General features: G+C 49.3%; 51 protein-coding genes and 1 tRNA gene (1 of these 52 running past the window's edge). 28 read left to right on the forward strand and 24 right to left on the reverse strand.

The annotated features are described in order from the left end of the window. Positions 1-356: 356 nt before the first annotated feature. On the forward strand, positions 357-683 hold the full coding sequence (locus GWG06_RS00005; protein ID WP_127036823.1) for a NirD/YgiW/YdeI family stress tolerance protein: 327 nt from the start codon (positions 357-359) through the stop codon (positions 681-683). Between the two features lie 20 nt (positions 684-703). On the opposite strand, the gene GWG06_RS00010 is transcribed toward GWG06_RS00005, so the two are convergent. Continuing rightward, entirely contained in the window at positions 704-1,684 is a 981-nt protein-coding gene (locus GWG06_RS00010; RefSeq protein WP_160710700.1) for a sulfite exporter TauE/SafE family protein, read from the reverse strand. A gap of 239 nt (positions 1,685-1,923) precedes the next feature. Between GWG06_RS00010 and GWG06_RS00015 the strand changes: the two genes are divergently transcribed. Then, complete coding sequence (locus GWG06_RS00015) at positions 1,924-3,213, forward strand: hemolysin family protein (protein ID WP_160710701.1); 1,290 nt, start codon at positions 1,924-1,926, stop codon at positions 3,211-3,213. A 9-nt stretch (positions 3,214-3,222) separates the two neighbouring features. Further along, on the forward strand, positions 3,223-4,086 hold the full coding sequence (locus GWG06_RS00020; protein ID WP_160710702.1) for a pirin family protein: 864 nt from the start codon (positions 3,223-3,225) through the stop codon (positions 4,084-4,086). A 160-nt stretch (positions 4,087-4,246) separates the two neighbouring features. On the opposite strand, the gene GWG06_RS00025 is transcribed toward GWG06_RS00020, so the two are convergent. Beyond that, entirely contained in the window at positions 4,247-4,564 is a 318-nt protein-coding gene (locus GWG06_RS00025) for a hypothetical protein (protein ID WP_160710703.1), read from the reverse strand. A gap of 204 nt (positions 4,565-4,768) precedes the next feature. Here GWG06_RS00025 and GWG06_RS00030 point away from each other — a divergent pair, with 204 nt between their 5' ends. Continuing rightward, positions 4,769-4,945: a hypothetical protein gene (locus GWG06_RS00030; RefSeq protein WP_160710704.1), complete on the forward strand. Its 177-nt coding sequence runs from the start codon at positions 4,769-4,771 to the stop codon at positions 4,943-4,945. Positions 4,946-4,948: 3 nt separating this feature from the next. Next, positions 4,949-5,581 carry a hypothetical protein gene (locus tag GWG06_RS00035; RefSeq protein ID WP_160710705.1) on the forward strand — a complete coding sequence of 211 codons (633 nt, stop codon included), beginning with the start codon at positions 4,949-4,951 and terminating at the stop codon, positions 5,579-5,581. A gap of 123 nt (positions 5,582-5,704) precedes the next feature. Here the strand turns inward: GWG06_RS00035 and GWG06_RS00040 are convergent, their stop codons facing one another. The 15 genes from GWG06_RS00040 to GWG06_RS00110 form a co-directional block, all read right to left on the reverse strand. Continuing rightward, the gene (locus GWG06_RS00040) at positions 5,705-7,249 is read right to left on the reverse strand and encodes a beta-N-acetylhexosaminidase (RefSeq protein ID WP_160710706.1); all 1,545 of its coding nucleotides are present in this window, start codon (positions 7,247-7,249) and stop codon (positions 5,705-5,707) included. 67 nt (positions 7,250-7,316) lie between these two features. Further along, positions 7,317-10,244, reverse strand: a complete 2,928-nt coding sequence (locus tag GWG06_RS00045) for a DUF4132 domain-containing protein (RefSeq protein WP_160710707.1) — start codon at positions 10,242-10,244, stop codon at positions 7,317-7,319. An 18-nt stretch (positions 10,245-10,262) separates the two neighbouring features. Beyond that, complete coding sequence (locus GWG06_RS00050) at positions 10,263-11,396, reverse strand: VWA domain-containing protein (RefSeq protein ID WP_202182913.1); 1,134 nt, start codon at positions 11,394-11,396, stop codon at positions 10,263-10,265. After that, positions 11,396-13,723, reverse strand: a complete 2,328-nt coding sequence (locus GWG06_RS00055) for a DUF5682 family protein (protein ID WP_160710708.1) — start codon at positions 13,721-13,723, stop codon at positions 11,396-11,398. The genes GWG06_RS00050 and GWG06_RS00055 overlap by 1 nt, the downstream gene beginning before the upstream one ends. A 30-nt stretch (positions 13,724-13,753) precedes the next feature. Then, complete coding sequence (locus GWG06_RS00060) at positions 13,754-14,833, reverse strand: ATP-binding protein (RefSeq protein ID WP_127036803.1); 1,080 nt, start codon at positions 14,831-14,833, stop codon at positions 13,754-13,756. An 11-nt stretch (positions 14,834-14,844) separates the two neighbouring features. Next, complete coding sequence (locus tag GWG06_RS00065; RefSeq protein ID WP_160710709.1) at positions 14,845-16,317, reverse strand: DUF5691 domain-containing protein; 1,473 nt, start codon at positions 16,315-16,317, stop codon at positions 14,845-14,847. Then, on the reverse strand, positions 16,317-17,633 hold the full coding sequence (locus GWG06_RS00070; protein WP_235938060.1) for an SWIM zinc finger family protein: 1,317 nt from the start codon (positions 17,631-17,633) through the stop codon (positions 16,317-16,319). Before GWG06_RS00070 ends, GWG06_RS00065 begins: the two co-directional genes overlap by 1 nt. A gap of 186 nt (positions 17,634-17,819) precedes the next feature. Continuing rightward, positions 17,820-18,131, reverse strand: coding sequence for an iron-sulfur cluster assembly protein (locus GWG06_RS00075; RefSeq protein ID WP_127036799.1), 312 nt, complete (start codon positions 18,129-18,131; stop codon positions 17,820-17,822). Beyond that, positions 18,128-18,556: a SufE family protein gene (locus GWG06_RS00080; protein WP_160710710.1), complete on the reverse strand. Its 429-nt coding sequence runs from the start codon at positions 18,554-18,556 to the stop codon at positions 18,128-18,130. The genes GWG06_RS00075 and GWG06_RS00080 overlap by 4 nt, the downstream gene beginning before the upstream one ends. A 17-nt stretch (positions 18,557-18,573) precedes the next feature. Beyond that, positions 18,574-19,821 (reverse strand): aminotransferase class V-fold PLP-dependent enzyme, encoded by a 1,248-nt coding sequence (locus GWG06_RS00085; protein ID WP_160710711.1) that lies wholly within the window; start codon positions 19,819-19,821, stop codon positions 18,574-18,576. An 11-nt stretch (positions 19,822-19,832) separates the two neighbouring features. Then, positions 19,833-21,149: a Fe-S cluster assembly protein SufD gene (gene sufD / locus GWG06_RS00090; protein ID WP_160710712.1), complete on the reverse strand. Its 1,317-nt coding sequence runs from the start codon at positions 21,147-21,149 to the stop codon at positions 19,833-19,835. Positions 21,150-21,221: 72 nt separating this feature from the next. Next, complete coding sequence (sufC, locus tag GWG06_RS00095; protein ID WP_127036792.1) at positions 21,222-21,986, reverse strand: Fe-S cluster assembly ATPase SufC; 765 nt, start codon at positions 21,984-21,986, stop codon at positions 21,222-21,224. Positions 21,987-22,030: 44 nt separating this feature from the next. Then, positions 22,031-23,476 (reverse strand): Fe-S cluster assembly protein SufB, encoded by a 1,446-nt coding sequence (gene sufB, locus GWG06_RS00100; RefSeq protein ID WP_160710713.1) that lies wholly within the window; start codon positions 23,474-23,476, stop codon positions 22,031-22,033. A 13-nt stretch (positions 23,477-23,489) separates the two neighbouring features. Beyond that, positions 23,490-23,816 carry a HesB/IscA family protein gene (locus GWG06_RS00105; RefSeq protein WP_127036788.1) on the reverse strand — a complete coding sequence of 109 codons (327 nt, stop codon included), beginning with the start codon at positions 23,814-23,816 and terminating at the stop codon, positions 23,490-23,492. 63 nt (positions 23,817-23,879) lie between these two features. After that, positions 23,880-24,449 carry an NADPH-dependent FMN reductase gene (locus GWG06_RS00110; protein WP_127036786.1) on the reverse strand — a complete coding sequence of 190 codons (570 nt, stop codon included), beginning with the start codon at positions 24,447-24,449 and terminating at the stop codon, positions 23,880-23,882. Between the two features lie 509 nt (positions 24,450-24,958). On the opposite strand from GWG06_RS00110, the gene GWG06_RS00115 reads away from it, so the two are divergent. Both GWG06_RS00115 and GWG06_RS00120 read left to right on the forward strand, forming a co-directional pair. Continuing rightward, entirely contained in the window at positions 24,959-25,522 is a 564-nt protein-coding gene (locus GWG06_RS00115; protein ID WP_160710714.1) for a hypothetical protein, read from the forward strand. Positions 25,523-25,721: 199 nt separating this feature from the next. After that, positions 25,722-26,375: a helix-turn-helix transcriptional regulator gene (locus GWG06_RS00120; protein ID WP_127036782.1), complete on the forward strand. Its 654-nt coding sequence runs from the start codon at positions 25,722-25,724 to the stop codon at positions 26,373-26,375. Positions 26,376-26,383: 8 nt separating this feature from the next. Here GWG06_RS00120 and GWG06_RS00125 read toward each other — a convergent pair whose 3' ends face one another. From GWG06_RS00125 to GWG06_RS00135, 3 genes are all read right to left on the reverse strand, one after another. Further along, positions 26,384-26,797: an EamA family transporter gene (locus GWG06_RS00125; protein WP_160710715.1), complete on the reverse strand. Its 414-nt coding sequence runs from the start codon at positions 26,795-26,797 to the stop codon at positions 26,384-26,386. 123 nt (positions 26,798-26,920) lie between these two features. After that, a complete protein-coding gene (locus GWG06_RS00130; RefSeq protein WP_160710716.1) occupies positions 26,921-27,415 on the reverse strand; it encodes a GNAT family N-acetyltransferase in 495 nt (164 codons plus the stop codon). A 3-nt stretch (positions 27,416-27,418) separates the two neighbouring features. Beyond that, the gene (locus GWG06_RS00135; protein ID WP_127036776.1) at positions 27,419-28,003 is read right to left on the reverse strand and encodes a GNAT family N-acetyltransferase; all 585 of its coding nucleotides are present in this window, start codon (positions 28,001-28,003) and stop codon (positions 27,419-27,421) included. A 111-nt stretch (positions 28,004-28,114) separates the two neighbouring features. Between GWG06_RS00135 and GWG06_RS00140 the strand changes: the two genes are divergently transcribed. From GWG06_RS00140 to GWG06_RS00160, 5 genes are all read left to right on the forward strand, one after another. Next, on the forward strand, positions 28,115-28,807 hold the full coding sequence (locus GWG06_RS00140; RefSeq protein WP_127036774.1) for a response regulator transcription factor: 693 nt from the start codon (positions 28,115-28,117) through the stop codon (positions 28,805-28,807). A 2-nt stretch (positions 28,808-28,809) separates the two neighbouring features. After that, positions 28,810-30,183, forward strand: coding sequence for a sensor histidine kinase (locus tag GWG06_RS00145; RefSeq protein ID WP_127036772.1), 1,374 nt, complete (start codon positions 28,810-28,812; stop codon positions 30,181-30,183). 70 nt (positions 30,184-30,253) lie between these two features. Beyond that, complete coding sequence (locus GWG06_RS00150) at positions 30,254-31,534, forward strand: TolC family protein (RefSeq protein ID WP_127036770.1); 1,281 nt, start codon at positions 30,254-30,256, stop codon at positions 31,532-31,534. Positions 31,535-31,560: 26 nt separating this feature from the next. Beyond that, positions 31,561-32,658 carry an efflux RND transporter periplasmic adaptor subunit gene (locus GWG06_RS00155; RefSeq protein ID WP_158631398.1) on the forward strand — a complete coding sequence of 366 codons (1,098 nt, stop codon included), beginning with the start codon at positions 31,561-31,563 and terminating at the stop codon, positions 32,656-32,658. 16 nt (positions 32,659-32,674) lie between these two features. After that, a complete protein-coding gene (locus tag GWG06_RS00160) occupies positions 32,675-35,785 on the forward strand; it encodes an efflux RND transporter permease subunit (RefSeq protein WP_160710717.1) in 3,111 nt (1,036 codons plus the stop codon). A gap of 123 nt (positions 35,786-35,908) precedes the next feature. Here the strand turns inward: GWG06_RS00160 and GWG06_RS00165 are convergent, their stop codons facing one another. Continuing rightward, a complete protein-coding gene (locus tag GWG06_RS00165) occupies positions 35,909-37,015 on the reverse strand; it encodes an AI-2E family transporter (RefSeq protein ID WP_160710718.1) in 1,107 nt (368 codons plus the stop codon). Positions 37,016-37,145: 130 nt separating this feature from the next. Here GWG06_RS00165 and GWG06_RS00170 point away from each other — a divergent pair, with 130 nt between their 5' ends. After that, positions 37,146-38,234, forward strand: coding sequence for a family 20 glycosylhydrolase (locus GWG06_RS00170; protein ID WP_160710719.1), 1,089 nt, complete (start codon positions 37,146-37,148; stop codon positions 38,232-38,234). Positions 38,235-38,392: 158 nt separating this feature from the next. Here the strand turns inward: GWG06_RS00170 and GWG06_RS00175 are convergent, their stop codons facing one another. Continuing rightward, positions 38,393-39,319, reverse strand: coding sequence for a helix-turn-helix transcriptional regulator (locus tag GWG06_RS00175; RefSeq protein ID WP_160710720.1), 927 nt, complete (start codon positions 39,317-39,319; stop codon positions 38,393-38,395). A gap of 459 nt (positions 39,320-39,778) precedes the next feature. Between GWG06_RS00175 and GWG06_RS00180 the strand changes: the two genes are divergently transcribed. The 7 genes from GWG06_RS00180 (at position 39,779) to GWG06_RS00210 (ending at position 45,188) form a co-directional block, all read left to right on the forward strand. Continuing rightward, positions 39,779-40,048: a hypothetical protein gene (locus tag GWG06_RS00180; RefSeq protein ID WP_127044512.1), complete on the forward strand. Its 270-nt coding sequence runs from the start codon at positions 39,779-39,781 to the stop codon at positions 40,046-40,048. A gap of 43 nt (positions 40,049-40,091) precedes the next feature. Next, entirely contained in the window at positions 40,092-40,439 is a 348-nt protein-coding gene (locus GWG06_RS00185; protein WP_158631691.1) for a DsrE family protein, read from the forward strand. A 244-nt stretch (positions 40,440-40,683) separates the two neighbouring features. After that, entirely contained in the window at positions 40,684-41,508 is an 825-nt protein-coding gene (porG, locus tag GWG06_RS00190) for a type IX secretion system protein PorG (protein WP_160710721.1), read from the forward strand. Positions 41,509-41,970: 462 nt separating this feature from the next. Further along, the gene (locus GWG06_RS00195) at positions 41,971-42,207 is read left to right on the forward strand and encodes a hypothetical protein (RefSeq protein ID WP_160710722.1); all 237 of its coding nucleotides are present in this window, start codon (positions 41,971-41,973) and stop codon (positions 42,205-42,207) included. A 155-nt stretch (positions 42,208-42,362) separates the two neighbouring features. After that, on the forward strand, positions 42,363-42,692 hold the full coding sequence (locus tag GWG06_RS00200; protein ID WP_160710723.1) for a hypothetical protein: 330 nt from the start codon (positions 42,363-42,365) through the stop codon (positions 42,690-42,692). 107 nt (positions 42,693-42,799) lie between these two features. Further along, on the forward strand, positions 42,800-44,722 hold the full coding sequence (locus GWG06_RS00205) for a menaquinone biosynthesis decarboxylase (RefSeq protein ID WP_160710724.1): 1,923 nt from the start codon (positions 42,800-42,802) through the stop codon (positions 44,720-44,722). Beyond that, a complete protein-coding gene (locus tag GWG06_RS00210) occupies positions 44,694-45,188 on the forward strand; it encodes a hypothetical protein (RefSeq protein ID WP_160710725.1) in 495 nt (164 codons plus the stop codon). Before GWG06_RS00205 ends, GWG06_RS00210 begins: the two co-directional genes overlap by 29 nt. 165 nt (positions 45,189-45,353) lie before the next feature. Here the strand turns inward: GWG06_RS00210 and GWG06_RS00215 are convergent, their stop codons facing one another. Beyond that, positions 45,354-46,937, reverse strand: coding sequence for a peptide chain release factor 3 (locus tag GWG06_RS00215; protein ID WP_160710726.1), 1,584 nt, complete (start codon positions 46,935-46,937; stop codon positions 45,354-45,356). A 105-nt stretch (positions 46,938-47,042) separates the two neighbouring features. On the opposite strand from GWG06_RS00215, the gene GWG06_RS00220 reads away from it, so the two are divergent. From GWG06_RS00220 to GWG06_RS00235, 4 genes are all read left to right on the forward strand, one after another. Beyond that, positions 47,043-48,296, forward strand: coding sequence for an ABC transporter permease (locus tag GWG06_RS00220; RefSeq protein WP_127035638.1), 1,254 nt, complete (start codon positions 47,043-47,045; stop codon positions 48,294-48,296). 77 nt (positions 48,297-48,373) lie between these two features. Further along, positions 48,374-49,378, forward strand: a complete 1,005-nt coding sequence (gene tsaD, locus GWG06_RS00225) for a tRNA (adenosine(37)-N6)-threonylcarbamoyltransferase complex transferase subunit TsaD (RefSeq protein ID WP_160710727.1) — start codon at positions 48,374-48,376, stop codon at positions 49,376-49,378. Between the two features lie 47 nt (positions 49,379-49,425). Beyond that, complete coding sequence (locus tag GWG06_RS00230; protein ID WP_160710728.1) at positions 49,426-51,549, forward strand: alpha-L-fucosidase; 2,124 nt, start codon at positions 49,426-49,428, stop codon at positions 51,547-51,549. Between the two features lie 56 nt (positions 51,550-51,605). Then, positions 51,606-52,271 (forward strand): tRNA1(Val) (adenine(37)-N6)-methyltransferase, encoded by a 666-nt coding sequence (locus GWG06_RS00235; protein ID WP_160710729.1) that lies wholly within the window; start codon positions 51,606-51,608, stop codon positions 52,269-52,271. Positions 52,272-52,336: 65 nt separating this feature from the next. Here GWG06_RS00235 and GWG06_RS00240 read toward each other — a convergent pair whose 3' ends face one another. Next, the gene (locus GWG06_RS00240; protein WP_160710730.1) at positions 52,337-53,545 is read right to left on the reverse strand and encodes an NAD(P)-dependent oxidoreductase; all 1,209 of its coding nucleotides are present in this window, start codon (positions 53,543-53,545) and stop codon (positions 52,337-52,339) included. Positions 53,546-53,674: 129 nt separating this feature from the next. On the opposite strand from GWG06_RS00240, the gene GWG06_RS00245 reads away from it, so the two are divergent. From GWG06_RS00245 to GWG06_RS00260, 4 genes are all read left to right on the forward strand, one after another. Then, positions 53,675-53,758 (forward strand) — tRNA-Leu (locus GWG06_RS00245). Positions 53,759-54,487: 729 nt separating this feature from the next. Beyond that, positions 54,488-56,365 carry a hypothetical protein gene (locus GWG06_RS00250; protein ID WP_160710731.1) on the forward strand — a complete coding sequence of 626 codons (1,878 nt, stop codon included), beginning with the start codon at positions 54,488-54,490 and terminating at the stop codon, positions 56,363-56,365. Positions 56,366-56,598: 233 nt separating this feature from the next. Next, positions 56,599-56,853, forward strand: coding sequence for a hypothetical protein (locus GWG06_RS00255; RefSeq protein ID WP_160710732.1), 255 nt, complete (start codon positions 56,599-56,601; stop codon positions 56,851-56,853). Positions 56,854-57,046: 193 nt separating this feature from the next. Continuing rightward, on the forward strand, positions 57,047-57,671 hold the 5' end (the start) of the coding sequence (locus tag GWG06_RS00260) for a type I polyketide synthase (protein ID WP_160710733.1). Its footprint extends 5,762 nt past the window's final position; the window shows 625 of its 6,387 coding nt (coding positions 1-625); its start codon is at positions 57,047-57,049; its stop codon lies off the right edge, out of view.

Below are 57,671 nucleotides of genomic sequence, written 5' to 3' on the forward strand. Positions count from 1 at the left end.
CGGGTTACCAGAGATCTGGGAACAAAAGAAAGTAGTTGACTAAAGATCGGCTGTCCGGTAAAATAAGTACCTTTATTCATGGTATTTTAAAGTGTGGTAACTTAAATCTACCAAAAAAAGGGGGCAACTGCCCCCTTTTTTCTTGTAGTAGGTCTGATTTTTACCGGACACCAATGATTACGAATTGCGAATTACGAATGTAGAGGCGAAGATTAAAACGTAGATTAAAGGTGATGTTTAATACCTATCACCTTTAATCTACGTTTTAATCTTCGCCTCTACATTCGTAATTCGCAATTCGTAATTCGTAATTAAAACAATTTCCCCCTTTCCTGGTTATATAGAAAAAAACTCTCATGAAGTATCTGTTGCTTTGTTTGTTGCTATCCGGTTTGGTTTTCCAAATCAGGGAGTATACGATTGGTGAAGTGCTGAAAAACGCCCGCCGGTTAACGAACGACAGTGTAACCGTAAAAATTACCGGATATATCACGAAGAAAGTCGGTAAGTCCATTTATCTTTTTGAAGACCGGACAGCGGAGATAAAAGTAGAGATCGAGAATAAATTCCTGCCGGCAAGACCTTTTGATGAAAGAATACCGGTGATTATACATGCCATGGTAGACTATGAAATAAATAAGCCGGTTACCCTGACGGCAAACCGGCCTGTGGTTTTTGACTGAATCTGAATTTGCAAAAGATCTTACAGCACTTTGGTGACGAATCCGTAGATACTCTTCATGCTGGCCAGTATCACAATAATAGCTACCGCCATCATAATTGTTTTAGCAGAAATTCTGTTGGATACCTTTGCGGCGATGGGAGACGCGATAGCGCTGCCTATCACCAGGCCCAGTACTGCATCCCAGTGAACGTAGGAGAGTACGGTAACGAAGGTGAGGGAGCTGAGCATGGCAATAAAAAAGCGGGTAGCCTTTACCGTGCCCAGGGAAAACCGCGGATGCCTGCCGCCTGCAATGAGAGATGACAGTACTATAGAGCCCCAGCCGCCACCACCGATGGCATCGATCAGGCCTCCGCCGAAACCCAGTAAGCCTATCTTTCTGATTTTCCCCTTCCGCTGCTGATGGGCGCGGTTAGCCTTGATAGCGCGCATCAGGATAATGGTTCCGAGTATCAGGGTATATAACGATACTACCGGTTTGGTATACTGGGAGTAATGCTCCAGCGAGGAGAGGAGGTAAGCACCCAGTACAGCGCCGGTGATGCCCGGTATCAGCAGTATTTTGAAAAGTTTTTTGTTGACGTTCCCCATTTTAAAATGCATCCATCCGGCGATGGCGTTGCTGAGGATTTCCGAGATGTGCACCGCCGTGCTGGCCGATGCCGGCGGAATGCCCATAGACAGGGAGAAGGTGGTGGAAGTAATGCCGTAGCTCATGCCGATGGCGCCGTCTATCATCGCGAAAATAAATCCCGCTATCAGGAAGTAATAAAAGGTAGAAGGTACCGCTTCCACTTCATGGCGGAAGGTGGGAACCATATACCACAGTGCGGTGATGGTGAGAACGACAAGCAGCAGCCCCCCCAGCCAGTAGAAGCGGCGCTGGCGTTTACCCGCTGCCGTTATGGCTGCCGGAACCGGAATTTCTGCCGTTAGCGGTCTGGTATTGGCCTTATCGGTGACTGTTGGCGGGGGCATTGTAGATATTACTTTCTCCATTTTTAAATGTGCCTGGCTAATTTCTCCACAAAATACATAAACTCTATGAAATAAGTAGACTAAAAGAAGATTTAATTATTTCAGGTAAGGGATCCTGCAGCAGCACAGCAGGTATAAAGGAATGAATACAGGCCGGAATGTCGGCTGGCAGAAAGGATGATAGCATTGTATGAAAAAAATACACAACGCATAAAAATTGATTTACCTATATTTGGCCTTGCGAACCAATTACCACTTACATGCTTTTGCAAGTTTTCTGGACTATTTTTCTTGTATTATTAAACGGTTTTTTTGTTGCGGCAGAATTTGCCATCGTTAAAGTACGTTCATCTCAGATCAATAGTAAAAGTGGCTCCGAAAAGAGAGCCACCACTGCGGCCAAACACATTTTAGGCAATCTTGACGGCTACCTGGCAGCCACACAGCTGGGAATTACCCTGGCCTCGCTGGGGCTGGGCTGGGTCGGTGAATCCGTCGTAACCCACCTGGTACTGAATTTTATGAGCACCCTGGGGTTACAGGTGACAGCAGCCACTGCGCACGCTATCGCTATTCCTGTAGCATTTATGGTGATTACCATCCTCCACATCGTTTTCGGAGAACTGGCGCCCAAGTCAATGGCTATACGTAAACCACTGCCTACCACACTGGCGGTGGCACTGCCGCTGCGCTTCTTCTTTGTCATATTCCGCCCTTTCATCTGGATGCTCAACGGCCTGGCCAACAGCATCCTGCGCCTCCTGGGCCTGACGCCTGCCGGTGAGTCTGAAATCCACTCGGAAGAAGAACTGAAACTGATTATTTCCGAGAGCCAGGAAGGCGGCGCTATCGAAGAAACAGAACGGGAACTCATCCAGAACGTTTTTGAATTCGATGACAGCCGCGTAAAGGAAATACTCACCCACAGAAAAGATATTTCCGCCCTCGATATATCCCTGCCGTTCGACCAGCTGGCCGACCAGGTCATTAAAGACGGGTACTCCCGCTACCCCGTGTACAGTGGTTCCCTGGACGACCTGAAAGGGGTTATCTATACCAAAGACCTTGTGAAGGGGATGCACGAAAAAACACTGCACAACATCCAGGATATTCTCAAGCCGGTGTTCTATGTACCGGACAGCATGAAGATCAAGGACCTGCTCCGTACTTTCCAGGGACAACGCCTGCAGATGGCGGTAGTGACCAACGAATTCGGCGATACGGAAGGTATCGTTACCATGGAAGATATCCTGGAAGAACTGGTAGGCGATATCCAGGATGAACATGACCATGAGTCACCCATCGTGGAACAGAAGGATGAAAACACCTTCCTCGTGGATGCACACGAATACCTGGCAGATATCAACGAGTTATTACCGGCGCCGCTCCCTGAAAGTGAACATTATGAAACCCTCTCCGGTTTAATAAACTATGTTCACGGTAATATCCCCAGGGAAGGGGAAGTACTGGTGATAGATCACTATGAAGTATTGATTCTGAAGATGTTCCGCAGTTCAGTTGAAAAAGCACGTTTGAAGTTAATTCAGTAAATCACCCATATGGAAAAGAAAGTCCTGCATGTGATAGAAGGAAAGGAAAAACATATCACCGAAACAGAAGTGGTGCGGCAGTCACTGCCCACCATGCAGTTCAGATTTGCCAATCCGTTTATTGTCATACACCATATGCCTGCAAAATACTTTGCCCCCGGCTCTCCGGAAGAAAGGCTGCACCCGCATCCGCACCGCGGCTTTGCACCGGTGACCTTTATGCTGCAGGGGCAAGGCTACCATCGCGATAATGCCGGTAATGCCATGACAGTGACTGCCGGCGATGTGCAATGGATGTTTGCCGGAAAAGGAATATTACACAGTGAAGGCCCTTCGGCTGCATTCCTCGCGGAAGGAGGCAACTATGAACTGTTACAGCTCTGGTTCAATGTACCGGCGGCCCATAAAGCAGAGGACCCGTATTATCAGTATATCCGCGCAGATCAGATGCCGGCTGTGGCAGCATCAGCGGGAGTGGAGCTGAAACTGGCAGGAGGAGAATATGAGGGACAGAAAGGTCCGCTGTTTAATTTTACTCCTATCACCCCCATCTGGGGAAGTATCGCTGCAGGCAGACAGGTAAAACTCCAGGCTACGCCAGGTTACTGGACCCTCCTGTATGTGGTGGACGGTAGCCTTACCGTGAATGGTAATACCGTGACAGGCTATCACCTCGTGGTATTTGATAAAGATGATCCGCAACAGGATATCAATATAACCGCCAACGAAAATACCCGCCTGTTATATCTGAGTGCGGCACCTATCAATGAACCGGTAGCAGCTAAAGATAACTTCGTCATGAATACCCAGGAAGAAATTACCCAGGCTTTTGAAGACTATAAAAACGGGCTGTTCGGAACATTGGAAGCCTGATGAAAATAATTAAACCTCCGCTTTAATAGTTTTTGTCAATAAAAAGATTATCAATTAATTATGATTTATTGTTGATAAATAACTTTAAACCATAAATGTTATTTGATACCATTACTGACAACACATTAAAACGGAGGTTTTACACTTTGCATTACTCCTGTTACTTTATAGTGTCTTTCCTGTGAGTCGTATCTTTTTCATGCTTTTTCCACGGCTCCCTGTCCTTGTGTTTTCTGGCAGGCATAATAGTATCCCGCTTCTTTTTATCCGGAGGAAAAGTGTCCTGCAATATTTCCAACGTCGCCTGCTTTACAGGCGCTGCCTGTAACTTTTGTTCCGGATTACCCTGAAACAGGAAAAACACGGTAAGCACCATCAGCATCCCAATTGTTGACGGAAGGTTTTTCATAAAAATATATTTGTTTTCAACCTCTCTAAAACAGATTTCATGCTCAATATCACTTCCCGGCAAGCGCATGATATAACCTGTTGACTTTACTTTTATTAGCAAATGACCGGCTTAAACGGCCCTGCCGGCCAACACCGGGCCAGTGTGGATTTTGCCCGACATTCGGGGGAAGAAGGGTGACAATCACCGGGCTGTAATACACTACATACTGCCTTATTATCGGGGCATTGCTTTTGTGGCCATGTAGTTATTGCTCACCCAAAACTGAAGATGATGAAAAGTACAAGAAACGAAAACACGCATCAAAGTAAACAGCAATCTTTCAGCAACCTGCCCCGCCCTGAAATAAGGGATAACCTGGACAGCCGCAAGAATGAGGAACAGGATTCCAAAGGAAGTGATACCACGCATAATCACAAACAGCATAAATCTGCCAAACATAAAAGATAATATATGATGAAACCTTTGATGCTGCCAGGCCTGCTATTCATCATACTCTTAGCCGCCTGTAATAATGGAAGCGAACAAAAGAAAGGACAGCAGTCCCTTGCAGATGATACCACCCGCGCACCAACACCTGCACCGCATGAAGACCGCCCCGCTTTCAGGAGCGACACGATCTTCGGCGACTATAAAATTACCGTGCTGACCCGCGGTGATGCCACCATGCGCAATCTGCTGATCGGGGTAGCACCTAAAAACGACACCACCCGAACAGACACCATCATCGAAAGGGATATTAAAGGCATACTGAAAGGCTTCGCTGTAGCTGATATTAACAAAGACCACCAGCCTGAACTTTACTGCTTCACCACCTCCTCCGGTACCGGCAGTTTCGGTAAAGTGTATGCCTATGGCATACGAAGGGAAGGCCTTGTACGCATCAATACCGAAGTGCTGGATACGCTGCAGCAGGCAGGCTACAACGGCCGGGATTCCTTCTACATCAAAGGAAACGAATTTATCCGCACCTTCCCCGCTTACCGGGAAGACTCCCCGGAAGCCCTGACGGAGAACGCCATGAAGATAGTGAGGTATAGGCTGGAGAAAGCAGGCGTGGGGTTTAGATTGGTGGAAGCCAGATAACAGGAATTACGAATTACGAATTGCGAATTACGAATGAGAAGCGAAGATATAAGCGTAAACATTATTTGACTTACGCTTATATCTTCGCTTCTCATTCGCAATTCGTAATTCGTAATTCGTAATTCAAAGTTTCTTCAGTATTTCCGAGAACAACCGGAAATCCTTGTTCGCCAAAACCGTCCAGCCGTCCTCTGCGTAGGCTGCGAGTCGCGGAAATACCTGTTTGTTCATCGCTGCTGTATCCGGGATCCATTCGCCCCACATCTGGCAGCCGCTGCCCAGGATACGGGAGTGGTATTTCGGGTCAAGCCCTGCAGGGATTGGATCAAAGCTGTAGGCATTTTCCAGGGAGATGGATTTGTAGTCGTAATCCAGATAGGTGAGGGCATGATAGGAGTTGATCACATCATAACCTTTGGAGACTGCCTCTGTGATGAGCTTCAGGTCGCCTTTCCAGAATTGTACGATAGTGCCGGGAGCCAGTTTTTTGGTGCCGGCGTCTTTATCATCGGTGTATTCATGGAGCTTTGCGCCCATGATTTCGTTCCAGCCGGCCATACGGCGGTGTTTACCGGCGAGGTAGTTGGAGATATCATTGGTGAAGGCGATCTGCAAATCGGCCGGAGACTGCAGCTGGTGTTGCTGCATATAGGCTTTAACGCCGGCATCTGCTTTCCATTGGTCATACTTCACTTCGTCGCCCCCGATATGGATCACTTTGGACGGAAACAGGGCAATCACTTCCTGCAGCACATCCTGAAGGAAGCCAACTACTTTCGGATCCGTGACATTGAATACTTCGTAATGGACGCCGAATGTGCCCGGTACGGCAATCTGCTGATGTGTAGTGCCCAGCCAGGGATAGGCTGCAATGGCGGCGGAAGCATGTCCGGGCATTTCTATTTCAGGAATAATGGTGATATGCCTGGCTGCTGCATAGGCGATAATCTCTTTGATCTGTTCCTGTGTATAGAAGCCCTGATGTGGTTTCCCGTCGTAGGTTTTGCTGTTCCAGCCACCAATCTGGGTGGAGTCGCGGCGCCCGCCTATGCTTGTCAGCAGTGGATATTTTTTGATTTCAATGCGCCAGCCCTGGTCGTCGGTCAGGTGCCAGTGGAAGACGTTCATTTTCAGCGCAGCCATTTTGTCCAGCAGCTGCTTCACCGTTTCGCTGCCTTTGAAATAGCGGCCTTCGTCCAGCATAAAGGCTCTCCAGCCGAAGCGGGGCTTATCTTTAATATCGGTGCAGGCAATGGTACAGGCGTCGCCGTTTTTGCTCATGAGCTGCCGTAAAGACTGGATGCCGTAGAAGATACCGGTGGCCGTTGGGGCAGTGATTGTCACCGCTTCGGGGGTAACTTTCAGCTGATAGCCTTCGTTGCCGAGGTCGCTCAGCTTTTTGTCGGTAACAAGGCGGATACTGTTTTGGGTAGCATTGGTCTGAAGGGAGAGGCGGAGGCCGTAGTGGTCCTGTAGCAGCTGCTGCAGGTATTTTGCCTCTCCGGCCTGCTGGCCGGCAATGATGGCCGTTGTGCCGGAGAGGGTAAATGTGCCGGATACTGGTTGTACCTGTAAGGGCTGCGGAATGATCCGCTGCGCCTGCAACTGCGTGGCGGTTAATGACAGCAGGAGCAGGCTGCCGATGACGGTGGAATAAAGTCTTGACATCTTGTTTTTTTATTTGTTCACGTTCTAAAGCAGAAAATTTACAAATAAAATCCCATGATTAATAATGTCAGGCTATTTGTCCGAGACCGCCGGAGACGGCGATATCCGTAATTGCTTCGGAATAAAATACCGGCGGTACATGCCGCAGCGGCAGCAGGCAGTCGGCTGCTTCCTTGTCTGTGCTGCGGAACCAGCGTTGCCTTGCTTTTGTTTTATCAATAAAATAGAGCTTGCCCAGTTTATACCGGAAGCTCTCTTCTGTAAATACGGTGCTCATCTCTACGATCACTTCCAGCTGATTGTCATCGTCTGTTTTATGATAGGCGTATACGTATTTGCCATCGCTGCCCTCGCTGAGCTTCCATCCTTTCTGCTCCATATGTTTGTTGAGCAGGGCGCTTTCCAGGGAGATGTCCTCAAAGTCATGTACCAGCGTAGTATCTGCCTGTTGGGGAGATAAGGCCGCCACGGGCCTGTCCAGCTGCGGGAATACCTGCACGATGCCCTGTTCTGCAAAGCGTTGTTTCCATTGCAGCAGCTCCAGGTCATCCAGGTACAACGGGTGCAGCAGCCGGATGGTAGCGTTGTCCGGAATGCTGATGACCTCCTGGTGGAGGTTGAGCAGCTGCCGGTTGTCGCGGCACTGGAAGCAGGTGAGCAGGCGGTCGTTTTCATCATACAGCGCCCATAATAACCTGTTCGCATATACGAACATAACAGGGTGGTTCAGGAAGAATTGCTGCCATTGGGCAGGTATCCACTTACGCTGAACTACCAGGTAGTGTTCCAGGCGTTGGGTCTGTAATTTCACCTGTGCGGCTACTTCTTTGGAAAGTGCTTTAAAGGCTTCTTTCGTTTCTGCAGGCGTGGCTACAGGTATAGCTTTCAGCCGGCGGTTCTTGTCATTGATAAATGCCGGCCTGAAGTTATGATCGATATAGGCGCAGTAGGTGTCGCCTTTGACAAGGAAGGGTTTGAAAAGACCCTGGAAGCCAAAGTCAGGCACAATGCGGTCGCCCAGTTCATGAATGGTGATGCCCAGTTCATTTGCGGCATTCTGCAGACCAGCTAACGCTGCCGCACCTACGTTGGATTTGCGCACACGGTATTTGCGGGACATCAGTTCCACCGCCTGCAGGGCTTTGTTGCTGCCATGTATGGCTAAGGCGCCTACGCCGGCTTCGGCCATCTTCAGGCGCTTGTCGCTGATCCAGTGATTGATGGATGCTTCCAGCTGCGTTGCCAGCTGGTCATCGCCTACGAGTGCTGCCAGGGTAAGCAGGTACCTGAGTTTGGCATCACCGTTATTACTGCTGTATAAGGAAAAGAGATGTGCGGCAAACTGTCCGCTGGTCTGGCGGTCTATCAGCTGAAGCAGCGGACGGGCCTCTGCATCGGAGCGGATTTCCTTCACCCGCGACATGCGGTATAATAGAAAGCGCATCATGTCCTGTGTCAGCAGTGTGCCATCCTGAAGGAACAGGGGTGGTAAGGTGGCGTCGTCCAGCCATTTTTCCAGGGGTCTGGATAGTTTACCGCGCTTCTTCGCGAAGGCGATCAGCTGGCCGACAGTAGCGGCATTATCTGTTCCGGTGATAGTATCGCCCAGTGTTTCGAGCATGAGGTCGCGCGCATCGTCGTTGATTTCGCGGTGGAGCGCCTGTTGCAGCAGTTCCCGGGCGGCGGCTGAATTCAGCCTGCAAAGGATTTGTACGGCGGTGAGTCGTTGCTCTGCTTTTTTATGCTGCAGCAGTTCTCCCGCTTTTTCCAGCGCCTGCGGATGTTCGGCCAGTATAACGGCAACGAGCGTACGTACAGACTTCAGCTTATGCAACGTGAAATCCCACAGGCGGTCAAAATACAGGCTCCTGTCCAGCTGCATGAGCTGTGGCAGGATGATGCGGGCATCATAATCTTTTTCTACGGCGCTGAGCAGTAACGATACGGCGCGGTTACCCAGCTGTTCCCGGATGGTTTTAAAGGCCAGGGGATGCAGGTAGCGTTTATCTGTCAGGTGTTCTTCCAGATATGTTATCGCAGAAAATTTATCCTGTACAAGTATTTCTTTAACAGCAACAACTTCCGGCAGCAGCTGTTCATCATTGATTTCAGCGGCGCCGGCGGGTTGCCGGAAAAGTTGTCCGGCCAGGGTTGTATTGTATTGCTCCAGGTAGGCGTAAGCAGCTTCTGTCAGCAGGGTATTATATTTCTCCGGTTGATGTGCAGCCAGAGAATAATAACCCATCAGCCGGGCGGCATAGTCCGGTACCTGTGCGAGGTGTTGTGTGGATTGTGCTATCAGTGTTTCATATTTCGCAATATTATTCTGCAGCAGCACACGGGTAAGTTCGTAATGTATCTGCCCTTTGAATGGTTGCTGCAGCACACTTTCCAGGTATGCTGTTTCCCGCTCCGGATGGGCTTTTGAGAGCAGGCGGTAGAAGAGGGAATTCCAGCCTTTCTGTTTCCAGGTGTTCACCCAGGCATCCACCACATGCCATTCGGCGCTTTTAATCAGGTCCTGCAGAAATTTGCGCAGGGGAGTGAATTTAAGTGGTGTAAGATCATAGTTGTTGCCATCGCCGGAGTAGCTGATCAGGTAAGAGCCTATCTCTTCCGGTGTGCAGCCGCGTTGCTGCAGGTAGCTGGTAAAATAGCTGAACCGGAGTACAATAGAGGAGGAGGTGCCTGGTGCGTCCAGCAATGGTACGATGTGTTGCAGGAAACGTTCCCTGCATTCCTGCCAGGTAAGCGGATCGGCCAGCAGCTGCAGAATAAGGCGATCGTTATCATCCCACTGATCCGGAAGGCGGAGCAGCTGAATAAAAACGCCCATCTGCCTGGCGCTTTCTGCATCCTGTATAACGGGTGCGGTAATAATTTGTCCGGTAAGGAAATCTACCCCGGCCTGAAGCTGCGCATTGATGTCATTGTGTTCATTGAGTTGTTTCCGTTGTTCAATAAAAGGTAGTATAGTTTCCTTAGTGTATGGCATAAGGTTTAAATAGGTTCTTTATTTTTTCAGGACAATATCTTCTTTGGCTGCCCATTGTGCAATGTCCTGTTTGCTCAGTGCTGTTGCCATGAGGTCCGGGAATTTGTCGGGTGTACAGGCAAATACCGGAATTCCCAGCTGTGCGAGGAACTGTGCATTGTCGTGGTCATAGGAAGGCGCTCCTTCATCGTTCAGCGCCAGCAGTACCACCACCTGCACACCGCTGGCGGCCAGTTCAGTAAAGCGTTTGCGCATGCCCGGCTCATCGCCGCCTTCATACAGATCGGTGATGAGAACCAGCACTGTGTCTGCCGGCCTGGTAACTATCTGTCCGCAGTAGGTGAGCGCAGCGTTAATATCGGTGCCGCCACCCAGCTGTACGCCGAACAGTAATTCTACCGGGTCCTGCAGTTCTTCGGTAAGGTCGGCCACAGCGGTATCAAATACAACCATCCGGGTTTGTACGGCCGGGATGGAAGCCATTACAGCGCCAAAGATACCGGAATAAACCACAGATGTTCCCATAGAGCCGCTCTGATCTATACAAAGTATCACATCTTTGAGGGAGGACCTTTTACGGCCGTATCCCATCAATGTCTGCGGAATAATTGTTTTGTAATCCTCCTGGTAGTGCTGCAGGTTTTTTCTGATGGTCAGGTCCCAGTTGATTTCATTATGTCTGGGTCTGCGGTTGCGGATACTTCTGTTCAGACTGCCGCTGATGGCCTGGTGCATGGGCTGCGACAGTTTTTTCATCAGCTCGTCCACCACTTTACGGACTACCTGCCTGGCGGTATCTTTTGTTTTATCGGGAATGACGCGGCTGAGCGTCATGAGCGACGCTACCAGCTGTACATCCGGTTCTACGTTTTCCAGCATTTCCTTCTCGAAAAGCATTTCGGTAAGGTTCAGGCGCTTGAGCGCATCCTTCTGCATGACCTGTACTACAGAGGCCGGGAAATAGGTGCGTATGTCTCCGAGCCAGCGGCTTACATTGGGAGAAGAGGCTCCCAGACCGCCTTTGCGCGTGCTGTCGTACAGCGCTTCCAGTGTTTTATCTACCTGCAGATCTTCTTTATTGAGGGAAAAGGCGGTGCCGTCATTCGTTTCTCCTCCTAATATCAACCGCCATCTGCGTATATTCTCTTCCATTATTTCATTTTTTGATGTGATGAAGTATCAAAAAATCCCAGGATATTCATGACTACCGGAATTCCTTTCTCCGCACGGTTTTCGTCAATATCTGACGATACTGTGCCGGTAACGGACGGCTGACTGCCGCCGCCGGATTTCACTTTTTCACCCAGTTTTTTTCTTTCCGGGGCGGTAAAGTTAGAAAACGTGCGGCGTAATAACGGTAATACCTGTATGAAAATATCATTTTCCAGCTGAGAAACCCAATTTTGTACCATGCTCCACAGGGATTCATCCAGTAGCAGCAGGGAACCGCTGCCTTTCAGAAATCCTTCCAGCCAGGCGGCGGAACGGCCCGGAGGGTTGGCGGTAGACATGGCCACGCTGAAGGCATTGGCGGGTTTATCATGTTCCATTACCTTGAAATCCAGTAACAGGCGCGTAGCATAACCAGCTATTACAGCAGCGGTTTGCGGATTGGCAGCTATCTGTCCGAGTGTATGCTGCCAGTCGCCTGTCAGCGCCCCATCCTGTAACAGGCTGATGGCGTCGTTCATGGCCATGAATTTATCCAGCAGCTCCAGGGCAGCATCTTCTGCGACCGATGTACAGGCTGCAGGTAAACTGATACATACCCGGCTGATCATACTTTCCACGATGCCCATGACCAGGGCGGCATCCGTTTTACGGACGTTGCCATAACGGGTGATGTTCACCAGGGAGGGAATAACTTCCAGTAACTGCAATACGTCGCCGGAGGCTGCCGCCAGGTTATTGATACGTTGTATGAGTATATCCACCACATCAGGTAATTCCGCCGGGATAGCGGATTCCAGCATGTTGCATACTTCTGTGAGGGTACCGGTTTGCTGCGCGCTGTCTGTAATATACTGTGTTACTGCTGTTACTACTGTATTACCCCAGGTACCTTTTTCTATCACGTCTACCGAAAAGGAGGGATTCCATTGTACGCGCCAGTGCTCCTTGAAGGTGCCTTTGCCGGATACATCGTAACGTACGCCCCAGTGGATTCCCAGGAGATCCAGCCGGTGCAGGAAAATACTTCTTTCCAGGTCGGTGTCTTTCCGGAGATCCAGCATGTAATCCTTGAAGTCGGCGGTCTGCGGCATGCGCAGTTTTTTCTGTAGTTTCTCTATATCTGCCTGCAGTGGTGGTCTGGGAATATCAGCCGGTACGCTGCCGATGCGGTTGCTGATAATCAGCTGTTCTTTTATCAGCTGCATCAGCATAGGTTCCCCGTTACATAAAATGCTGAGGGTAGCTTCGTTCAGTTCTTCCAGGCCGGGGCGGGAAAACTGCCGCAGGGAGGCCAGGGCGTTGGCAAGTCTGACTGCCTCCATAACGTGGGCGGCGGAAGTATCCTGCTGCTGTTCCCTGAAAAGCTTTGCTACCAGCGACATCCAGCGGACGCCATCATCATCCGGGTGATGCCAGATATGGTCATACCATCCGGGAGAAGGTACGCCTGCGCCGTAACCGCTGGCATAACTCAAACGGCTGTACGTCCATGGAATCCAGGTGCAGTCTGTTTTTACTTTGGGCAATCCCTTTAACAGGTCGTTATCTTCTTTCTGCTTAGGCATCTGTTGCAGAGAGGGAGCGTGCCACGCGCCACATATCACGGCGATGCGCTGGAACATTTCTTTTTCCGCCTGCCGTATCAGTTTACGCATCCAGGCTTCGCGCAGCTGTTCCATGCGGTTGTCTTTAACGGGCAGTTCTTCGCGCAGCGCCTGCATGGCGTCGCTGACAGCTTCAAACACCTGTTCCGGCTGCCGGCGGTATTCGAACATATGTTCCCACCAGCGTTCCCCGTCATCATAACCGGCCGCGGCCGCCAGGTGGGCAATAGGATCGCTGTATACAGGACCTTCTTCCATAGCGGGCAGGGAAGCTGCAGGTATAGTAGTGGTACTGTCTTTGGCAGCTTCCCGGGTATGCCGGTTGAATGTTTCCGTTGTTATTTCCGGTTCTGCTGCTGCTACACCGGCCTGCTGCTCCTGCTCAATACCGAATACATGGGTAAGGGGCAGGTCCATAAAACGCACGTGGATATTATGTTTGCGGGCATAGCTTATCGCCTGCCATTCCGGGGAATAGTCAGCAAACGGATAGAAGCAGGAGTGCTGCGGGTTATCCGGCTGATAAACGAGTATGGCTACCGGCGGCTGTAATCCTTCCTGACCGGCCCATTGCAGTATGGCGTCTGCCTCGGGCGGACCTTCCACCAGCACAATGTCCGGCTGCAGTTCCTCCAGAAAGGCTTTCACATTTCTGGCAGAGCCGGGACCATGGTGCCTGATCCCTAATATATGTACAGACATGTTAACTGCTTGAATTCAGGTAATGAAATACTATTCCAGGTCGCGGCAGGCGCGGTATACATCTTTCCAGTCCTCCCTGGTTTTCACGACGGTCTCCAGGTATTCCTGCCAGATGATTTTATCCTGTACCGGATCCTTTACCACGGCGCCTATGATACCTGCTGCCAGATCGGCCGCTGTCAGCGTACCATCGCCGAAGTAAGCAGCCAGCGTCAATCCGCTGTTGACAACGGAAATGGCTTCTGCCGTACTCAGGGTAGTTCCTGGAGATTTGATTTTTGTTTTGCCATCCAGCGTAATGCCGTTGCGCAGTTCCCGGAAGATGGTGACAATTCTGCGGATCTCTTCCAGGGCGGGCTTCTCCGCCGGCAGCTCCATCACTTTCTCAAAACTAGCTACCCTTCTTCTGACTATATCTATTTCCTCTTCCATAGATGCAGGTACAGGAAGGATAACGGTATTGAACCTACGCTTTAATGCGCTGGATAATTCATTGACGCCCTTATCGCGGTTGTTGGCAGTAGCGATAACGTTGAAGCCTTTTGCTGCCTGTACTTCCGTATTGAGTTCCGGAACGGGCAGTGTTTTTTCAGACAGGATGGTAATCAGGGTATCCTGTACATCTGCGCCGATGCGTGTCAGTTCTTCAATGCGGGCAATCTTACCTTCCTGCATCGCGCGCATCACGGGTGTTTCTACCAGCGCCTGCCTGGAAGGGCCTTCTGCCAGCAGCCGGGCATAGTTCCAGCTGTAGCGGATACTTTCCTCGCTGGTGCCGGCAGTTCCCTGGATGATCCTGGTGGAATCACCACTGATGGCTGCCGCCAGGTGTTCGCTCACCCAGCTTTTAGCTGTTCCCGGCAGACCATACAGCAGCAGGGCGCGGTCAGTTGCCAGCGTGGCTACCGCAATTTCCATCAGGCGCTTGCTGCCGATATATTTGGGGGTAATCTCAAAACCGTTTTTCAGCTTGCCGCCTGTCAGGTAGGTTACCACTGATTGCGGTGACAGCAGCCAGTTGTGCGGTTTGCGGCCGTCGTCCTGTTTCTTCAGTTCTTCCAGCTCCTGGGCAAATTGCGTTTCAGCGTGTTGACGTAAAATGTCTGACATAATTTATCTGATTAACTTTTTGGGAATGCTTTTGTAATCAATATTCTGGTTTGTAACAATCCGGTAAGGTGCATCATAATGCTCTTCCAGTATGTTTTATAATTTTCATGCTGCGATTCAATGCCTTCCAGCTGATCCACCATGGATACCGGCAGTACCCCGACGGTGTTGCTCATATAGGACTGGTTATAGATGTACGGATTGCCTGCGCAGTACTGCAGTATTTTCAGCGCCAGTTCCGGACTCCAGGTTGCCGGCTGCTGCAGGGCATATTCCAGTATCTCCGTCGGGTATTTGTCAAAGTACTGCAGACTGTATGCCTCCTGCTGCTCCTCCGGCAGTAGTGGTAGCAGGTCCATATAGAAGGTATCACTGTAACGCATAAACGTAGCTGCGCGTTTATGGTCACTGAACCAGGTGATGGCATTCACCAGCGCTACTATAAAGGGTTGTAGCGCCTGCTGCTGATGGAAGCGCTGCACCACTTCCTCAAAGGAACAATTGAAGTGCTTTTCCCATACACGTGGGTGAACAAACCCGATCAGCTGTCCGATAATGTAATCGGTATCCGGAACATTTTTATTGCTGCTCAGTTTTTCAATACCGCTTCTGAACACCTGCTCGTTGATGTTTTCAGGGAGGGTGCAGATGATATCCCCGTTATCATTTATTTGCACAGCATCACGCAGCACTTCCAGATACAGCTCATGCAGGGACGCTTCCGGAATTTTTTTGAGCAGCAGCAGGGCTTCTTCCCGTACCTGTTTGCTTTTTTCCAGCATCAGGGATTCCAGCCATGGCGCATCATCCGGACCGATATGATGTTGTAACGCGCCAAGGAGTTCTGTTTTGGCAGCCGCATTTTCTTTGGTCCATGTCTGCCGCAACCAGGAGAGTGCGGTGGCTGGCTCTTTATCCCGCAGGGTTTTGAGTGCTATCAGCCGCTGGGCAGTAGTACCGTTCTGCCATTGATCTTCCAGGGAGGTGGTGACAACGGAAAAATTCCACTCATTATTGAACTGCGCCAGCCATTCCCCGCGTTTACCGCAACAGGCGGCAGCCCTTACGCGCAGCGCTTTATGGCGGTAAGCCGTTTCCAGCACCAGGGGCAGGTAATCGGGCGGTACCAGCTGCTGTGCCGCAGCGCAGTATTCCAGCCACAATCCCGGCAATATATGGTTGTCGGTGTCCAGCGCCTGCTGTAATGCTTTGATGGCAGCAGAGCTGCAGTAAGGTTTATCCTCCGGATCACAAACGGGCACCGGTGCGGTACCGGTGGAAGAGAGTGCCTGTACGCCGCTCTGGCGGTAGTTATAGGTGACAGCCGCGATGTGGAGCAACTGGTCTTCCCGGTCCAGCGCAGGAGTGGCCAGTATCTGCATGGCAGCATCCAGCAGCGGGCCTTGCGGCAGGCCGTGGGTATCTGCCGGTTTTTTGGCCGTGCCCAGCATGGCGGTATTGATAATATTATTCCAGTACTGCATTATAAAAGTTTGTATTCCTGGTGATGCCAGATGCCCAGCGGTTCGTATTCCTTTTCTTTTCCGGTAACGGCCATATGTAATGGTTCGCCCCCGCTGAAGGCAAGCAGTTGCCAGATGCCCCGGAATCCTTTGCGGACGGGCATCATCTGTTGATGTGCATCCTGCAGCCACCATTGGTTGTTATGCCAGACCGGTGTGAGGGAAGCAATCGTATATACGTGATCGTTATACAGGGGAAGTCTGGCGCTGATGGTTGTTTGCGCCGTCAGTACTTCCTGCCAGCCGGTATATCCATGGAAGGAATGATCCGGTGGCGCCGGCCGCTGTTCCTTGATGAGTGCACGCAGCGGGGCAGCAGAGGGATAGTAAACCAGTTCCGCGCGGATGGTGCTTCCGGGTGCGGGCATGACCTGCGTAGCGGGCTGGTTACGCACAAAATATTGTAATACCAGCGCGGTACGCCGGGTTTCAAGTCCGTATAGCCAGTACCGTTCGGTCACGAGCCGGTCTTCTTCCGTCGTCTGTTTACCCAGTACCTGCCAGGTATCTGTAATACCGGCCTGTGTTTTCAGTTCTTCCTGTGACTGTGTGAATCCGATGATGCTGCGAATATCCTGCTGCAGTGCGGGTTCCAGTTGTTCCATATGATTGAATCCGTAGATGGACAGGTAAATCCGCAATAGCTGGTCCATGAAAGCGTGCTGCCAGCCTTCGCGGTAGTAGTTTATTTCAGCCATTTCCCGCAGCATGGCGGCTATTCCCGGCGCCTGTGCGTCAATCATGCGTTTGGCCATATGTTCAAACGGAGAGGTGCCTTTCTCCGGAATTGTCAGTATACCTCCGCGGATCAGGTCTTTGGTCCAGCGGAGAACCTCTTCCAGTCCATCGCCGACTTTGCGCTGGCGGGCCTGTTGTCTTCTGGCCTGTGCGGCTTCATCGGCAGGTTTGGCGGGGGCTGCGGCCTCCTGTATTTTCTTTTCCTCCTTCTCCGCACGTTTGGCCAGCCATTCACTTACCCAGGCCGGTGGCTCCTGTACTGGGAACGATGCTTTTTCCCTGGCGTATAAGAGCAACAGTCCTATCCCGTGTTTGCAGGGAAACTTGCGGCTGGGACAGCTGCACTTAAAAGCCAGACTGCCGGTATCCACCTGGGTCTGATAGGGTTTGCTGCCGCTGCCCTGGCACTCGCCCCACAGGGCCGTTTCACTGACGCCCATTGTCACCCATTTGGCCGGCCGGGCCAGATCCTTGCCTGATTTGCGCGACGACTCATCAGGCGCCATGATCAGCACTTGTTCTTCTGTTAGGTTCAGCATATTATACTTGACTTGTCAGATGCAGGAATAATTGGTACTTGATCACAAAACTGCATACGCACATGATTGTTGATTGAAAGTACAAATTAAATAATTTCATAAAATAAAAGCCAAATATCAAACACTACTACGCAGTGTATTTGATATCTGGCTTAAATAAATAAAATATTTCTGAAAATATGATCGTCAGAGGAAGCCCAGTTCAAGTTTGGCTTCTTCGCTCATCATCTCTTTAGTCCAGGGTGGATCAAAGGTCAGGTGTACGTGTACGTCTGTAACGCCTTCCACATTTCTCACTTTTTCTTCCACTTCGCGGATGATATCGCCGGCAACGGGGCAGCCGGGAGCGGTGAGGGTCATGTCTATGTTAACGTTGAAGTTCTCTTTTATCTTAACAGCGTATACCAGTCCCAGTTCCATGATGTTCACGGGAATTTCCGGATCAAACACGGTGCGGAGCTGTGTTTCTATCTGTTCTCTGATGGTTTCTTCGGTCATGACTGATTGGTTTTGGCCTGATAAGCTACTGCATACAATTTCATTTGTTTGAGCATGCTGAGCAATCCGTTGGAGCGGGTGGGAGACAGGTGGCTGCTGAGTCCGATGGAGTCTATAAAATATACGTCAGCGGAGGCAATTTCCTGCGGTGTATGACCGGAAAGTACATGTATCATGAGACTGACGAGTCCTTTGGTAATCACCGCATCGCTGTCGCCCGTGAAAAAAAGTTTACCGTCTTTCAGCTCCGTGTGCAGCCACACGCGTGACTGGCATCCTTTAATCAGGTTCTCCGGTGTTTTGTATACATCTGCGATGAGCGGCAAATCCTTACCCAGCTGGATGATATATTCATATTTATCTTCCCAGTTGCTCATCAGCTCAAAATCTGATTTTATCTCTTCCTGTATTTCGTTGATCGTCATAATCGGTATTCGCCTGTTTACAGCAACATGGAAGCGGCTCTCCTGATACCTGCCACCAGTTTGTCTATTTCTTCCGTTGTGTTATAGAAGGAGAGGGAAGCGCGCACGGTGCCGGGGATCTGGAATAAATCCATCAGCGGCTCGGTGCAGTGGTGTCCTGTTCTTACCGCAATCCCTTGCTGGTCGAGCAGTTCGCCCATATCGAACGGGTGAATGTTGTGTACCAGGAAGGAGATGGCGCCGCTTCTGTGCGCTGCGTCGCCGATAAAGCGGATACCGTCTATACCGCGCAGCTGCTCCAGTGCATAGGCGAGCAGCTGCTCTTCCCATTGCTGGATTTTTTCAATGCCTGTCTGCTGCAGGTATTGAATAGCAGCGCCCAGCCCGATAGCGCCGGCGATATGCGGGGTGCCGGCTTCAAATTTATAGGGCAGTTCGTTATAGATGGTTTTGGCAAAAGTTACGGTCTTTATCATATCGCCGCCGCCCTGGTAGGGAGGCAGTTTATTGAGCCATTCGGTAGTGCCGTACAGTACGCCGGTACCGGTAGGACCGTATATTTTATGCCCGGAGAAGGCGAGGAAATCAGGTTTCAGCGCCTGCACGTCAATGCTGATATGCTGCACCGCCTGTGCGGCGTCGAGCAGTACCGGAATATTCCGTGCATGCGCCAGTGTGATGATGTCCTGTACCGGGTTGATGGTGCCCATTGTATTGGAAACATAGGTAACCGCCACTATTTTCACGGTATCATCCAGCATGGCTTCGAAGGTGTCCATACGCAGTTCCCCTTTTTCGTTGATGGGAATCACTTTCAGGGTAGCGCCGGATTCTTCGCAGGCAATCTGCCAGGGAACGATATTGGAATGATGTTCCATGGCGGAGATGATAACGCTGTCGCCGGCTTTGAGAAAGCGGCGGCTGAAGGTATTGGCTACCAGGTTGATGGCGTCAGTAGTGCCTTTAGTGAAGATCACTTCATGAGAATGCGCTGCATTGATATAACCGGCCACGATGTGGCGGGCTTTTTCGTATGCATCGGTAGCCACCTGGCTGAGGCGGTGTACGCCGCGGTGCACATTGCTGTTGTATTCTTCGTAATAGCGGGATTCCGTATCTATTACAACCTGTGGCTTCTGCGTGGTAGCCCCGTTGTCGAGGTATACCAGCGGTTTGCCGTGTACCTGTTGCTGAAGGATCGGAAAATCTTTCCTGATCCTGGCCACATCCAGGTCCGCGGTGACTATGTTAGCAATATGTTCCATCGTTGGGTTTTTTAGTTGTTCATGATAGCCGCGATCTGTTCCTGCAGGTAATGTTGCAGGGCCGGGATCTTCACTTCGTTGGTGATATCATGGGAGAATGCATTTACCATCAGCGCTTTGGCGGCGTCTTCGCCGATACCGCGGGAGCGCAGGTAGAACATGGATTCTTCGCTGAACTGGCCGGCGGTAAAGCCATGGCTGCATTTCACGTCGTCTGCATAAATTTCCAGCTGTGGCTGGGAATTGATATCAGCTTTATTACCGAGCAGCAGGTTATTGTTCTGCTGGAAGGCGTTTGTTTTCTGTGCTTCCTGGTGAACGAGGATTCTGCCGGTGAATACGCCGTTGGCGGAATCGAGCAGTACGCCTTTATATAGTTCATTGCTGTTGCAGTTCGGCATGATGTGATCCATATAGGTATGATTATCTACATGCTGACTTTTATCGGCAATGTACAGGCCGTTCAGGTTGGTTTCCGTATAGCTGCCGTTAAGCGCAACGCTCAGGTTGTTGCGGGTAAACGGTGTGCCGGGAAGGGTGAAGTTGAAGTGATGGTAACGGCTGTTGGCATGTTGCTGTGCAGCGGTAGTATGTACTTCGCGGAAGTTTTCATTTCCCTGCTGTATGTTGTAATGCCACAGTTCTGCATTTTCTTCGATCACTGTTTCCAGTACGCTGTTGGCAAAAGCTACGGTATTGGTATCCGGATGGATGGTGCTTTCGATGACGGTAGCGGCGGCATTTCTGTTCAGCACCCACAGGTGGCGGGGTTGAATGAATGCGTGGGTACCGGACGTATATACGTTAACGATATGTACGGGTTTATCGATTACCGCGTTGGCAGCCAGCTCTATGTACAGGCCGTCAGCAAAGAGGGCGGTGTTCAGGGCAGCGAGCGATTCGCCGCTGAGGTGCGGCTGCTTGTTGAACCAGTTAACAAAACCGGGCGCCTGCGTATGCGCGCTGAGTGCGCCGATGGTGATGCCTTTACCGGCAGGCAGTTCGGAAATATCCGCCTGCAGGTGTCCGTTTACCAGTACGATGCGGTAGCAGTCCAGCTGCGGGATGGCTGCCTTTTCTGTTACAGAGGCCGGCACGGTGGCAGCAGCCGTCAGTAATTCGTATGGATATTCCTTCAGGAAACGCTGAATATTGGTATAGCGCCAGGCTTCCGTTTTAAGGGTAGGAAGTCCGAGGGCCGAAAAGCGGTCCAGTGCCTCCCGGCGGATGCACTGCAATTCGTCCTGCGCAGGGCTTACCTGTGCCGACAATGCATTTACATCTTCTGTTATCGCCTGGTAAAAAGGCATTGTAATATCACTAGTCATAATGTTGCTAATAATTTGAATCTCGAACGGTGAATGCCGTTGTGTACCAGCGGTCATCCATAACTATCTGTCTTAAACCGACTCTTTCAGGTGTAATTCTTCCTTCAGCCAGTCGTATCCTCTTTCTTCCAGTTCCAGCGCCAGTTCTTTGGTGCCGGTTTTGATGATGCGGCCGTTGTACAGTACGTGAACGAAGTCAGGTACGATGTATTCGAGCAGGCGCTGATAGTGGGTAATTACCACGAAAGATTTTTCCGCGTCACGGAGTTTGTTGACACCGTTGGAAACGATACGGAGTGCATCGATATCCAGACCGGAATCTGTTTCATCCAGGATAGCCAGCTGCGGATCGAGCATAGCCAGCTGAAATATTTCGTTGCGTTTCTTCTCACCACCGCTGAAACCTTCGTTGAGGGAACGGTTCATCAGGTTGGCGTTGAAGTCTACCAGCTGTTGTTTTTCCTTGGTCAGTTTCAGGAACTCTCTTCCTTCCAGCGCCGGCAGACCTTTATAGGTTCTGATTTCGTTCAGGGCTGTTTTCAGGAAGTTGAGGTTGGATACACCGGGAATTTCAACCGGATATTGAAAAGCCAGGAATACCCCTTCGCGGGCGCGGTCTTCCGGAGACATGTCCAGGAGATTTTTACCGTTGAACCATACTTCCCCTTCGGTTACTGTATAGTTTTCGCGTCCGGCGAGTACAGAAGCCAGAGAGCTTTTTCCGGAGCCGTTAGGTCCCATGATGGCATGCATTTCGCCTTTGCCTATTTCGAGGTTGATGCCCTTCAGAATTTGTTTCCCTTCTACTTCTGCGTGCAGATTTTTAATCGTCAGCATGATTGTTTTATTTCGTTCTGTATGTTATTAATTGGATAAGCGAATTATCCAACGCTTCCTTCAAGTGTAATAGATAAAAGTTTCTGTGCTTCCACGGCGAACTCCATCGGGAGTTGGTTCAGCACTTCCTTCACGTAGCCGTTTACGATGAGCGCCACTGCTTTTTCGGTATCGATACCGCGGGCGTTCAGGTAGAAGATCTGGTCTTCTCCGATTTTGGAGGTAGTAGCTTCGTGTTCGATCATCGCGGTTTTATTGCGTGATTCGATGTACGGGAAGGTATGAGAACCGCATTGGTTGCCTATCAGCAGGGAATCGCACTGGGTAAAGTTACGGGCATTGTCTGCGCGTGGCCCTACCGCTACCAGGCCGCGATAGCTGTTATCGCCGCGGCCGGCGGAGATACCTTTGGAAATGATACGGCTTTTGGTACCTTTTCCGATATGGTGGATTTTAGTGCCGGTGTCTGCAATCTGTTTGTTGCGTACAACAGCCACGGAGTAGAATTCGCCTTCTGAGTAATCGCCCTGGAGGATAACGCTGGGGTATTTCCAGGTGATGGCGGAACCGGTTTCCACCTGTGTCCAGGATATCTTGCTGGCGTTGCCTTTGCAGATACCTCTTTTGGTTACGAAGTTGTATATACCGCCTTTACCGTCTTTATCACCGGGATACCAGTTCTGTACGGTAGAGTATTTGATTTCGGCATGATCCATGGCTACCAGTTCTACCACAGCGGCGTGGAGCTGGTTTTCATCGCGCATGGGAGCGGTGCAGCCTTCCAGGTAGCTTACGTAGCTGCCTTCGTCTGCCACGATGAGGGTACGTTCAAACTGGCCGGTGTTCTGGGCATTGATACGGAAGTAGGTGCTCAGTTCCATCGGGCAGCGTACGCCTTTGGGAATGTAGGTGAAAGAACCATCGGAAAAAACCGCTGAGTTCAGTGCCGCGAAGATATTGTCTGAATGCGGAACAACAGTGCCAAGGTATTTTCTTACCAGATCCGGATATTCCTGTACGGCTTCCCCGAAAGAGCAGAAGATAACGCCCATTTCCTTCAGTTTACCTTTAAAGGTGGTAGCTACGGAAACGCTGTCAAATACAGCATCTACTGCTACGCCTGCCAGTGCTTTCTGTTCATTCAGGGGAATGCCCAGTTTTTCAAAGGTAGCCAGCAGTTCCGGATCTACTTCATCCAGGCTGTTCAGTTGTTTCTTTTTGCGCGGAGCGGCGTAATAGGAGAGGGCCTGCAGGTCCAGTTCCGGCATTTCAAAATGCTGCCATTTCGGGAACTGCATTTTCTTGAATGCCGCAAATCCTTTCAGACGCCATTCCAGCAGCCATTCAGGCTCATTCTTCTTAGCAGAAATAAAACGGATGATATCTTCATTTAACCCCGGAGGAGCTATATCCATTTCAATATCAGTGGTAAAGCCAAACTCATACTCCTTATTGGCTATATCATCTATTATTTCGTTACTGTTCATCATACGGTATTAATATTTATACAGCAAAGCTTTCGCCGCAGCTGCATGTTCTTGTAGCATTCGGATTGTTGAAGAAAAGGCCTTTGCCATTCAGGCCGTCGGAGTAGTCCAGTTCCGTACCATACAGGTATAACAGGCTTTTCATCTGTACCACTACCTTTACGCCTTTGTCTTCGAAAATCTGGTCGCCTTCTTCTTCTGTTGATTCAAATTTCAGTACATATTCAAGTCCTGAACAGCCGCCGCCCTTTACGCCAACTCTGACGAAGGTTCCGGGAGCATGATGTTCTTTTTCCATCAGCTCTTTAATATATACTCCTGCTTTTTCTGAAACGGTGATCATAATTCAGCACATTTTTAATAATGATGCAGACGGGTAGTCTGACAAAAAATTGCATTCCGGTGATTAAACTGCAGTAGCCGCCACCACATGGGATTTGGCAGCACACAGCAATTGTACCATCATATCCAGCTTGTTTTTATAAAACGCACTAAACCCGCTGTTGTGCGGGTCATAAAGGTTGTCTTTCAGTATCGGCAGGGAATAAGGTAACACCCAGGCTCTCAGTGCTTTGGCCACAGCGTCCATGGCATTGATGCCCTGCATGGCCTGTGTGCCGTCTGCCCAGGAGAGCAAAGCTACAACCTTTCCGGTTAAATACGGCCGTTGGTGTTTGCTGGTAAGCTCCAGCCAGTCCAGGCAGTTCTTCATCGCACCCGTCATGCCGCCATGATACAGCGGCGTCATCCAGATCTGCAGATCTGCCTTACAGAAAGCATTACACATCGCGGTAACCGCTTCCGGTTTCTTCGCTGCTTCTTCTATGGAAAAGAACGGAATATTGGCTTCGCCAAGGTTGAGGATCTCAGGTGAAAAATGCTGCTCTTTCAACGCTTCCCCCAGATATGATGCCAGCCTGTTGGAGGTAGCATACGGACGATCATCTATCGAACCATTAAATATCAGTACGTTCATTAATACTTAGGATTTAGAGATTTAAAAGGTTGTGAGATTTAAACGCGATGATTTAGCCCTTACAATCACCTAAAAATCCCAGAATCTTTTTTAAGCTGCTACAAAATTACGACATTTGAGAATAAAACAAGTAATAACTTGGAAAATTAAACTGATTCAGGGTAAGATTCTTTGTAAATAATCACTGGAATAGCATAAATATCTAAAAATCATTTTGTTAAGATATTATTCCAGATTTGTATATCGACGGGCCGGATGGCAGCGCCTGCTTTTTTAATGACCAGATATGGCGCCATAACGGGTATCAGTCCGCAAAGATAGTTATAAGCACCACAATATACAAGGCCCCTCCGCCAGGCACCAAAACTGCACAGGCTGCTATGCAGCCATGTTCAGCCATAACCCCAATGTTCAGTTTGTTCATTCCCGGATGCCTGTTCCTGCTATTTTAATATTTGCGTTATTTGCGGATGTCCCCGTTATTAACTCCCGGCCATTAATCAGCTTATATGAACAGACCACCGGTATTCCGTTTTACAGCCAGCATCATGACGCTTATATGCTGCCTGCTTTTTTGCAGTATACCCTATATACAGGCATCACCGCCGCAACCCGGACGCGGCTGGCGCGGCATCCCCTGGGGCGCCTCAGAAGCGGACGTAATCCGGATACTGGGAAATGAAGTGGTGAAAAATCCGGAGTTCGGACCTGAATTCAATAAAAGCAATAACTACATTCCCCTCAAAATCCCCCAATACACCCTTTCCGGAGAACCTTTTATCGTATACTTTGTATTTGACAGGCGTACCAGCGGGCTCGCGGCTATCCGTATGCAGAAATATAACCCGGCTGACATCATCCGGCTGTTTGATAGCCTGGAACGCCTCCTGACCGGCAAATACGGGCAGCCGGAACGGATACCCGGGACCGGCCCCAGGAAAGCGGTATGGAACCTGCAGGAGATGCTGATCACCCTGGTGGCAACGGATCATAGCAGCATCGGTTTATCCAAAGACATCTGTATCTGGTATAACCCTCCCCGGACCATCCGGTCAGACACCGATAAATTATAAAAATCAATATTCTTTAACAGGAAGTTGTTCTTCTTTACCGGTTGATTTCAGCCGAATTAACTACCTTTGTGCCATTAATTCAATCTCCGGTCTAATTTTCAGACTCCAAAAATTCAAAAACTCTTAAAGAAGGCGACTGTTGCGCGGTTTGGATATTACCGGGAAAATTCCGACATTTGAAAATAAAACAAGTAATAACTTGGAAAATTATCCGATACGAACCAAAAATGCCGCTGACAGGTTTTTGATACTGCTCAAGACCAGAGGACCGCTGTCTGCTGCCGAATTGGCTGCTGAATTGGGTATTACCAGCGAAGGCGCCCGCCTGCAGCTCCTGAAGCTCGCAGAAGAGGGCCTGTTACAATCAGAAAGCATCTCCAGGGGAGTCGGCCGCCCGGTACAGATATGGAGCCTGACTCCGCTCGGCAACGCCCGTTTCCCCGATACACATACCGAACTCACCGTAGATATTATCCAGACCATCAAAACCGTACTCGGTCAGGAAGCACTGGATAACGTCATCAAAGCACGGGAAAAAAATCAGCAGGAAAAATATCATAACGCTCTTGCCGGTATCACCGGTATTGAGAACCGCCTCGAAGCATTTGCCTCTATCAGAACAGGAGAAGGATACCTCGCGGAATGGAGAAAGGAAGATGATATATTCCTGTTTATAGAAAATCACTGCCCTATATGCTGTGCCGCAGCACACTGCGATAACATCTGCACTTCTGAAATGAATACCTTCATCAGTATCATCGGGGAAGATGTACATGTTGACCGCCTGGACCACATCATCAACGGCGCCCGCCGCTGCGTCTATAAAATCAAACCGGCAACTGTAACCGTATAATCGCTCCCTTATTTAGTAATCAGTACCAGCGTGCCTGCTATAATCAGCAGCGCACCAATACCTGTTTTCCAGGTAATACTCTCCTGTAAAAAAACAGCAGACAGCACAATCGTCAGCGCCACACTCAGCTTATCTACCGGTGCAACCTGCGACACCTTACCAGCCTGCAACGCACGGAAATAAAAAATCCAGGACAACCCGGTAGCCAGCCCGGATAACACCAGGAACACCAGCGTATGCCTGGAAATACTGACGCCCCTGTACGCGCCGCGCGCCAGCACAATGCCCCATGCCATCACAAGAATAACGACTGTACGGATAGCCGTAGCCAGATCGGAAGGAATACCCGCTACCCCTATTTTGGCGAAGATCGCCGTCAACGCTGCAAACAAAGCTGATAACAAAGCATAAATCCACCACATCCTGAGTAAGATTTGGTTATTTAGTTATTTGATTATTTAAATGACCAAATACCACACTAAAAAAGAAGCAACTGAAAACCCCTGCTGCAAAACAAATCTCAAATAATCAAATAATCAAATGATTCAGATTTTATATCCCAGTATCTTCAGGCTTCTTTCCGTTCCATCCAGTACAGCTACTTCCGGCAGGTGGGCCCATTCGCTGAAACCTATGTCCGTAAATAGTTTCAGGCTGGGGATGTTATGCGCGAAAATAAATCCCAGCAGGGTTTTAACCTGGTATTGCGGCGCCACCGCTATGGCATATTGCAGTACCTGTTTCCCAAAGCCTTTGCCACGGGCACTTTCCGCCAGATAGATGCTCACCTCTACGGTATTGTTATAGGCCGGCCGGCCGTAGAACGACTGAAAACTCATCCAGCCCACGTTTTCACCGTCGTTGTCTATCATCCATAACGGCCGCCGCAGATGATCGTGGGCATGAAACCAGGGGAGCCTGCTCTCTGCTGTAACAGGGCTGGTATCTGCAGTCACCATCCTGCCCGGAATGGTAGTGTTGTAAATTTCCACTATCCGGGGCAGATCTTCCAGGGCAGCGTATCTGTATGTTAAACTCATAGATTATGCAACGGGCGGTTTTTCAAATTCACGTTTCAGCAGGCTGTATAGTTCGGCATCCACAAACTGACCTTTTTCAAAAAAGGCATCCCGCTGTAACCCTTCGTAAGTGAAGCCCATCCGCTTCAGTAAAGCGGACGAAGCATTATTGACCGGATCCACAAAGGCTTCTATACGATTCAGCTTCATCTCTTCATAACCATACTGTAACATCACCGGAATGGCGGTGGTCATAATACCCCGGCCCCACATAGATGGCCGCAGGTCGTAGCCTATCTCGGCCTTGAAGTGAGGCTTATTCCATTTGTGAAATCCGCAGGTGCCAATCAGCTCGTCGGTATCAGCCGGCGTAATAGCCCATCGCATCCCTTCTTCCTTTTCCAGGCTCTCCCGGAAAAAGCTGATGATCTGCGTAGCCTCGCTGATGTTGGCAAAAGCCTCTATATCCATAAACCGGGTAACTGCTTCATTGGCGAAATGGGAAAACAATGCAGCGGTATCTTTTTCTGTGATGGGTCTGAGCACCAGGTCGCCGGTGCGTAAAACGGGTAATTCCATGATACTGTGCCTGTTGATTAGTTGTTGCAAAGCTAACAGATATTGCGTAGAATTGAAACAGACGGCTATACGATTTTAATGCGGCTTTAATGAGTGCCAGCGCAAACATTCCTACTTTTGCCGCTGTTATAATCCGCATATATGAAAATATTAGTTATAGAAGATGAATCCAAAGTAGGCGCCTTTATTAAACGCGGACTGGAAGAACATCACCACCAGGTAGATGTATATACGGACGGTGTGCAGGGCCAGCTGGCGGCTACTTCGGCCGATTTTGACCTCATCATACTGGATATTATGCTGCCGGGTATCAACGGGATTACCATCTGCAGAAACCTGCGCGCACTGGAAGTACCCGCACCGGTGCTCATGCTCACCGCGCTGAATGCCACGCAGGATATCGTAGACGGACTGAATGCCGGCGCTGATGATTATCTCGCCAAACCATTCCATTTTTCTGAGCTGATAGCCAGAATCAATGCCCTGGCCCGGCGCAGACACAGCTTTAAACAGGATAAGGAAGTGTTAACGCTTGCAGACCTCCGGCTCGATACTACTTCCAAAACTGCCAGCAGGGAAGGGCAGGAGATCATACTCACCGCAAAGGAATATGCGCTGCTGGAATTGTTCCTCAAAAATACGGGCAAGGTACTGTCCCGCGCACTGATCGCAGAAGCCGTATGGGGCCTGGAATTTGATACCGGCACCAACACCATAGACGTATATGTTAATTATCTCCGTAATAAAATAGAAAAAGGATTCTCCGGCGAAAAACTGATCCATACCGTAGTAGGCATGGGTTATGTGATGAAGCTCAAAGGGAATCATCCGTAGTCATGAAAATTAAACACCGGCTGTCATTACAGTTTACACTCATCACCGGTATTATACTCACGGTCGTGTTTGTACTGATTTATCTTTTCTCCATGCAGTACATCCGCAACAGCTTCTACAAGTTGCTGCAGGTGCGTGCACTGGTGACGGCACAGGTGTATCTCGAAAAAGATGAGCTGACAAAAAAGAAATTCCTGGAGATAGAAAAGAACTACCGCCAGAGCATCCCCGACGAAAACAGTAACATCTACGATAAAAATAACCAGCCCGTTTTCCTGGAGAAAACCAAGTACAACTGGCCTCCGGAATTGCTGGAAACGATCCGCCGGCGTGAAGTATACCGCTTTACGTTTAAAAAGGACAAGTACGGTATCGGCATGTTTTATCCGGATAATCAGGGCGACTTCGTTGTGATCGTGACGGCACGCAATACCGCGGGAGAGCAGCAGCTGCAGTTCCTGGCGCTGATACTCGGCATTATGTTGTGCGTGTCCCTGCTGATTACGTTCCTGCTCGGGCAATGGTATGCCAGCAAGGCGTTGCAGCCCATCAAAAGTATTAACCGGCAGGTAAAACGTATCCGTTCCAGCAATCTGCACATGCGTGTGCAGGAAGGCAGAAACAAGGATGAGATAGATGAGCTGGCCAGTAACTTCAATGAACTGCTGCAACACCTTGAACAGGCCTTTGAAATGCAACGCTCCTTTGTTTCCAACGCCTCCCATGAACTGCGAACGCCGCTGACAACCATCATCGGCGAGATAGAAGTAACATTGCACAAGGAACGCAGCAATACGGAATACGTAACTACGCTGAGCACCGTGCTGGATGAATCAGAGAAGCTCAAGGTCATCACCGACGGGCTGCTGCAGCTCACGAGGGTAGATGTTATACTTACGCCTGCCAATACTGAAATTATCCGCCTCGATGAGCTGCTGTGGGAAATACAGGAACACTGGCAGCTGAAAAATCCTGCGCACGGGATCGATGTACAGCTGCTGCACCTGCCGGAAGATGCCGCACAGCTCAGCATCCGGGGAAACAAACCATTGCTGCTGCTGGCGCTGCAGAATATTGTCAGGAATGCATTCAAATTTTCGTATAACCACCCCGTTAGTCTGCGGCTTTCCTGGCGTCAGGACGGTATCATTCTGTCCGTCAGTGATAACGGAATCGGTATTGCAGCGGAAGACCTGGAGAAAATATTTCTGCCCCTGTACCGGGCAGAAAATGCTCATCCCTTTGCCGGCTACGGCATAGGATTAGCCATGACCCAACGCATTCTTACCCTGCACCAGGCTACCATTGCCGTCAGCAGTGTACTGGGGCAGGGCACTACCTTTAATGTTTTCTTTCCGCCTGTTCAGAAAATCTAATTTTGTTTTAACTTCATTCTAATTAGCAGCTAATAGCCTATCGCCATCTTTGCAGCGAAAAATTTGTTGTATGACGATAAGACTACTACTGACCTTTTCCGTACTGTGGGGGATACTGGTAAACAACTGCGTGCGCGCGCAGGGAACAGATACCCTCAGACTCACCCTGCCGGAGGCGGAACAATTGCTGTTGCAGAAAAATATTCCCCTGCTGGCACAACGTTTCAGCATCGACTCCTCCAAAGCCGCCGTTATCACGGCCCGCCTGTACAATAATCCGGAAGTAACCTTCGAGAATGTGCTGTATAACCACACAACCAGGAAATGGTTTGACTTTTCCTATGAAGGCCAGAACAGCCTGATGGTGCAGCAGGTGTTCAGAATCGCCGGTCAGCGCAACAAAGCGGTGAAGCTGGCGCAGAGCGGACAACGAATGACGGAGTACCAGTTCTATGACCTGCTGCGCACCCTGCGCTTTTCCCTGCGCGATAACTTCTATGATCTCTACTACAAACAACAGTCCCTGCAGACCTTTGGCGAACAGATCACCTTTCTGCAGCAGATTGTAAAGGTATTTGAACAACAGCGCGCCCTGGGTAACATAGCGCCCAAAGAGATTGTGCGCCTGAAATCCATGCTGTACGACCTGCAGCACGATGCCCTGTCCCTTGAAAAAGATATTCAGCAGACACAGTCAGACCTGGGTGTACTAATACGTGTACCCGTTACCGTTATTATACAACCGCAGCTTTCACTGCTGCAGGAGAAACGGCAACATGCGTCGGATTACAGCTACCAGTCGCTCCTGGACACTGCCCGCACCAACCGCTATGATCTTAAAATAGCCAGGGAGAATGTCAATTATGAAAACCTGAACCTCCGCCTGCAGAAATCTCTTGCTGTTCCGGATCTGCAACTGGGGTTCTCCTATGATAAGCAGGGTAACTTTGAACGTAATTATAACGGGCTCAATATTTCCATGCCGCTGCCGGTATTTAACCGCAACCAGGGCAATGTAAAAATGGCGAAGGCTACGCTGGAAAGCAGCAAACTGCAGCTGACAGGGCAGGAAGACGAGCTGGAACACGATGTGATGAACAGCCTGCAGCAGGCATTGAAAACGGAAAAACTGCTGTATGAATTTGATCCCGCCTTTGAACAGGAGTACACCACCATGATGCGCGAAATTGAAAAGAATTACCGGCTTCATAACATCGGACTCCTTGAATTCATTGACTTGTATGACGCCTACCGGAATAATGTGCTCAAGATGAATGAGCTGAAATACGACCGGCTCAACGCCCTGGAGCAGCTCAATTTTGCTACCGGCACATCTGTCTTCCATCCCTGATAAACTACTACCAAATGCAATATCAAATGAAACGTTATATACCTGCAGCTGTTTTTATTATATCCATGACAGGCCTCATCACCGGCTGCGGCCGCAGACAGGAGCCTGAAAAGCCTGTTCGCTGGGCGCTTTCAGACTCCCTGCTCCGCACGCTGGTGATAGATACCGCCACCGCCCAGCCAATGGATGCCGAAATTTCCCTCACCGGGAAGATAACAGAGAACGAGGATAAAACAGCCCGCATCTTCCCTATGGTCAGCGGTATTGTTACTGCAGTTAAAGTCCACTCCGGCGACTTTGTACAGAAGGGGCAGGTGCTCGCCGTGATGAAAAGCCCTGAAATGGCCGGCTTTACCGCCGATCAGCGTATATCCGCCAGCGATATGCAGACCGCCAGACGAAATATGGAAGTGGCGGAATCTTTTTATAAAAGCGGGCTTAACTCCCGTAAAGATTATGAAGAAGCAAAAAGTAATTATGATAAGGCCGTAGCCGCCTATAATAAATCCAGCGCAGTCCTGGAAATTAACGGCGGCGCGCATCACGCAGGTTATATGGTTAAAGCGCCGGTGCCCGGCTTTATCATCAATAAAAAAGCTGCTGAAAATATGCAGTGGCGTACAGATAACACAGACCCCATTTTTGTCATCGCCGACCTGAATAATGTATGGGCCATGATTAACGTGTTTGAATCAGACATCGCCAGCATACGGGAAGGAGATCAGGTACAGATGACCACCTTATCCTATCCCGATAAGATATTTCCAGGGAAGATAGACAAAATTTACAGCGTACTGGATCCTGAAACAAAAGTCATGAAAGCAAGGGTGGTAGTGGATAATCCGGGCTTCCTGCTGAAGCCGGAAATGTTTGTACGCACGAAAGTCCGCCGCCGGACAGACAGCAGCCTGGTCAGCATTCCTTCCCGCAGCATCATCTTCGATCATGACAAATACTATGTGCTGGTGCTTACCAGCGCCAGACCAGGTGTGGTAATCCGGGAAGTGAAAATCGATAAAACCACCGGCGGACGGGCATTTATCTCTTCCGGCCTGAAAGAAGGCGACCGCATCATCGCATCCCGCCAGGTATTTATTTACGACACCCTGCAGGATCAGCAGTAAAAACCCAGCCAACACCATGAACAGATTTATCAAGAAAGTGCTTGCTTTCTCCCTGCGCAATAAATACTTCATTTTCTTCGCTACCGCGGTGATGGCGGTAGCAGGATATGTGAGCTTTAAAGTAATCGGCGTAGATGCTTTCCCGGATGTGACCAACACTTCTGTTACCATCATTACGCAATGGCCGGGCCGCAGCGCGGAAGAGGTAGAGAAATTTGTTACCCGCCCCGTTGAAATAGCCATGAACCGGGCACAGAAAAAAACGCATATCCGTTCTTCCTCTCTCTTCGGGCTATCCGTTATCAAAGTAATTTTTGATGATGATGTAGATGATACCTTCGCCAGGCTGCAGATCAATAACAATATTACTTCAGCCGCCCTGCCCGATGGCGTGGAACCGGAAATACAACCACCATACGGACCTACCGGTGAGATTTACCGCTATACGCTGGAGAGCAGCAAGCTGTCCGTACAGGAGCTGAAAACCCTGCAGGACTGGGTAATAGAACGGAACCTGCTGGCAGTGCCGGGAGTAGCGGATATTGTCAGCTTCGGCGGAGAAGTGAAAATTTACCAGGTGACGATCAACCCTGACAAAGCCGTGCAGTACGATATAACCGCCCTGGAAATGTTCCAGGCGCTTTCCAAAAGCAATATCAATGTAGGCGGCGATGTAATTGTGAAGAATGCCCAGGCTTATGTAGTACGCGGCATAGGTATCCTCAATAATGCAGAGGAAATCAAAAATATTATTGTAGACCATATCGGTGGTAACCCTATCCTGGTAAAGGATATAGCAGATGTAAGCATCGCCGCGCTGCCACGCCTGGGGCAGGTAGGCCGTGATCATGAAAGAGATGTCGTGGAAGGCATTGTGGTGATGCGCAAGGGAGAGAACCCCGCCAATGTTATCACAGGGCTGAAGGAAAAGATCAATGAGCTGAACACGCGCATCCTGCCTGATGATGTGAAAATAAAACCCTTCTACAACCGGGAAGACCTGATCGACTTCTCCACGCATACGGTGCTGCACAATATGATTGAAGGCATCATTTTCGTGACGGTAATTGTATTCCTCTTCATGGCCGACTGGCGTACCACCGTGATCGTATCTGTTGTGATTCCGCTGGCCCTGCTGTTTGCCTTTATCTGCCTGCGACTCAAAGGAATGAGTGCCAACCTGCTGTCTATGGGCGCCATTGACTTCGGAATTATCATAGACGGGGCTGTGGTGATGATGGAAGGCATCTTTGTGGCGCTGGACAGAAAGGCGCATGCCGTGGGAATGGAGCGTTTTAACAAGCTGAGTAAGTCCGGCCTGATACGCAAGGCATGTATGGAAAATGGCAAAGGCATCTTCTTTGCCAAGCTCATTATCATCACCGGGTTGCTACCTATTTTCACATTTGAAAAAGTAGAAGGGAAGATGTTTTCCCCGCTGGCATGGACCCTGGGCTTTGCGCTGTTAGGTGCGCTGATACTGACTTTCACGCTGGTGCCGGCATTAGCGGGCGTATTACTGAAGAAGAATGTCCGGGAAAAGCACAACGTCTTCCTGGAATTTATCACCCGCATTACCTTACGTATCTTCAACTATTGTTTCCGGCACCGGCGCATTGTGTTCAGCGTATCGCTGGTGGCGCTGGCCATCGGACTTTTCTGCTTCCGTTTCCTGGGCACTGAGTTCCTGCCCCAGCTGAATGAAGGCGCTATCTACATCAGGGCCACCGGGCCGCTGAGCACCTCGCTGGATGAATCCGTGAAGGTCGCTAACGAAATGCGCCGCAAACTGCTCAGCTTCCCGGAAGTAAAGCAGGTAATGTCGCAGACAGGCCGTCCTAATGATGGTACCGATGCCACCGGGTTTTACAATATCGAGTTTCATGTGGACATCTACCCGAAAGACGAATGGAAAGAGAAGATCTCCAAGGAGGAGCTGATCCGCCGTATGGACGCCAGGCTGGACGGCATCCCCGGTATTACGCTGAATTTCTCTCAACCTATCATGGATAATGTGGAAGAAGCCGTATCCGGTGTGAAGGGCTCTATTGTGGTGAAGCTGTTTGGCGATGACTTTAAGGTCACAGAACATCACGAAGAACAGATAGAGAAAATACTGAAAACCGTTCGCGGTATAGAAGACCTGGGCATATTACGGAATATTGGTCAGCCGGAGCTGCGTATCAACCTGGATCAGCAGAAGATGGCCCTGTACGGCGTCACTACGGAAGATGCCAACTCCGTGATAGAGATGGCCATAGGCGGAAAAGCCGCTACGCGTATTTACGAAGGGGAGCGCAACTTCGAGCTGCGTATCCGCTATCCGGAGAATTTCCGGGAAGATGAGGTTGCCATCGGTAATCTTACCATCCCAACGCTGCGGGGTAACAAGATACCGCTGAAGGAGATTGCCGCCATCGATCATATTATCGGGCCCAGCATGATTTACAGGGATAAGCATCAGCGTTACGGCGCCATCAAATTCTCCGTGCGCGGCCGTGACCTGGGCAGTACCATCGCGGAGGCACAGCAGAAAGTAAACGAACAGGTGGTATTACCTAAAGGATATTCGCTGGAATGGGCAGGTGATTTTGAAAACCAGGAACGCGCCACCACGCGCCTGATGCAGGTAGTACCGATAAGCCTGCTGCTGATTTTCCTGATATTGTTTATACTGTTCGGCACTATCAGGGATTCGTTGCTGGTATTAAACAACGTACCCTTTGCTATTATCGGCGGCATCTTCTCCCTGTGGCTGACGGGTATCAACTTCAGCATCTCTGCGGGCATCGGCTTTATCGCGCTCTTTGGTATCTGCGTACAGAACGGCGTAATACTATTATCCAAATTCAAGACAAATATCCGCAATGCACATATGCACGCAGATTTCAGTCTGGCTGAAAGTATCCGGGAAGGAGTGGAGTCGCGTATCCGTCCTGTGATCATGACCGCCATGATGGCCGCCATTGGCCTGCTACCCGCCGCCATGAGCACCGGCATAGGCTCTGAAACTGCCCGCCCGCTGGCCCGCGTAGTTATAGGAGGTCTTATGACAGATACGGTTTTTAATCTGTTTATTTTTCCGATAGTATTTTACTGGACATATAATAGAAAGGTTAAAAAATAATTACGAATTACGAATTACGAATTGCGAATGAGGAGCGAAGATGTAAGCGGAGAAGTAAATTCTTTATCCGCTTACATCTTCGCTCCTCATTCGCAATTCGTAATTCGTAATTCGTAATTATTTTTATTCCGGTGCGGGCGTATTATTCTCCTCCGCTATCGCTTTCACCTTTTCTATTTTTTCCTTTTCTTCTTCTCCGAGCAGGATAGCCCAGGGGTTCATGTAGTCTACGCTTTCGCAGATGATTTTGATGATGGCGATGATCGGGATGGCGAGGAACATGCCGGGGATGCCCCAGAGCATATTACCCATGACCACGCCGATGATAGTCATGAGGGCGTTGATTTTTACTTTGGAACCTACTATACGCGGGAGCAGCACGTTACTGTCCAGCAGGTGTACCAGGAACAGTGCGATACCTACCTGCAGCGCCGCTATGGGCGTGCCGGTGGTAAGGGTCACCAGCATGCTGATGATGAGTGCCGTAAAAATGCCGATATAGGGAATGATATTGAAGATGGCTGCCATCACGCCCAGCAGTATTGCGTATTTGATACCGAGGATGAAGAATACGGTCGTATTGAGAATGGCTACTACCACCATTTCTATCATCAGACCGCCGACATAGCTTTTGATGATGAAGCGGGTGCGGGCGATAACATTGAGGAGTACGTCGCGGTGTTTTTCCTGGAACAGGCGTACGAGGAAAGTGACGAGCAGCTTACGGTAAAAAAGTATGAAGAAGCTGTATAATAATACAAATACAACGAAGATAACGAGGGATGACAGGGACAGGAATGTCTGGCTGATAAAGCTGGTAGCGGTACCCAATGTGCCCAGGGCGGCCTTTTCCAGGTAGCTCAGCTGTGCGTTGGAGGGGATGTGAAAGCGGGAATCGATCCAGTCCTGCAGGGTAGATACGGTTACCAGCAGTTTTTTCTCCAGCTGGGGAAAGTCTTCAATAAAGGCCTCCATCTGTTTGCCCATGAGGAGCATGACCAGGAGGACGACGATGATAAAAAGCAATACCGCCACTGCTGCGGCTATTCCACGGGGGAAGCGCCATTTTTCCAGCAGGTGTGTTACTGGCAGCAACATAATGGCGATCAGCAGGGCAAACAGCAGCGGAATAATAATTTCGCTGGCTGCATGAGCGATGTACACCAGGAGAATGACAGATAACAGGGTAAAGGTGAGTCGTGCATTAAAGGGGAGCTTGAACTCATTCATGGATTTGCTTGTTTTTTCAAATTTATTAAATATCAACCGGTTTTGCATTAAAAAATGTCTAATGCCGGAATTAATACAGTTTTAACCAGAGCATTTATTATTTTGTCCGATGCAGAAAAAAATGCCCTTTATGAAAAAACTATTTTCTTCCTTATTGCTGCTCAGCTGTAGTATCCTGTTTCCCATACTTACAAAAGCTTTGCCGAAAGACACCCTGCCGGTGCGCGGGTTTTGTATTGCCGCGCCCACTACGGGAAAGCTGGCGCCTTTCCTGAAATTTATCCGGGAGGAGCTGGCGCCCAGGCAGATCAACACATTGGTACTTCGTGTTGACTTTAATTATCAGTTCACCTCTCATCCTGAGCTGCGTGATGCCGATGCGCTCTCACAGGCGCAGGTAAAGGAGCTGGTGAAGCTATGCCGTCAGCATAACATCCGCCTTATTCCGCAGATCAACCTGCTGGGGCATCAGTCCTGGGCGTCGCATACCACCAATTTCCTGCGGGTGTATCCTGACTTTGATGAAACGCCCTGGGTGAAGATGCCGGAAAAATATGAGTGGCCCAATGCAGATGGTTTGTACTGCAAAAGCTACTGTCCGCTGCATCCGGGTGTGCACAAGATTGTTTTCGAGCTGGTAGATGAGATCTGTGATGCTTTTGAATCTACCGCCTTTCATGCGGGGATGGACGAAGTGTTTTACCTCGGCGAGGATAAATGCCCACGCTGTGGCGGAAAGGATAAGGCAGAATTATTTGCCGGCGAGGTGTGGAAAATCCGTAACCACCTGGCCGGAAAGGGCCGTACCCTCTGGATCTGGGGAGATCGCCTGCTGGATGGAAAAACTACCGGTATGGGTATGTGGGAAGCCAGCATGAACAATACGCACCGCGCCATCGATATGGTGCCCAGGGATATTATGGTGTGCGACTGGCACTACGAGCGCCCCGACAAAACCCCTGTGTATTTCGCCAGCAAAGGATTACAGGTTATCACCTGTCCCTGGCGCATGCCAGCCAATGCCGCCCTGCAGCTGAAAGATATGTACAACTTCCGCGAAACCGCTACCCCTGAGATGAAACCCCGCTACCAGGGTATGATGCAAACCGTATGGTCTGACGCAGGCCAGTTCCTCGACGAATTTTACGGCCAGAGCAAGTTTAAGGGAGATACGGTGAATACGAGTGCGAATTGTTTCCGCGCAATTTTCAGTAAATAATTACGAATTACGAATTGCGAATTGCGAATGAAGAAGCGAAGAGCTAAGCGTAGATGAAAGGTGACAACTATTACATGTCCTTTTTTATCTACGTTTAGCTCTTCGCTTCTTCATTCGCAATTCGCAATTCGTAATTCGTAATTGCGCCCGCAGGGCGCTCAATATTGTTTTTTCAACAGCGGGATATATATTTCGCAGCTATTCGATCCGTTCAGGGACATGAAGAAGTGGTTGCCGCTCATTTTGAAGATACCTTCTTTGCAGCTGTGGTTGATGAAGTTGTACATGGGAATGCCGGCGGTGGCGAAGTCCATGGGGACGGGCAGTTTCAGGTAAACGCCGCCGGGGATCCGTTTTTTCATGAGGTAGAAATAATTGTTTTCCATTTGCTGGTGAACATGTTCTGCAGTGGCAGGAATGCTGATGCCGGCGTAGATGGAGATGCGCTCGTAATCTGTCACGGGTACGGCGTCGAGGGTGCCGGTAATGATTTTGCCCTGTGGCAGTTCGAAGTGTTGCAGTATTTTGGAGAAGGTGTTGTAATACTGGTTCATTTTCGCGATCATTTCCCCGATGGGATTTTGTCCGCGGGAAAGAAATGAGTAATAGAGTATGGTGTCCGGCAGGTGTACCTTTTCGCCTCTTTCGTACTGGAAGAAGTTGCCGAATATATCGGTTCCTGCAGCGGTGGTGATGGTTTCAATGATCTGGATGGTCCTTTTTTCGTTGGGAAGTTCCAGAATACGGCGGAAGTCCTTCGGGCTTTCCTTAAAATGTTGTTTGAACGCTTTACTGAAAGCTGCGGTGGTAGCGTATCCGCAAAGGTCTCCTACATCCCCGATACTATGTCCGCTATGGCGGAGCAGGCCGGCAGCCGTTTCCAGGCGGTGCCTTTTTACATAGTGCCAGAAGGGTTCACCCATATACATGGCGAAGTTGTGGTAAAAATAGGAATAGGAGATGCCCAGCCGGTCGGAAACGTCTTTGATATGGAATGTATCTCCGATGTGGTCATCTGCATAACAGAGACCCTGCAGGGCAAAATTTTCCAACTGTTGTTTGGTTAAAATGGCGGATTTAGACATAAGATTGCTGGTTACTTCATGGGATGATGGATACTGCTTTTTTCGCCGTCAGGGCGGTTTCGGGTAAAACTTATCAACCAATTTAATTTTTTTTATGCGGATAGCATGGAGAAATTTTTCTGTTGATATTTAATATTGATTATCAATTTGATAAGAAAAATAACATAGTATTTTTTATGATAATATGAAATGTTTTTACGGGAGATGGGGATAAAAATATTAACAGCTTTTTTCAAAAATAGCCAGAATGGACAAATTTATTTCAGGGTGATTCTCTAATTTTAAAACATCAGCGGCTTTCTCCGCAAGTACCATTAAAAAGCACAACTTATTTGATCAACCATTATGCTGCTGTCCTGTTCATCCTGTTGTGGGGTTGCGTTTCCCGCGGCGCCACTTACGGGATAATCGGATGGCGGGGGATACTATCAGGGATTGTTTCATGTTGAATTCAGTAAGATGATTATGTTGATTCCGGTTTTATTGTTTTTGCTGCTATTGCTCTGCTTTGGCTGGGTAGCTTTTATGCGTCATCACAAGGAGCTGCAGATTGCGCAGGCGCGGCTGCATCAGCAGGAGATAAAGGCTTCTTCCCTGGTATTTCAGCTGCGGGAGGCATCTGAAAAGTATTATGCACTGGAGGAGCGTTTCCATGAAACCTGCTACCAGCTACACCTGGCCAGGAATAATGAGCAGCAGGGCGCCGATATTTCTGATCCGCTGTTATAGATACCATCCACCTGGTTTACCGTTTTTTAGTAGGTTTGTTACCATGCAAGTAGTATTTCAGATCACCTCTGCTGCGCCGGAGGCGCAGAAAGCCCTGCTGGGACAGCTGGGTAATCTTCTTCAGTATTTCCGGGACAAGCAATCCCGTATAGCCGTGGAGGTAGTAGTTCACGGAGAAGCGTTTAACCTGTTATTTTCCCGGGATAATCCCTTTGCTGCCAAAGTAGAAGCGCTTCATGAAAAGTCTGTCAGCTGGCTGATATGCCAGAATACCATCCGGGCAAACCAGCTGGAGATGAGCCAGCTGCTGCCTTTTGCAGAGGTGGTGCCGGCGGCGGTAGGGCATCTGGTGGAAAGGCAGGCAGCAGGCTGGGCCTATATCCGCTGTTAACTATCCGGGAATTTCCGTATTTTGTTTTCTCCTTGTATTACTTAATTGGTTTATTAGTTTATTTTTACATCTTTAACGCAGACTGCATGTTTAACGGTGACCATTAAACGTAATTATTTCCGTGTGGCACACCAAATAAAACGGCGGTAATTACGTTAATTGTAAGATGTGAATCAAAGGGACTAACCTCTTAAAACCTTTTATTTTGAAATTCAGAAAATCGACCAGAATACTGTTGTTATTCATGGCACTACCTTTTATCAGCCTTGCCCAGGATTGGCATGTGGGAGCATTTGTGGGAATTACCAATTACAGCGGGGACCTTGTCAAACAAAAGGTGGACCTGAAATACACCCGGCCTGCATTGGGCCTGCTGGTCAGAAGAGACATCAACCGCTACCTGAGTATCAGAGGCGCCTTCACCTGGGGGATTGTCACCGGCGCTGACAGCACCAGCAGCGATAAAGCCCTGCTGGCGCGTAACCTGAGTTTCAAAAGCAATGTATTTGAAGGTAGCCTGATTGCAGAACTGAATTTCCTGGATATTGAAGAAAAGAATTTCACTCCCTACGTTTTCCTCGGCGTGGGCGGATTTGGTTTTGATCCGTTTGCGAAAGACTTATCCGGTAACAAGGTACGCTTACGTCCGCTGGGCACAGAAGGGCAGGGGCTTCCGGAATATCCCGGCCGTCAGCCGTACGATCTCTTTTCTTTCTCCTTTCCCTTCGGTGCAGGTGTGAAAGCCATTCTCAATGATCACTGGACCCTCGGATTTGAAATAGGTTTACGTCCTACGCTTACCGACTACCTGGATGATGTAAGCACCAACTACGTAGACCAGAACACCCTCCTGGCTTACCGTGGACAAAAATCCGTAGACATGGCCTACCGTGGCGATGAAGTCAGCGGTAAACTCATTCCCGGCACCTATCCGCGTGACGGCGAAGTGCGCGGCTCTGCCAAATACAAAGACTGGTACAGTTTCTCCGGCGTCACCATTACCTACCGCCTGGGCGGCAGTAGCGGCTGGGGAAGGCAGAAGGCGATGAGATGCCCGGTTTTTAGATAATTACGAATTACAAATTACGAATTACGAATGAGGAGCGAAGACCAAAACGGATACTAAGATAATTACGAATTACAAATTACGAATTACGAATAAAGAGCGAAGACCAAAGCGGATACTGAATAGTATGATCGCTTTGGTCTTCGCTCTTTATTCGTAATTCGTAATTTGTAATTCGTAATTAATATTCATAATATGGCATAATGTTTGAAAGTCATATCCCGACTTTCAACCCCCAATAAAGTCCATTTATAAATTGTATCCCGGCCCGAAAGCCGGGATTTTTTATTGGCATAGTTGTTGAAATTATACGTTCAAACAGGATTGCAGTTACCAGCTTGGCGTAGTCAGAGCGTAGTTTCAGAAATCGCGGAGAGAGTAGCGCAACAATACCTTACAATAAGTTGGTATGCAATAACCTGGTTGTTAAAAAAGCAGTACCATGAAGAAGTTTATTTTTTTAGCATGGGTGATGTTGGTGGCAGGTACAGTTACACTTTTGGCGCAACACAGGCCTCCGGCTCCTCCAAGACCGCCGGCGCCTCCGGTTCCGGGACATTTCCCGCACCCGCCATTACCTCCGCATCCGCCGCTGCCGCCAAGACCTCCGCGTCCGCCGCACCGTGCGCATGTAAGGCCGCCACTACCTCCAAGGCCGCCAAAACCACACCATCCGCATTATTACAAAAAACACAAACATAAAGTCCGTTCACATCGCCACAGGTACAGTTACACCGAATATCCGGGCGCCTTACAAAGCAGCAGGGATAACGTTTTTACGCTGTACGCTGTATAACTCCTCCAGAAACCACAACATTAATTTTTGCCAACCGATCTTGAACTAAAAACCGAAAAACATGAAAAAAGTATTGCTGATGATGCTGCTCCTGGGCGGCACCGTGCTCACAACCTACGCACAGAGAGGATACTACGGCCGCGATGATTATAACAGAGGCCGCGGACATGGCTGGGGCCATTACAAACACAGAGACAGGGACCGCTGCGATGACCGTCGCTGGGAACGCGACCGCCGCTGGGATGACGACTGCTACCGCCCGAGAAGAAGGGTCGTATATGCGCCCGCCTATTATCCGGTAGCTGTTCCGGTTCCGGTTCCACCACCACGTCCATACTATGCACCCAGGCCCAGAGCGGTATTCCACGCAGGAGTGACCATCGTTAACTGATAACTGAAACCAGATAAAATGAAATGCCTCCCGGTAATTATCGGGGGGCATTTTTTATTGCGGTATGGGTTGTTTACTTTTGTTAATTGGTTCAACAGATTATTACTATGGCATATAAAAATCTCAGGCATTTTATAGAAAAGCTCGAACAGGAAGGAGAACTGATACGTATCAAAGAATATGTGGATCCGAAACTGGAAATCGCTGAAATTACAGACAGGGTCAGCAAAATGCCCGGTGGCGGTAAAGCGCTGCTCTTTGAAAATACAGGATACGACTTCCCCGTACTGATCAACTCCATGGGCAGCTACAAACGTATGTGCATGGCGCTGGGCGTACAGGAGCTGGATGATGTGGCCGGAGAAATAGAAGCCCTCTTTAAAATGCTTTCCAAGCCGAAGGAAAGCATCCTGGATAAGCTGGCATTACTGCCTAAACTGGGCCAGTTTGCCTCCTGGATGCCTAAAGTCATCAGCGGCAAAGGTAGCTGCCAGGAAGTAGTGATGGCCAGCCCCGACCTGAACAGGCTGCCGGTGCTGACCTGCTGGCCTAAAGACGGCGGCCCTTTCATCACGCTCCCGGTAATACATACCAAAGACCCCGTAGCCGGCACCCGCAACGTAGGCATGTACCGCATGCAGGTGTTTGAAAAAGATATGACCGGTATGCACTGGCATAAGCATAAAGTTTCTGCGAAACACTTTATGGAATATAAAAAGCTGAATAAGCGTATGCCCGTTGCCGTTGTACTCGGCGGAGATCCGGTATACACCTATTCTGCTACCGCACCACTTCCGGAAAATGTGGATGAATACATGCTCGCCGGTTTTCTCCGGAAGAAAAAAGTAGAGCTGGTAAAGTGTATCACCCAACCGGAGATTGAAGTACCTGCAGATGCCGATTTCGTTATTGAAGGCTATGTAGATCCGTCTGAAGAGCTTATCTGGGAAGGTCCCTTCGGCGATCATACCGGCTACTACTCGCTGGCAGACTGGTACCCCCGGTTTCATGTTACCGCCATCACGCACCGCAGAGACGCCGTATATCCGTCTACGATAGTAGGCATTCCTCCGCAGGAGGATGCCTGGATCGGCAAAGCTACGGAACGTATATTCCTGGCTCCCATTAAAATGACGCTGGTACCGGAGATCATCAATATGGAAATGCCGGTGGAAGGCGTATTCCATAACCTCGTGATTGCCCAGATCAAAAAAGACTATGCCGGACAGGCGCAGAAGGTAATGAACGCCATGTGGGGCGCCGGACAGATGATGTTCAACAAGATACTGGTCGTATCAGATGAAGGCGCCGGTATTACCGATTACAGGCAGCTGGCACAATATATTTTCCGCAACCTGAATCCTGCTACAGACATATATCTGAGCCAGGGCCCGATGGATGTACTGGATCATTCCTGCTCCAAAATGGGTTTCGGCGGTAAAATGTGTATAGACGGAACCCGCAAATACGAGGAAGAAACCGACAATACCTACCTGCAGCTGCCGACGCCGGCCAGCCTGGATACTGCCGCTATCATGCAGCAGTTCCCCGACATAAAAGGGATCAACAGCAGCCTCCTGGCGATGGATATTTCCTGCATACTGGTATCGGTTGAAAAGACAAGGCCGTTTCATGTACGCGAGCTGAACGAACAGCTATATGCACTGCCCGCATTCGCAGGTATCAAAATGATCCTGTATGTGGAACATACGGTAGATGTTACTGATCTGGCTTCCGCCCTGTGGCGCTTCTGCAATAACCTGGATCCTAAGCGCGACAGTTTCATCATCAACAAACCTGCGGCGCAGGCTGGTAAATATATCGGTGGCATTGGCATGGATGGTACCCTCAAATCCAGGCTGCTGGACAACTTTGAGCGAGACTGGCCCAATATCATCGTGGCGGATGACGATACCATCCGTAAGATAGACGCCAAATGGGCTTCCCTGCAATTAGGGCCTTTCCTGGCATCGCCTTCTCTCAAATACAAACATCAGATTTATGGTGAAGAAGCTGTGGTGGAGCAGTAGCCTGGGGCTACTGCTGTTAATCCTTGCCGGCAGCGCCCTGCCTGCCGCCGCGCAGGTACGCCCTGCCGACTTCCACCTGCTGAACAGGCTGGCTGGCACCTGGATTATGAAAACGCGCCGCGGCGCTGTCATCGAAAACTGGAGCCGCCTCAACGACTCCACCTGGCTCGGTAAAACCTGGCGGGTAATAGGGCCTGATACCACGCTGCAGCAATCGGTAGAACTCGCCCGCCAGGGAGCAGACATCTTCTTTATACCTATCTACGCCGGCAGCACCACGCCCACGCCTATACGGTTACGCCTGCGCGTACTGAAAGCCATCGGTTTCGTTGGCGAAGACCTGCAGCAGGACTTCCCGCAGAAAGTCACCTACCGCTTCAAAGATGAAGATCACCTGGAAGCCAGGGTAGTAGGGAAGAGAGATGGGACGGTGGAGGAATATATATTTAGTTTCCGGAAGGAATAATTACGAATGATGAATGGCGGGTTATTTTTTTATTTAGTTATTTGAGATTTGTGCCTGATCGTGATTTTCTCTGGAACCTGTAAGCCCAGGGAGCATCACGATCAGGCACAAATCTCAAATAACTAAATAAAAAAATAACCCGCCATTCATCATTCGTAATTATTCCTACTTGTGTATTTCCGAAGTAAAATTAAACTGTATCTCCGGGTTATTCGTGCGTTCTGTATTCAGATACCATTCTGACTGTGCGAGGTATACCAGGTGGCCGTCTTTATCTTCCACGATGTTGGAGGATTTGAAGCGGATGAAGTCTTCGATTTTGTCTTTCGGACCGGTGATCCAGCAGGCTTTATAGAAGGGGAGTGTGTTGAACTGGGCAGCGGCGCCATATTCCTGCAGGAGGCGGTACTGGATTACTTCAAACTGGAGGTCACCAACGCAGCCGATGATTTTACGGTTACCGCCGTGCTGGGTGAACAGCTGTGCCACCCCTTCGTCGGTAAGCTGGCGGATACCTTTTTCCAGCTGTTTTGTTTTCATCGGATCTTTGTTGACCAGCTCCTTGAACAGTTCAGGAGAGAAGCTGGGGATGCCGGTGATGTAAAAGTTTTCGCCTTCAGTGAGGGTATCACCGATTTTGAAGTTGCCGGTATCGAACAGGCCCACTACGTCGCCGGGGTAGGCGTCGTCCACGATATTTTTCTCACGTGCGAGGAAGCTGTACGGGTTGCTGAACCTGACATCTTTATCCAGACGTACGTGATGATAGAATTTATTTCTTTCAAACTTACCGGAGCAGACGCGGAGGAAAGCGATACGGTCGCGGTGACGCGGATCGAGGTTCGCGTGGATTTTAAAGATGAATCCGCTGAATTTATCTTCGTGCACGTCAATTTCGCGGGTGCTGGCTTCGCGGTTGCGCGGAGTAGGCGCGATGTCCACGAAGGTATCCAGGAGGTCTTTTACCCCGAAGTTATTCACGGCGCTGCCGAAGAAAACGGGAGCCAGTTTTCCCTGCAGGTATTCTTCATTGTTGAAAGTGTCGTAAACACCTTCAATCAGTTCCACGTCGTTACGCAGCTGGGCGGCATCGGTGGTATCGAAATGTTCGTCCACATATTTGCTGCTGAGATCTTCCAGCGGCACTACGTCTTCGTCAGTAGCTTTTTTGTTGGGCAGGAAGGCTACCAGGCTTTTGTCGTACAGGTTGTAGACGCCTTTAAAATCCTTACCCATATTGATTGGCCAGCTGAGCGGGCGTACGCGGATGCTGAGTTTTTCTTCCAGTTCATCCAGCAGGTCGAACGGATTTTTACCATCGCGGTCCATTTTATTGACGAAGATGATGACCGGGGTATCGCGCATGCGGCATACTTCCATCAGTCTTTCCGTTTGTGTTTCCACTCCTTTTACACAGTCGATTACCAGCACAACGCTGTCTACTGCGGTGAGGGTACGGTAGGTATCTTCCGCAAAGTCCTTGTGACCGGGGGTATCGAGGAGGTTGACCAGCGTATCGCGGTATTCGAAGGTCATTACGGAAGTAGCCACGGAGATACCTCTTTGCCGTTCAATTTCCATGAAGTCGGAAGTGGTGTGCTTCTTGATTTTATTGGATTTAACCGCACCGGCAGTCTGGATGGCGCCGCCAAACAGGAGGAATTTCTCTGTCAGCGTAGTTTTACCGGCATCCGGGTGCGCGATGATAGCAAAGGATTTTCTTTTATTGATTTCGTTAGCGTACTTCATATAATATATCCGAAAAATGGCAGCAAAGGTAACTAAATTTTTTATCCGGCTATATTTCGTGTTTATTGGCGTCGGAAGTCATCATAAATCCGCTAAATTTGAAATATGATAGCAACCCTTAAAGTATTATGGAGTAGCCTCAAAATGGCCGTACAGGAGCTGCGCGTCAATAAGTTGCGCACTTTTTTATCGTTATTGGGGATTACGATTGGCATATTCTGTATAATAGCCGTATATACGCTGACTGACAGCCTGGAAAGAAATATCAGAAGAGACCTGGCAGAGCTGGGGGATGATGTGATTTATGTGCAGAAATGGCCCTGGGGAGGTAACAGTGAATATCCCTGGTGGAAATATATGAATCGTCCGGAGCCGGAGTACAAGGATTTTAAAATTGTGCGGGAGAAAGTGCAGAGTGCGGCATTTTCCTCTTTTAACTTTGAAGCGAGCGGGAAGAAGGTAGAGTATGGGGATGATTATATGGATGGGGTGATGATGATGGCGGTGGGTAATGATTATGACCAGATACAACAGCTGAATATTGTGCAGGGGCGTTTCTTTGCCAATAATGAAAGCAACAGCGGCGATAATGTGGCTATCCTGGGCGCCAATATCTGGGACGGGCTTTTCAGCAGTCCGGAGCGGTCGCTGGGAAAGATCGTGCGTGTTGCCGGCCGCGACGTGAAAGTGGTAGGGGTACTTAAAAAGAAGGGGGAGAGTATGATAGGCGGGCCGAGTTATGATAACGCCATTATCCTGCCTTATCGTTTTGCCCGTACCGTGGTGGATGAACGCCGGTTTGCAGATCCGTATATCCTGGTAAAGAAGAAATCCAATGTGTCGCTGGATCAGCTGAAAGATGAGCTGCGCGGCGTTTTGCGGGCAGCGCACCGGCTGAGGCCCAAAGAAGAGGATGACTTTGCACTGAATGAAATCAGTTCTGCCAGCGAAAGCCTGAACTCCATTTTCGGCGCTATCAATATGGGCGGTGGTTTCATTGCAGGTTTTGCGTTGATAGTAGGCGCATTTGGTATTGCCAATATCATGTTTGTTACCGTAAAGGAAAGAACAGCGATCATAGGGCTGAAAAAGGCCATAGGCGCGCGCCGGCATATCATATTGATAGAATTCCTGATAGAAGCCGTGATCCTGAGCCTTATCGGCGGTTTGTTCGGATTGATACTGGTATACCTGGTTACGCTGCTGATCAGTGCTTCCGGCGCCTTTAACATGACGATGACGCTGGGGAATGTCATGCTGGGGGTATGTATATCGGCTGTAGTGGGGATACTGTCAGGTTTCATCCCGGCGTATTCGGCCAGTAAGCTGGACCCGGTGGTGGCCATCCGCAGCAATTAAACAAGTAATAAAGGGTAGTAAGTATACACCAGGAGAGGCGGGAGGATTCCCGCCTTTTTTGTTTATTTTTGCAGCTTATGTCTGTTAAAATATTAGCCATAGAATCATCCTGTGACGACACAGGAGCAGCGGTACTGGTAGACGGGAAGATATTATCCAACAGGATCGCGAATCAGCAGGTACATGAACAGTATGGGGGCGTTATTCCGGAACTGGCTTCCAGGGCGCACCAGGAGAACATTGTACCGGTAGTGGATATTGCATTGCAAACAGCCGGTGTGAAACCGGAAGAGCTGAGCGCTATTGCGTTTACACAATCGCCCGGCCTCATCGGATCTTTGCTGGTAGGGAGCTGTTTTGCCAAATCCATGGCGATGGCGCTGGATATACCCCTGATAGGCGTGCATCATATGCAGGCACACGTGCTGGCTAATTTCATTGATGATCCCAAACCATCGTTTCCTTTTCTTTGCCTGACGGTTTCCGGCGGGCATACCCAGATTGTATTGTGTGAAAGCCCGCTGCAGATGCGCGTTATCGGCGAAACGCTGGACGACGCTGCCGGAGAGGCTTTTGATAAGAGCGCCAAAATACTCGGTTTGCCTTATCCCGGCGGACCACTGATAGATAAATATGCAAAAGAAGGGAATCCTGCCCGTTTTAAATTTCCGGAGCCGAGGATCCCTGAGCTGAACTTCAGTTTCAGCGGACTGAAAACGGCGATCCTGTATTTCCTGCAGGAAAACCAGCAGAAAGATCCTTCCTTTATTACCAGTAACCTGGCAGATATCTGTGCTTCTATTCAGCAGCGTATCATCACCATTCTGCTGAATAAAGTGCTGAAGGCATCGCAGGAGACAGGTGTAAAGGATATAGCCATTGCCGGGGGCGTGAGCGCCAACAGCGGCCTGCGCCAGGCGCTGCAGGAGTACGGGGAAAAGCATGGATGGCGTACGTTCATTCCTAAATTTGAATACTGTACCGATAATGCAGGTATGATAGCTATTACGGCCTACTACAAATACCTGGCAGGTGAATTTGCATCCCTGGATGCCGTGCCTACCGCCAGAGCAGCTTTCTAACGCAGATGCCTATACGGAATTATCAGCCAACGCGTATATTTATATTTATGAAGAAGATATTTATTTTATTACTGGGGTCGGTATTGATGGCAGGTGCGGTACAAGCGCAGGAGGGGAGCTGGAAAGACCAGAAGTATTCCATGTTTATCCACTGGGGCGCCATCTATTCCACGTTGGGCGGCGTATGGGAAGGCAAGCCTGTAACCAGGGGCTACAGTGAACAGATACAATCTCACGCCGGTATTTACAGTGATATATATGGCGATGTAGCCAGGCGTTTTCATCCGGAATACTGGAATGCAGATTCCATCGTGCTGCTGGCAAAGGCGGCGGGCATGAAATCTGTAGTGATGACATCCAAGCATCATGACGGTTTCTGCATGTTTCATTCAGCCTATACGGATTATAATGTGGTAGATGCCACGCCATTCAAACGCGATGTGCTGAAAGAGCTGTCTGACGCCTGTGCGCGGCACGGGCTGAAATTCGGGATGTACTTTTCGCTGATAGACTGGCACTTTCCGCAGGCGTATCCTATCTCCAGCAGTAACAGTGATCCGGTTACACCGGAGCATCATCTCTTCAATAAGCAACAGGTAACAGAACTGATGACCAACTACGGTCCGGTTTCAGAGATATGGTTTGATATGGGCTCTCTCACGGCCGTACAGAGCCGCGAGCTGGCGGACCTGGTACACCGGCTGCAGCCAGGATGTATGGTGAGCGGGCGTTTAGGTAATGATGCCGGCGACTTCTGCGTGATGGGTGATAATCAGTATCCGGACTATAAGATAGCTGCTCCCTGGCAGACGCCGGCCTCCGTATATGATGAAACGTGGGGATACCGCTCCTGGCAACAGCATGGTCCGGCGGCAGATAAGGCGCATGAGAAGCTGGAGGGGCTGATTAAAGTTGTGAGCAGGGGAGGTAACTACCTGCTGAATATAGGTCCCCGCGGCGATGGTTCGGTAGTGGATTTCGAAAAAGAAGTACTGCTGATGAACGGCCGCTGGCTGCAACGTAACGGGGAAGCCATTTACAGTGCGCAGGCCAATCCTTTTGATACCACTTTCCCCTGGGGCGAGGTGACCGCCAAAGCAGGTAAACTGTATCTGCATCTGCTGAAGTATCCGGCAGACGGCATCATTCGTTTACCCGGACTGACCAGCAACATCAGCCAGGTAACCTTACTGGAAGATAACAAAAAGGTAGCCTGCCGTATCAGTGTGAAGGATGGGGTTACCATGCTGCAACTGCCTGCAGGATGGCGTTCCGGCGATAAGGAGATAAAAGTGCTGGCGCTGACCTGTAAAGACGGGGTGCAGATTACGCCGCAGCATCTGTTGCAGCAGCCTGCCGTATTAAACAGGGAGAATGCCACACCGCAGTATAGTTTTTCAGGAGTAGACTATGATAGTTATTACCGCAGCCAGGTGGGCAGCAGCTGGTCTTTCACCAGCAGCAGGCCAGCCACGCTGCGTTTACAGTACAGCGCCGCAGAAAAGGGCCGCACGCTGCAGTTTACGCTCAACGGCGTATCGCAGCAGGTGTTGCTGGACGGCGCTGCAAAGCAGCCACTGAACAATCATCCGGAGCGTCTGCAATGGGGCCCGATGTATTATGCCGGTCCGTTCTGGTCAGGAATAGACGGGGTTCACGGCAATATGAAAGACATCAATCCGGCAGCACCGTGGACTAAGAAGGGCGAGGGCTGGACCTTACAGGCAGATAAAAGGAATGACAGCATCTACACCGTTCCCGGCGACAGGAACCTGGGCTGGTATATATTGCAGGAGATCACTGCGCCCGCAGCGGGTAATTACCTCGTAGGATTTACCAGCGGTGATGGTATTGCCGTGTATCTGAACGGTGAAGAGCAGATAGTGCATAATAATCCTGAGCGTGGCGGGGAGCAGCAGGAAGTGTTGCTGTTACCTTTCAGAGAGGGGCGCAATCAGCTGGTGGTGAAGTTTTACAGCCGCTTTGCGAAGCAGGGCGTATGGGGCATCAGCCGGAATGTGCCACAGGAGCTGTATACACAGACACTGCCGGTGCAGTTGCCTGGCAGCAGTAAGGTACAGGTAATATCTGTGCGGGATGCGAAGCCGGTTTCTGTGCATCGTCATCTGCGTATGCCGGATTTATCAATTGTGATGGAGCAAAAGCGATAATGGCGAATACATTTTTTCAATTCAAGCAATTTACCGTTGATCAGGCGCATTGTGCCATGAAAGTGTGTACAGATGCGTGTATACAGGGTGCTTATACAGCGCGGTACCTGAACGGCAGCGATATAACGGCGCCGGCTATACTGGATATAGGCGCCGGCACCGGCCTGCTGAGCCTGATGCTGGCGCAGCAGGTACCGGCGGTTATTACGGCCGTGGAGCTGGATACCGCGGCAGCCGGGCAGGCCGCTGCTAATTTCAGTTCATCCCCGTGGGCGGACCGCCTGTTACTAACGGAGCAGGATGTACGAAAAATGGATGGGCCGGCTGCATACGATTTTATCATTACCAACCCGCCGTTTTATGAATCCGCGCTGAAAAGCGGGCATGCGCAGAAGGATCAGGCTATGCATGCCACCAGCCTGGGATACAGGGAGCTGCTGCAGGCGATAGACAGGTTACTGCTGCCACAGGGGGAGTTCTCTGTATTATTGCCGGCGGTGCAGTTTAAGGAATTTGAGCAGCTGGCTGCGGGTGCAGGTTTTCATCCGGCGAGGGTGTTGCAGGTGCGGCAAAGTGTGAACCATGGCTATTTCCGGACGGTGGGTATTTTCAACAGAACAGCCGGAGCTCTGCAAACCGGCGAGCTGGCGATATACAACGAAAACAACGTGTATACATCTGCGTTTGCAGACCTGTTACAGCCGTATTACCTCTATTTATAACAGCGTATATGCGTTCCTGTTTGTTCAGCAGGAGTAGTATGGCGGTCGCATCTCCCGAAAAAAAATCATCCCTGTACATAATCTTCCAGGTAGGCATAATTGGGTGTAAGTGCGCCGCGTGCCGCGATGGTAGCGTTTTCTATCATGGGGCTGTCCGGCTTCATTAATTCTTCAAACACATATTTCATCAGCTGGTCGCCGAAGTACTGTGACGCATCGCGGGGCAGTTCGTTGGGCAGATTGCTGACGCACATCATATCCACTGTATCGGGGAGATAGGGCGTTGTTTGTGTCATGGTATCCTTTACCACGCCGTAAACGGGATTATCGATGGTGCTGTCGCCCAGGTTGCAGGGCACGGAGCCGTGGGTATCATCTGTAATATCTGCGATGACGCGGATGCGGAAATTTTCTTTCCGGAGATCATCCGGCGAGAAGAGGGGCGCAATGTTATGGTCCCAGTAGATGCCGTTCATGAGTATATCGCTGACGGTGACATAAGGCAGAAAGCGGCATTCATAATTTTCGGGATGGGCGTGGAAGTCGGACCGGCTGTAGGTTTTATCCTCACGGCGCAGGTACAGCTCACCGGCTTTCAGTTGCGTATACACCGGGTATGCGTATTGGTTGACCAGGTATTCTTCCGGCGGTAAATATTTGATGCCAAGCAGTCCCATGATTTCCAGCACGCCGGCGGCTACACGGCCGGAACCGGTTACGACGATTTTCATGGGAGGAAGTTTCACGCCGAAATACTGGGAGATGAGTTCCTGGAAATCGTGGCAGGTATGTACAGGCTTGAAAGTATAGCTGCCGGTTTTTTTACCGAATGCCAGTAACCCGTTATGCGCGCCTACTATGCCGGCGAAGAAGCCGAAGCCCAGGATCCTTTGTCCGTCGGGATGTACCAGGCATTCATAATCCACCAGCGTAATATTTTTTTTCAGGATAGTGCGGAGCATATCCCGGTTATGGGGTTGTTTCTTTTTGGTATGGCTGAAGAACAGGTAGGTTTTGTCTGGTATCAGGCGGTTGGCAGGCACCTCTTTAATACCCAGCAGCAGCTGGCAGTGGGAGAGGTCTTCCTGCAGGGTGATGCCGGCCTTACGATATTCCTCATCTCTGAAACAGCGATGGGGAGAGGGTTGTACCGCTATCTGCACCTGGGGGTAGTGTTCCGTGATCCACTGGCACTGCCTGGGAGAGAAGGCGACACGGTTATCGTGCGGCAGTTTTTCCTCGCGGATAAGTCCGATGAATAAGCTGTTTTCCATCTCTGAATTTACTGTAAATTTTGATGCAGTAAAATGTTGGGAAAATTTTTCGGGGAGAAATTTTGTAAGATTAAAAAAGATTATATACCTTCGCATCCCGTAAATGACACGGATAGTTCTTTAAAGATTGCCCAGATGGCGGAATTGGTAGACGCGCTAGACTCAAAATCTTGTTTTCGAAAGGGAGTGCAGGTTCGATTCCTGTTCTGGGCACTACGAACTTATTACAAAGAAGATTTTCAACTTTATATTTAAGCGGTTGAATTATCAGAAAATAAGTTCCTGAGTTTTTTAATATCAAAACCATTAGAGGGATTTCTTGTAATGGAAAAAGGGTGGCAGATTATAAATCTGCCACCCTTTTCTTTTTAAGATTATTATCGATTTGTACCAGTCTTTCCCGCTTTTTCCCGCAGATTTCGATACTTAAATGACATCCGAAATGACACCTGATTTCACTCTCATTTCATCTCAAACAGCGCCGGTATTGACGTTCTTCAGTTAGTTTTTTATTGTGGCACTCCATGCTGTAAGAAAAGTTTTTTATTCATTTTTCAACCACTTTTTAGCGCTTTCAAATGCCTTGTAAATTATGGCCAGATGAGGTATGGCGTTTGTACTATTGTTACACTTTACAAATTGTTCTGTGTATGAATATTGGGAAAAAGTTAAATGCGAAGGAAGACAAGAATTCACCTGTTTCGTTAATTTTTTTATATAACCAGCTAAAGGAAAATTCTGTTTTTTCTGAGCCGCATTCAGGCTTTGTTTGGAAAAACCATTGAGTGTGTGCACGTTGCAGCAGTTTTTCCTAATTTAAAGTGTAAACACCAAATGAGGGGGGATTAATTATCCTCGAACGTTAACCACTATTCTTCAACTCAAAACCCAATGGTGAACATTAGCTTGTTGTAAATATGCTCTTTGTTAAATTAAATTGATATGTTACTCCCGATCGATAACCCAAAAGATAATCTATCTACAGATTTCAGAGAATATATTATAAAGTTTGAGCCCGATGTCTGGTCTATTCAAGCGTGTGGGAAGATAGATGAGAATGATGTCGGGGGGCTTTACCTGCCATCTTTTGTGAAAGGAAGAAATAATCCGGGACCAGGTAACGATGAGCCTTACACACAAATCAGGAGTACCCCTGGCTATCTTCCTTATGAATCAGCAAGAATCGCAACGAATGAGACTGGTTGGGAGAGAAGCCGGCTCGCTCTGAATGCTGTTTTCTCAGAAGATATGCTTAAGTTATTTGAATCAAGTCCTTTAACTAAAATTGCGCTATTAACATCAGCGACTGTTATTGTTGAGAAAACGAAGGTGGGCGAGTGGTTGAAGGAAGCCGGAACTGCAATACCCAGGAAGGGGGACGAAATAAAACGTCTCTGGCCTGCGTATCAGATACAGTGTTCCGGGAACCTGGAAGCCGCAATACCCATGATGTTGAGAGATTTCTCTGCCAGTTCTTATGTATGGGTGTTTATTCGCATCCGGGATGTTCGTATACATGACCTTGGCGGGTCTATGATGTGCCTAACCATAGCAAGCGACTACTACAGGGCTTCTGATGATCCGGGTACAAGCGATATGAAGCCTTATATGGAAGCAATGAATGAAGGCCTGTCTTGCCTTGAAGGACCCGCTGCCAGTGTGGCTACACGGGATGCCATATTATGTAGCGGATTCATACAGGTTAGAGACGCAGTAAATAGGAGAATTGCTGGAATGAGCCCCGGTGAATTACAGGATATCATTTCCGCTTATGGGGGAGTTGTGACCCCCAGGGAATTTATTACGATGAGGTGGTGGGATGCCGCGATGTCTCCCTATTACAGATCTGCTATGGGGTCAGATGGTTATTATCACCTTACTGAAAGCTCCGGCGTTTTCAAAGGCACTAAAAAATGCGGCAAAATAAGGAGAGCTATCGACAGTAGCATCAGGTATAATGAAATTGTTGACCTGCTGCCAGATGCAACCCAGGGAGATGGTACAAACGAATTACTCATAGCAATGCTTGTAGGCGGACATGAAGCTACTTCAGGATATGCAGGAGCGCTTTCAGCTATCATTGATGAGGCCCTTACGTGTGACTGCGGTGCGGAGGGGCATGTTGAAGCGGCAGAAATAGCGATGGGTTCCTGCCTCTGGTTTGCACTTGTTCCCCGGTATAATCTTCGATCACAGCTTAATAACCTGGTAAAAGGGAATCCTACACTGATGAATGCCTTTGCATTTGGTAAGCCCGGGGAAAGACATATAATGTGTAAAACACTGCCGGGGGATATACTGCATACAGATGGGTGGAAGCCTTTGTGGACAAAGACCTTTGTAGATATTCCGGAACTGGTGCAGCGGGTTGTGCGCAGGACTTTGCCGGAAGAAGTCCGCGATGAAGAAGTCCATTTACTATGTAATCACATGGCAACAACTGTTTTGATAGCGTGTTTTGCCATTGATGATGATCTTGAGCAGCTGAGAGAATTATGGAGTAAGTGGTGTGATTTATTCGATGCTGCTGTTTCAAAATTTATGCAGGAGAATTCACCGCTTCTGTTTAGTCTGCGTAACCTGATTGGAAGGATATGGATTCATACCATCATAGGGACAGGGGAAGTATGTAGTGATACCAGTGAAAGTTTGTTTGTTGATATAGACAAGGCCTTAAGGGAAACATACCAGCTCAGCTATGAAAATGGGCGGGCTATCAGGCGTGCGTTTCATGGAGTGGTATCAAGTGCCATCGAACTGAGTGGATTTAACCCATATGCTTGTCTTGCAGATGGGGCTGCCCATCTGTGCAGGAAGTAAATCCGGTTGCCTTGCGTTATAGAAGATTGCTGCTGTTATTCCCGGACCCCTGTAAGAGCTTTTACGATAACACCCCCTTCCCTTTGTTTGAGTACAGGCTGGCAGTATTGCCGGGAATCAAATTATTCTCATAGTCACCTGTGGGTGATGCGTCCTATTTATTTCACTGGTGAAAATCGACCTGCTGTGGGTAAGTAAAAAGTTCAATTCCTTTTATCAGGGTGGCCTTAGCTATGATACAGATAGCCGGAATGCTGTTGAAGTATGAAGCGATTATCCGCATGTGGGCGGCAGTGGTTTATTGTCACCCGACTGGGCTACAGAAACAACTGGCGGGGACATCGAAAGATAGTCCGGATTCAGATGATGTTAATAAATTTGTGGTGAGTATTTATTTACCGCGCTGGTATTTCTGCACTTATCCTGGTAGAAACGAACAGAAACATGTTACCTGTGCAGGCGCATTTGTGCTGAAGAAAGGAGGGTAATGCCGGCAATTGATCCGCAGGCAATTTTTTCCGGGGATAGAGGAAGACAGGATATCAGGTAACTATCGTCGGTGAAGCAGACGCTGCTGCCTGGCAGGGTCAATTAAGGTCAGGTGTAAGTTGGAAATGCTAATCATCGCATTGCATGTATTATTTTGGTAAGTGTTGAGATAGAAATATCCTGGCGATAAATATGGAATTTATCTCGCTGGATCTTCTGAATTTTTTGATTATGCAAAGCAAAGTCAGTATTCATTCAAATTCAATTGCTGTCATTGGCATGAGTTGCCGCTTTCCCGGCGGGGCTGATACCCTCGAGAAATATTGGGAAATACTTCACGGTAATATAGACGTTATTGATGCTATACCTGCTGAAAGATGGAATGTCGATCAGTACTACAATGAAGATAGTGAGATACCAGGTAAAATGTATACAAGGGAAGGTGGATTTCTGAAGAATATAGATCTCTTTGATGCCTCTTTTTTTCGTATTACCCGTGTTGAGGCAGAGTCTATGGATCCTCAATATCGTGTCCTGCTGGAATTAAGTTATGAAGCCCTTGAGAACAGCAATATCAAGATAGAATCGTTGGTGAATAGCGCTACCGGCGTGTATATTGGTTTTCAATCAGCTGATTATTATGCGATGGTGAATAACAATAGCAGCTATGCGCTGACAGGTAATATGCGTTCAGCTGGTAGCGGACGTATATCTTATGCATATGGCCTGCAGGGGCCGAGTATTGTAGTTGATACCGCATGTGCTTCCTCCCTGGTTGCTGTTAATCTGGCTTGTAGTGATTTACGCTCTGGTGCAT

Origin of the sequence: Chitinophaga solisilvae, from assembly GCF_009928525.1 — a bacterium.
Classification (GTDB): Bacteria; Bacteroidota; Bacteroidia; order Chitinophagales; family Chitinophagaceae; genus Chitinophaga; species Chitinophaga solisilvae.

Bases quoted from the DNA above. Each gene is read 5' to 3' on its own strand.
- GWG06_RS00005 (WP_127036823.1), top strand. From the start codon at position 357: ATGAAGTATCTGTTGCTTTGTTTGTTGCTATCCGGTTTGGTTTTCCAA.
- GWG06_RS00010 (WP_160710700.1), bottom strand. From the start codon at position 1,684: ATGGAGAAAGTAATATCTACAATGCCCCCGCCAACAGTCACCGATAAG.
- GWG06_RS00015 (WP_160710701.1), top strand. From the start codon at position 1,924: ATGCTTTTGCAAGTTTTCTGGACTATTTTTCTTGTATTATTAAACGGT.
- GWG06_RS00020 (WP_160710702.1), top strand. From the start codon at position 3,223: ATGGAAAAGAAAGTCCTGCATGTGATAGAAGGAAAGGAAAAACATATC.
- GWG06_RS00025 (WP_160710703.1), bottom strand. From the start codon at position 4,564: ATGCGCTTGCCGGGAAGTGATATTGAGCATGAAATCTGTTTTAGAGAG.
- GWG06_RS00030 (WP_160710704.1), top strand. From the start codon at position 4,769: ATGAAAAGTACAAGAAACGAAAACACGCATCAAAGTAAACAGCAATCT.
- GWG06_RS00035 (WP_160710705.1), top strand. From the start codon at position 4,949: ATGATGAAACCTTTGATGCTGCCAGGCCTGCTATTCATCATACTCTTA.
- GWG06_RS00040 (WP_160710706.1), bottom strand. From the start codon at position 7,249: ATGTCAAGACTTTATTCCACCGTCATCGGCAGCCTGCTCCTGCTGTCA.
- GWG06_RS00045 (WP_160710707.1), bottom strand. From the start codon at position 10,244: ATGCCATACACTAAGGAAACTATACTACCTTTTATTGAACAACGGAAA.
- GWG06_RS00050 (WP_202182913.1), bottom strand. From the start codon at position 11,396: ATGGAAGAGAATATACGCAGATGGCGGTTGATATTAGGAGGAGAAACG.
- GWG06_RS00055 (WP_160710708.1), bottom strand. From the start codon at position 13,723: ATGTCTGTACATATATTAGGGATCAGGCACCATGGTCCCGGCTCTGCC.
- GWG06_RS00060 (WP_127036803.1), bottom strand. From the start codon at position 14,833: ATGTCAGACATTTTACGTCAACACGCTGAAACGCAATTTGCCCAGGAG.
- GWG06_RS00065 (WP_160710709.1), bottom strand. From the start codon at position 16,317: ATGCAGTACTGGAATAATATTATCAATACCGCCATGCTGGGCACGGCC.
- GWG06_RS00070 (WP_235938060.1), bottom strand. From the start codon at position 17,633: ATGCTGAACCTAACAGAAGAACAAGTGCTGATCATGGCGCCTGATGAG.
- GWG06_RS00075 (WP_127036799.1), bottom strand. From the start codon at position 18,131: ATGACCGAAGAAACCATCAGAGAACAGATAGAAACACAGCTCCGCACC.
- GWG06_RS00080 (WP_160710710.1), bottom strand. From the start codon at position 18,556: ATGACGATCAACGAAATACAGGAAGAGATAAAATCAGATTTTGAGCTG.
- GWG06_RS00085 (WP_160710711.1), bottom strand. From the start codon at position 19,821: ATGGAACATATTGCTAACATAGTCACCGCGGACCTGGATGTGGCCAGG.
- sufD (WP_160710712.1), bottom strand. From the start codon at position 21,149: ATGACTAGTGATATTACAATGCCTTTTTACCAGGCGATAACAGAAGAT.
- sufC (WP_127036792.1), bottom strand. From the start codon at position 21,986: ATGCTGACGATTAAAAATCTGCACGCAGAAGTAGAAGGGAAACAAATT.
- sufB (WP_160710713.1), bottom strand. From the start codon at position 23,476: ATGATGAACAGTAACGAAATAATAGATGATATAGCCAATAAGGAGTAT.
- GWG06_RS00105 (WP_127036788.1), bottom strand. From the start codon at position 23,816: ATGATCACCGTTTCAGAAAAAGCAGGAGTATATATTAAAGAGCTGATG.
- GWG06_RS00110 (WP_127036786.1), bottom strand. From the start codon at position 24,449: ATGAACGTACTGATATTTAATGGTTCGATAGATGATCGTCCGTATGCT.
- GWG06_RS00115 (WP_160710714.1), top strand. From the start codon at position 24,959: ATGAACAGACCACCGGTATTCCGTTTTACAGCCAGCATCATGACGCTT.
- GWG06_RS00125 (WP_160710715.1), bottom strand. From the start codon at position 26,797: ATGTGGTGGATTTATGCTTTGTTATCAGCTTTGTTTGCAGCGTTGACG.
- GWG06_RS00130 (WP_160710716.1), bottom strand. From the start codon at position 27,415: ATGAGTTTAACATACAGATACGCTGCCCTGGAAGATCTGCCCCGGATA.
- GWG06_RS00140 (WP_127036774.1), top strand. From the start codon at position 28,115: ATGAAAATATTAGTTATAGAAGATGAATCCAAAGTAGGCGCCTTTATT.
- GWG06_RS00145 (WP_127036772.1), top strand. From the start codon at position 28,810: ATGAAAATTAAACACCGGCTGTCATTACAGTTTACACTCATCACCGGT.
- GWG06_RS00150 (WP_127036770.1), top strand. From the start codon at position 30,254: ATGACGATAAGACTACTACTGACCTTTTCCGTACTGTGGGGGATACTG.
- GWG06_RS00155 (WP_158631398.1), top strand. From the start codon at position 31,561: ATGAAACGTTATATACCTGCAGCTGTTTTTATTATATCCATGACAGGC.
- GWG06_RS00160 (WP_160710717.1), top strand. From the start codon at position 32,675: ATGAACAGATTTATCAAGAAAGTGCTTGCTTTCTCCCTGCGCAATAAA.
- GWG06_RS00165 (WP_160710718.1), bottom strand. From the start codon at position 37,015: ATGAATGAGTTCAAGCTCCCCTTTAATGCACGACTCACCTTTACCCTG.
- GWG06_RS00170 (WP_160710719.1), top strand. From the start codon at position 37,146: ATGAAAAAACTATTTTCTTCCTTATTGCTGCTCAGCTGTAGTATCCTG.
- GWG06_RS00175 (WP_160710720.1), bottom strand. From the start codon at position 39,319: ATGTCTAAATCCGCCATTTTAACCAAACAACAGTTGGAAAATTTTGCC.
- GWG06_RS00180 (WP_127044512.1), top strand. From the start codon at position 39,779: ATGATTATGTTGATTCCGGTTTTATTGTTTTTGCTGCTATTGCTCTGC.
- GWG06_RS00185 (WP_158631691.1), top strand. From the start codon at position 40,092: ATGCAAGTAGTATTTCAGATCACCTCTGCTGCGCCGGAGGCGCAGAAA.
- porG (WP_160710721.1), top strand. From the start codon at position 40,684: ATGGCACTACCTTTTATCAGCCTTGCCCAGGATTGGCATGTGGGAGCA.
- GWG06_RS00195 (WP_160710722.1), top strand. From the start codon at position 41,971: ATGGGTGATGTTGGTGGCAGGTACAGTTACACTTTTGGCGCAACACAG.
- GWG06_RS00200 (WP_160710723.1), top strand. From the start codon at position 42,363: ATGAAAAAAGTATTGCTGATGATGCTGCTCCTGGGCGGCACCGTGCTC.
- GWG06_RS00205 (WP_160710724.1), top strand. From the start codon at position 42,800: ATGGCATATAAAAATCTCAGGCATTTTATAGAAAAGCTCGAACAGGAA.
- GWG06_RS00210 (WP_160710725.1), top strand. From the start codon at position 44,694: ATGGTGAAGAAGCTGTGGTGGAGCAGTAGCCTGGGGCTACTGCTGTTA.
- GWG06_RS00215 (WP_160710726.1), bottom strand. From the start codon at position 46,937: ATGAAGTACGCTAACGAAATCAATAAAAGAAAATCCTTTGCTATCATC.
- GWG06_RS00220 (WP_127035638.1), top strand. From the start codon at position 47,043: ATGATAGCAACCCTTAAAGTATTATGGAGTAGCCTCAAAATGGCCGTA.
- tsaD (WP_160710727.1), top strand. From the start codon at position 48,374: ATGTCTGTTAAAATATTAGCCATAGAATCATCCTGTGACGACACAGGA.
- GWG06_RS00230 (WP_160710728.1), top strand. From the start codon at position 49,426: ATGAAGAAGATATTTATTTTATTACTGGGGTCGGTATTGATGGCAGGT.
- GWG06_RS00235 (WP_160710729.1), top strand. From the start codon at position 51,606: ATGAAAGTGTGTACAGATGCGTGTATACAGGGTGCTTATACAGCGCGG.
- GWG06_RS00240 (WP_160710730.1), bottom strand. From the start codon at position 53,545: ATGGAAAACAGCTTATTCATCGGACTTATCCGCGAGGAAAAACTGCCG.
- GWG06_RS00250 (WP_160710731.1), top strand. From the start codon at position 54,488: ATGTTACTCCCGATCGATAACCCAAAAGATAATCTATCTACAGATTTC.
- GWG06_RS00255 (WP_160710732.1), top strand. From the start codon at position 56,599: ATGATACAGATAGCCGGAATGCTGTTGAAGTATGAAGCGATTATCCGC.